35 protein-coding genes are annotated in these 42,311 nt (G+C 73.5%); 15 read left to right on the plus strand and 20 right to left on the minus strand.

Annotated elements, in window-relative coordinates; all coding sequences use genetic code 11:
* The coding region (locus ACWD4P_RS27405; protein ID WP_449781433.1) for a hypothetical protein at nucleotides 1-394 on the plus strand (394 nt) is incomplete at its 5' end.
* 797 nt (nucleotides 395-1,191) lie between these two features.
* Here ACWD4P_RS27405 and ACWD4P_RS27410 read toward each other — a convergent pair.
* The gene (locus ACWD4P_RS27410) at nucleotides 1,192-2,454 is read right to left on the minus strand and encodes an NADH:flavin oxidoreductase/NADH oxidase family protein (protein WP_449781434.1); all 1,263 of its coding nucleotides are present in this window, start codon (nucleotides 2,452-2,454) and stop codon (nucleotides 1,192-1,194) included.
* Nucleotides 2,455-2,545: 91 nt separating this feature from the next.
* Between ACWD4P_RS27410 and ACWD4P_RS27415 the strand changes: the two genes are divergently transcribed.
* From ACWD4P_RS27415 to ACWD4P_RS27425, 3 genes are all read left to right on the plus strand, one after another.
* Nucleotides 2,546-3,169 carry a TetR/AcrR family transcriptional regulator gene (locus ACWD4P_RS27415; RefSeq protein WP_449781435.1) on the plus strand — a complete coding sequence of 208 codons (624 nt, stop codon included), beginning with the start codon at nucleotides 2,546-2,548 and terminating at the stop codon, nucleotides 3,167-3,169.
* Between the two features lie 129 nt (nucleotides 3,170-3,298).
* Complete coding sequence (locus ACWD4P_RS27420) at nucleotides 3,299-4,258, plus strand: NAD(P)H-quinone oxidoreductase (RefSeq protein ID WP_449781436.1); 960 nt, start codon at nucleotides 3,299-3,301, stop codon at nucleotides 4,256-4,258.
* Nucleotides 4,259-4,271: 13 nt separating this feature from the next.
* The gene (locus ACWD4P_RS27425) at nucleotides 4,272-5,351 is read left to right on the plus strand and encodes an NAD-dependent epimerase/dehydratase family protein (protein WP_449781437.1); all 1,080 of its coding nucleotides are present in this window, start codon (nucleotides 4,272-4,274) and stop codon (nucleotides 5,349-5,351) included.
* 84 nt (nucleotides 5,352-5,435) lie between these two features.
* Here ACWD4P_RS27425 and ACWD4P_RS27430 read toward each other — a convergent pair whose 3' ends face one another.
* Nucleotides 5,436-6,137 (minus strand): type 1 glutamine amidotransferase domain-containing protein, encoded by a 702-nt coding sequence (locus ACWD4P_RS27430; RefSeq protein ID WP_449781438.1) that lies wholly within the window; start codon nucleotides 6,135-6,137, stop codon nucleotides 5,436-5,438.
* Between the two features lie 252 nt (nucleotides 6,138-6,389).
* Between ACWD4P_RS27430 and ACWD4P_RS27435 the strand changes: the two genes are divergently transcribed.
* Nucleotides 6,390-7,364 (plus strand): alpha/beta hydrolase, encoded by a 975-nt coding sequence (locus tag ACWD4P_RS27435; protein WP_449781439.1) that lies wholly within the window; start codon nucleotides 6,390-6,392, stop codon nucleotides 7,362-7,364.
* 18 nt (nucleotides 7,365-7,382) lie between these two features.
* Here ACWD4P_RS27435 and ACWD4P_RS27440 read toward each other — a convergent pair whose 3' ends face one another.
* From ACWD4P_RS27440 to ACWD4P_RS27470, 7 genes are all read right to left on the minus strand, one after another.
* Nucleotides 7,383-8,981, minus strand: a complete 1,599-nt coding sequence (locus ACWD4P_RS27440; RefSeq protein WP_449781440.1) for a succinic semialdehyde dehydrogenase — start codon at nucleotides 8,979-8,981, stop codon at nucleotides 7,383-7,385.
* 15 nt (nucleotides 8,982-8,996) lie between these two features.
* Nucleotides 8,997-9,920, minus strand: a complete 924-nt coding sequence (locus ACWD4P_RS27445; protein WP_449781441.1) for an acetoacetate decarboxylase family protein — start codon at nucleotides 9,918-9,920, stop codon at nucleotides 8,997-8,999.
* A gap of 684 nt (nucleotides 9,921-10,604) precedes the next feature.
* On the minus strand, nucleotides 10,605-12,437 hold the full coding sequence (locus tag ACWD4P_RS27450) for a TniQ family protein (protein ID WP_449781462.1): 1,833 nt from the start codon (nucleotides 12,435-12,437) through the stop codon (nucleotides 10,605-10,607).
* A gap of 32 nt (nucleotides 12,438-12,469) precedes the next feature.
* Nucleotides 12,470-13,714: an AAA family ATPase gene (locus ACWD4P_RS27455; RefSeq protein WP_449781442.1), complete on the minus strand. Its 1,245-nt coding sequence runs from the start codon at nucleotides 13,712-13,714 to the stop codon at nucleotides 12,470-12,472.
* Nucleotides 13,711-15,990, minus strand: a complete 2,280-nt coding sequence (locus ACWD4P_RS27460; RefSeq protein WP_449781443.1) for a transposase — start codon at nucleotides 15,988-15,990, stop codon at nucleotides 13,711-13,713. The genes ACWD4P_RS27455 and ACWD4P_RS27460 overlap by 4 nt, the downstream gene beginning before the upstream one ends.
* Nucleotides 15,987-16,853 (minus strand): TnsA-like heteromeric transposase endonuclease subunit, encoded by an 867-nt coding sequence (locus ACWD4P_RS27465; protein ID WP_449781444.1) that lies wholly within the window; start codon nucleotides 16,851-16,853, stop codon nucleotides 15,987-15,989. Before ACWD4P_RS27465 ends, ACWD4P_RS27460 begins: the two co-directional genes overlap by 4 nt.
* A gap of 188 nt (nucleotides 16,854-17,041) precedes the next feature.
* Nucleotides 17,042-19,441, minus strand: a complete 2,400-nt coding sequence (locus ACWD4P_RS27470) for an NB-ARC domain-containing protein (RefSeq protein ID WP_449781445.1) — start codon at nucleotides 19,439-19,441, stop codon at nucleotides 17,042-17,044.
* 270 nt (nucleotides 19,442-19,711) lie between these two features.
* On the opposite strand from ACWD4P_RS27470, the gene ACWD4P_RS27475 reads away from it, so the two are divergent.
* The gene (locus tag ACWD4P_RS27475) at nucleotides 19,712-20,392 is read left to right on the plus strand and encodes a DUF6445 family protein (RefSeq protein ID WP_449781446.1); all 681 of its coding nucleotides are present in this window, start codon (nucleotides 19,712-19,714) and stop codon (nucleotides 20,390-20,392) included.
* A 25-nt stretch (nucleotides 20,393-20,417) separates the two neighbouring features.
* Here ACWD4P_RS27475 and ACWD4P_RS27480 read toward each other — a convergent pair whose 3' ends face one another.
* Nucleotides 20,418-21,041 (minus strand): endonuclease, encoded by a 624-nt coding sequence (locus tag ACWD4P_RS27480; protein ID WP_449781447.1) that lies wholly within the window; start codon nucleotides 21,039-21,041, stop codon nucleotides 20,418-20,420.
* A 69-nt stretch (nucleotides 21,042-21,110) separates the two neighbouring features.
* Here ACWD4P_RS27480 and murQ point away from each other — a divergent pair, with 69 nt between their 5' ends.
* Nucleotides 21,111-22,016 carry an N-acetylmuramic acid 6-phosphate etherase gene (murQ, locus tag ACWD4P_RS27485; protein WP_449781448.1) on the plus strand — a complete coding sequence of 302 codons (906 nt, stop codon included), beginning with the start codon at nucleotides 21,111-21,113 and terminating at the stop codon, nucleotides 22,014-22,016.
* A 37-nt stretch (nucleotides 22,017-22,053) separates the two neighbouring features.
* Here the strand turns inward: murQ and ACWD4P_RS27490 are convergent, their stop codons facing one another.
* Together ACWD4P_RS27490 and ACWD4P_RS27495 are read right to left on the minus strand one after the other, a co-directional pair.
* Nucleotides 22,054-22,566: an isochorismatase family protein gene (locus tag ACWD4P_RS27490; protein ID WP_449781449.1), complete on the minus strand. Its 513-nt coding sequence runs from the start codon at nucleotides 22,564-22,566 to the stop codon at nucleotides 22,054-22,056.
* 5 nt (nucleotides 22,567-22,571) lie between these two features.
* Nucleotides 22,572-23,297, minus strand: a complete 726-nt coding sequence (locus tag ACWD4P_RS27495; protein WP_449781450.1) for a TetR/AcrR family transcriptional regulator C-terminal domain-containing protein — start codon at nucleotides 23,295-23,297, stop codon at nucleotides 22,572-22,574.
* A 127-nt stretch (nucleotides 23,298-23,424) separates the two neighbouring features.
* Here ACWD4P_RS27495 and ACWD4P_RS27500 point away from each other — a divergent pair, with 127 nt between their 5' ends.
* The gene (locus ACWD4P_RS27500; RefSeq protein WP_449781451.1) at nucleotides 23,425-24,720 is read left to right on the plus strand and encodes an MFS transporter; all 1,296 of its coding nucleotides are present in this window, start codon (nucleotides 23,425-23,427) and stop codon (nucleotides 24,718-24,720) included.
* A gap of 32 nt (nucleotides 24,721-24,752) precedes the next feature.
* Here ACWD4P_RS27500 and ACWD4P_RS27505 read toward each other — a convergent pair whose 3' ends face one another.
* Nucleotides 24,753-25,289: a hypothetical protein gene (locus tag ACWD4P_RS27505; RefSeq protein ID WP_449781452.1), complete on the minus strand. Its 537-nt coding sequence runs from the start codon at nucleotides 25,287-25,289 to the stop codon at nucleotides 24,753-24,755.
* A 200-nt stretch (nucleotides 25,290-25,489) separates the two neighbouring features.
* The gene (locus ACWD4P_RS27510) at nucleotides 25,490-27,064 is read right to left on the minus strand and encodes a glutamate synthase subunit beta (protein WP_449781453.1); all 1,575 of its coding nucleotides are present in this window, start codon (nucleotides 27,062-27,064) and stop codon (nucleotides 25,490-25,492) included.
* 188 nt (nucleotides 27,065-27,252) lie between these two features.
* Between ACWD4P_RS27510 and ACWD4P_RS27515 the strand changes: the two genes are divergently transcribed.
* Nucleotides 27,253-27,933, plus strand: coding sequence for a response regulator transcription factor (locus ACWD4P_RS27515; RefSeq protein WP_359828209.1), 681 nt, complete (start codon nucleotides 27,253-27,255; stop codon nucleotides 27,931-27,933).
* A complete protein-coding gene (locus ACWD4P_RS27520) occupies nucleotides 27,930-29,396 on the plus strand; it encodes a HAMP domain-containing sensor histidine kinase (protein ID WP_449781454.1) in 1,467 nt (488 codons plus the stop codon). The genes ACWD4P_RS27515 and ACWD4P_RS27520 overlap by 4 nt, the downstream gene beginning before the upstream one ends.
* An 81-nt stretch (nucleotides 29,397-29,477) precedes the next feature.
* Here the strand turns inward: ACWD4P_RS27520 and efeB are convergent, their stop codons facing one another.
* The 3 genes from efeB to ACWD4P_RS27535 all read right to left on the minus strand — a co-directional run bounded on the left by efeB (nucleotide 29,478) and on the right by ACWD4P_RS27535 (nucleotide 33,525).
* Nucleotides 29,478-30,839, minus strand: a complete 1,362-nt coding sequence (gene efeB / locus ACWD4P_RS27525) for an iron uptake transporter deferrochelatase/peroxidase subunit (RefSeq protein ID WP_449781455.1) — start codon at nucleotides 30,837-30,839, stop codon at nucleotides 29,478-29,480.
* A complete protein-coding gene (gene efeU, locus ACWD4P_RS27530) occupies nucleotides 30,839-32,875 on the minus strand; it encodes an iron uptake transporter permease EfeU (RefSeq protein WP_449781456.1) in 2,037 nt (678 codons plus the stop codon). The genes efeB and efeU overlap by 1 nt, the downstream gene beginning before the upstream one ends.
* Before the next feature lie 323 nt (nucleotides 32,876-33,198).
* Nucleotides 33,199-33,525 carry a hypothetical protein gene (locus ACWD4P_RS27535; protein WP_449781457.1) on the minus strand — a complete coding sequence of 109 codons (327 nt, stop codon included), beginning with the start codon at nucleotides 33,523-33,525 and terminating at the stop codon, nucleotides 33,199-33,201.
* A 408-nt stretch (nucleotides 33,526-33,933) separates the two neighbouring features.
* On the opposite strand from ACWD4P_RS27535, the gene qcrB reads away from it, so the two are divergent.
* Nucleotides 33,934-35,556 carry a cytochrome bc1 complex cytochrome b subunit gene (qcrB, locus tag ACWD4P_RS27540; RefSeq protein ID WP_359821389.1) on the plus strand — a complete coding sequence of 541 codons (1,623 nt, stop codon included), beginning with the start codon at nucleotides 33,934-33,936 and terminating at the stop codon, nucleotides 35,554-35,556.
* 111 nt (nucleotides 35,557-35,667) lie between these two features.
* Here qcrB and ACWD4P_RS27545 read toward each other — a convergent pair whose 3' ends face one another.
* Nucleotides 35,668-36,081, minus strand: coding sequence for a hypothetical protein (locus ACWD4P_RS27545; protein WP_359821333.1), 414 nt, complete (start codon nucleotides 36,079-36,081; stop codon nucleotides 35,668-35,670).
* 204 nt (nucleotides 36,082-36,285) lie between these two features.
* Between ACWD4P_RS27545 and ACWD4P_RS27550 the strand changes: the two genes are divergently transcribed.
* The 3 genes from ACWD4P_RS27550 (at nucleotide 36,286) to ACWD4P_RS27560 (ending at nucleotide 39,054) form a co-directional block, all read left to right on the plus strand.
* Nucleotides 36,286-36,900: an acyl-CoA-like ligand-binding transcription factor gene (locus tag ACWD4P_RS27550; RefSeq protein ID WP_449781458.1), complete on the plus strand. Its 615-nt coding sequence runs from the start codon at nucleotides 36,286-36,288 to the stop codon at nucleotides 36,898-36,900.
* A 28-nt stretch (nucleotides 36,901-36,928) separates the two neighbouring features.
* Nucleotides 36,929-38,482, plus strand: a complete 1,554-nt coding sequence (locus ACWD4P_RS27555; RefSeq protein ID WP_449781459.1) for an FAD-dependent monooxygenase — start codon at nucleotides 36,929-36,931, stop codon at nucleotides 38,480-38,482.
* A gap of 140 nt (nucleotides 38,483-38,622) precedes the next feature.
* On the plus strand, nucleotides 38,623-39,054 hold the full coding sequence (locus ACWD4P_RS27560) for a YchJ family protein (RefSeq protein WP_359821325.1): 432 nt from the start codon (nucleotides 38,623-38,625) through the stop codon (nucleotides 39,052-39,054).
* 20 nt (nucleotides 39,055-39,074) lie between these two features.
* Here ACWD4P_RS27560 and ACWD4P_RS27565 read toward each other — a convergent pair whose 3' ends face one another.
* Complete coding sequence (locus ACWD4P_RS27565; protein ID WP_449781460.1) at nucleotides 39,075-40,139, minus strand: polysaccharide deacetylase family protein; 1,065 nt, start codon at nucleotides 40,137-40,139, stop codon at nucleotides 39,075-39,077.
* Nucleotides 40,140-40,428: 289 nt separating this feature from the next.
* On the opposite strand from ACWD4P_RS27565, the gene ACWD4P_RS27570 reads away from it, so the two are divergent.
* The gene (locus ACWD4P_RS27570) at nucleotides 40,429-40,968 is read left to right on the plus strand and encodes a GNAT family N-acetyltransferase (RefSeq protein ID WP_449781461.1); all 540 of its coding nucleotides are present in this window, start codon (nucleotides 40,429-40,431) and stop codon (nucleotides 40,966-40,968) included.
* Between the two features lie 6 nt (nucleotides 40,969-40,974).
* Here the strand turns inward: ACWD4P_RS27570 and ACWD4P_RS27575 are convergent, their stop codons facing one another.
* Nucleotides 40,975-41,919 (minus strand): carbohydrate kinase family protein, encoded by a 945-nt coding sequence (locus tag ACWD4P_RS27575; RefSeq protein ID WP_359821318.1) that lies wholly within the window; start codon nucleotides 41,917-41,919, stop codon nucleotides 40,975-40,977.
* Nucleotides 41,920-42,311: the final 392 nt, after the last annotated feature.

A 42,311-nucleotide genomic window follows, 5' to 3' on the forward strand; every position in this document is an offset into this window, starting at 1 on the left:
CGACTTCAACGGCCCATGGGTGAGCACCGTCTCGACCACGGACCTCCGGGCCGGGACGACCCCCACCGAGTTCGGGTTCACCGCCACCTCGCCGCGGGGCACCGCGGACCTGCGCCCCGAGGTGGTCGTGTCCAGCCCCTACGGCCTGACCGAGGAGGACGTCGTCCTGGAGGCGAAGTCCGGCGACGGATGGACCCCGGTCCCACTGCACGACGACTGCGGCGCCCTGACCGCGACCGCCCCGACCGGGCTGGAAGCCAAGCACTCGGGCGACTCGGCCGAGTACGTCTTCCGGATCACCACGACCAAGCCCTCACAGCACCTTCCCAACGTCCAGGTAGGCGCCCGGACCGGCGACCACCTGGCCACCCTCCAGTACATCTCCCCCCGCTGACACCCCCGCACCGACCACCCAACGGCCCGGCCTCCCACCGCCCAAGCGCCGCCCGGGAGGCCGGGCCTCCCACCGGGTCCGGCTGCGTCGCCGCGCCGGACGGCCACGGTGTACCGACCGCTGACGGGAGCGCCGGCACGCCGACCGCCGGCAGACCACCGGTCGGCGGCCGTAGGAGCACTGGCACCGCAGGTCACATCGGTGCCCGTGCCGGGCCGATGACGATCTCCCGTTCGTCGTTGAGCCGGGCCTGCCAGTCCCTCAGCGCCGTGTGGGCGGCGGCGGTCAGCGGGTGGCTCATCCCCAGTGCTCGCCGGGTCTCCGCGTAGTGCGCCAAGTGCTCGGCGACCGCGTCGTCCAGGCTGCTCTCCTGTGCCCGCCACTCCAGGTACTCCTGCCGCAGGGCGAGCGCCCGTGGGTGGTCCTCTCCCAGAACGGCCGAGCATTCCAGGTGGAGTTGTTGCTGACGCCTTTAGTCGACACATAGCGGGGATAGTTGTCACCAAGATCTAAAAGGCCCAGGCGAGCTTGACCCGATCAACCATGCCTCTGGCGCGCGAGCCTCACCGAAGCAATATCGGGCCATCCCTGCTGTCCATCAGCAATCGGCGGATTGCCGCCAGGCGTGGCCGCGTGCTGTCCGGCCCGTCGCAGTACCAGCGCCGGGCCCCGGGCTCCTCTTGCACCTTGGCCGTTCTCCTCGGGCCGCGTTCCGAAGGGTTCGACCCGGCCGACGCACATGCATCTGCTCTCCGCCCGCCTGCCAGGGTGGACCAGGATGCCTGCACAGCCGATGATTACCGGTGTCGGCGCCCCGCGGCAGCCTTCAGCCTCATGGGCAGCCAGGCGCGGTAGCGGCGCAGGGCCTGGCGCTGCTGGCGCTGCTCCGCGAGGAGCGCGATGGCCGGGTGGATGCGGGGCCTGGGCTCGCTGCCGCGGGCGATGCGGCGCAGTTGGCGGCGGACCTGGGCCATGCTGGCGGCGGAGGCGAGGGGCTTGTCCTTCCAGGTGACTGGTCGCATCTGGCGGTCGGCTTCGCGGCCGACTGCCCAGCGGTTGGGCAGGTCCGGGGTGACGGCGAGGGCGGTGCCCATGCCGATGATTGCGACGCCGCTGGCCAGGACCTGTTCGGCGGTGGTGCGCCGGGTGATGCCGCCGGTGAGCATCAGCGGGACGGGGCTGGTGGTGACCAGGTCCTTGGCCAGTTCGAGGAAGTAGGCTTCGCGGGCCTGGGTGCGGGTGTCGGTGGCGCGGCCGGTCATGGCGGGGCTCTCGTAGCTGCCGCCGGAGAGCTCGACCAGGTCGACGTCGAGCAGGGACAGCCACTCGATCACCTGGCGGGCGTCGTCGGCGTCGAATCCGCCGCGCTGGAAGTCGGCCGAGTTGAGCTTCACGGCGACGGTGAAGGTCGGGGAGACGGCGGCGCGGACGGCGCGGACGGTGTCCAGGAGCATCCTGGCCCGGTTCTCCAGGGATCCGCCCCAGGCGTCGGTGCGCTTGTTGACCAGGGGCGACAGGAACTGCGACAGCAGGTAGCCGTGTGCGGCGTGGACCTCGACCCCGTCGAAGCCGGCCTGTTCGGCGCGCGCGGCCGTGAGGGCGAAGCGCTTGACGGTGGCGTCGATCTGCTGGGCGGTCATGGTGGTGGGGCGGCCGAAGCGGCCGCTGTGCTTGCCCAGGTCGACGCCGAGGTCGGACGGTCCCCAGACGACGCCGGGCATGTCGGAGGCGACCTGGCGGCCGGGGTGGTTGATCTGCATCCAGATCGCACCGCCGGCGGACTTGCCGGCCTTTGCCCACTCGATGAACGGTTCCAGGGGTGCGGCCTCGTCCAGGACGACGCCGGCGGGGCCGGTCAGCGCTTCGGCGTGGACCATGACGTTGCCGGTGATCAGCAGTCCGGTGCCGCCGCTCGCCCAGCGCTGGTAGAGCCCGATCAGCTGCTGGTCCGGGAGCTGGCCGGTGCCGGCCATGTTCTCCTCCATGGCCGCCTTGGCGATCCGGTTGGGCAGCACCGCCCCGGAGCCCAGGGGCAGCGGCGTGAACAGTTCGCTGGCCATCTGATTCTTCCTCTTCCATCGACTAGGATGTGTACAGCGTTTACATTAAGGCAAAGAATGTAGGCACCGCAAACATCAGAGAGGGTGACCCATGACACAGGCGAATGCCTCGTACCATCACGGCGACCTGCGCGCAGCGTGCCTGCGCGCCGCCCGGGAGCTCCTGGAGGAGGACGGCAGCGCTGGCCTGTCCCTGCGGGCCGTGGCGCGACGGGCGGGGGTGTCGGCGACCGCCCCCTACCGCCACTACGCGGACCGCGACGCGCTCGTCTCCGCGGTCGCGGCTCAGGGCTACGCCGAGCTCGCCGACCACCTGGCGGCGGCGCACCCCTCACCCCGCACGCCCGAGGACCTCGCCGAGGTCGCCGTCGCCTACGTCCGCTTCGCCCTGGAGCGTCCGGCGCTGTTCCGGGTGATGTTCGCCGAGCCCTGCGACCCCACGAACGACGAGCGGGTCGCGGCGACCGCCGCCATATGGGAGTACGTCCGCGGCATCGTCCACGGCGTCTTCCCCGATTCCGGCCCCGAGGCCCTGTCCACCGCCGTATGGGCCGTCGTCCACGGCCTGGCCTTCCTGCACCTGGACGGCAAGCTCGACGCCTCCACCCCCGAGACGGTGTCCGCCCAGGTTCACGCCGCCGTCCGGGCACTGCTCGCCGCGACCCCGGCACAACCCCGGCCGGAGGCCGGGGTGGCGGATCAGGTCGGCGCCTGACAGCGCGGGACGGACCGCTCCGGCCCGTCCCGCGAACCGCGGCCGCCCCCAGAATGTTGACACTGCACACTTTGCACCCTAATGTATGCAGTGAATACATTGGCTTGCCCATGCGAACGGACTTGCGCCATGAAGGCAATCACGATCAAGGAACCCGGCGGCCCTGAGGTCCTGGAGTGGACCGAGGTCGAGGACCCGACCCCTGCGGCGGGCGAGGTGGTCATCGACGTGGCCGCCACCGCACTCAACCGGGCCGACATCATGCAGCGCTGGGGCCTGTACCCCCTCGCGCCCGGCACCTCCCCCTACCCCGGCCTGGAGGCGTCCGGCCGCATCAGCGCCATCGGCGAGGGCGTCACCGGCTGGAAGATCGGCGACGAGGTCTGCGCCCTGCTGACCGGTGGCGGCTATGCCCAGAAGGTCGCCGTTCCCGAGGGCCAGCTCCTGCCCGTCCCCAAAGGCCTCGGCCTCATCGAGGCGGCCGCCCTGCCCGAGGCCGTCGCCACCGTCTGGTCCAACCTCGTCATGACCGCCCGCCTCGAGCACGGCGAGACCCTCCTCGTCCACGGCGGCGCCGGCGGCATCGGCACCGCCGCCATCCAGATCGCCAAGGCCCTCGGAGCCCGAGTGGTCACCACCGTCGGCGGCCCCGAGAAGGCCGCCCGCGCCCGGGAGCTGGGCGCCGACCTCACCATCGACTACCGCACCGAGGACTTCGCCAACCACGGCCCCTACGACGTCATCCTCGACGTCATCGGCGGCGAGTACCTCCAGCGCAACGTCCACTCCCTGGCCCCCGACGGGCGCCTGGTCGTCATCGGCCTGCAGAACGGCCTCGAAGCCCCGCTCAACCTCGCCGAGCTGGTCTTCAAGCGCGCCTCCGTCCACGGCACCACCCTGCGCACCCGCCCAGCCGCCGACAAGGCCGCGATCATCGCCGAGGTACGCGAACGGGTCTGGCCGATGATCGAGGACGGGACTGTCAAGCTCGTCGTCGACCGCACCCTCCCGCTCGCCGACGCCACCGAAGCGCACCGCCTCATGGAAGCGGGCGGACACATCGGCAAGATCATCCTCGTCAACGACTGAGCGAAGGAACCCCATGGACACCCGAATCGATCTCGGTGACCTGCCCGTCGACACGAGTGCGCCGGCCCTGGTCACCGGAGCCACCGGCTACGTCGCCGGCTGGATCGTGAAGGGCCTGCTCGACGCCGGGGCCACGGTCCACGCCGCGGTCCGCGACCCCGGCAACGCCGACAAGGTCAGACACCTTCTCGCCGCCGCCGACGCCTCACCCGGGACGCTCCGCCTGTTCGCCTCCGACCTGCTGCAGGATGGCTCGTACCGGGAGGCCATGCAGGACTGTCGGATCGTGATCCACACGGCCTCGCCGTTCGCCCGGACGGTCCGCGATCCTCAGCGCGACCTCGTGGACCCGGCCGTGCACGGCACCCGCAACGTCCTGAACGCGGCGACGGAGGTCGCGAGCGTCGAGCGGGTGGTGCTCACCAGCTCGATCGCCGCGATGGTCGGCGACGCCCAGGAGGTCCGGCGCCTGCCCGGCCGGATCGTCACCGAGGAGGCCTGGAACACGACCTCGTCGCTGACCCACGAGCCCTACAGCTACTCCAAGACCCTCGCCGAGCAGGAAGCGTGGCGGATCGCCCGGGCCCAAGACCGCTGGCGCCTGGTCACCGTCAATCCCGGCCTGGTGATCGGCCCCTCGCTCAACCCCGACCCCACCAGCGAGAGCTTCGCCATCGCACGGCAGCTAGCCAGCGGCGAGGCCCGCTTCGGCGCGCCCCGCATCGCACTGGCCGTCGTGGACGTCCGCGAGGTCGCGTACGCGCACCTGGCGGCGGCCTTCCTACCCGAGGCCGAAGGTCGCCACCTCGTCGTGGCGGAGACCACCGACATCGTCGACCTCGGCCGCAGGCTGCTTCCCGCCTACGGAGCCGCCTTGGGGCTACCGCGCCGAGCGGTTCCCAAGCCCCTCGCGGTCGCCCTCGCGCCGGTGATCAAACTCCCCCGCGAGTACCTGCGCCGCAACATCGGCTTCGACCTGCGCAGCGACACCGCCAAGAGCCGTCGTGTGCTGGGCGTGCGCTACCGGCCCGCGCAGGAGTCCATGGAGGAGATGCTCGGCCAGCTCGTCGCGCCCGGAGCGCCGAAGCGCTGAATCGGAGCCGGAGCAGGGTGGCGGACCGCGGGCCGCCACCCTGCTCCGTTTGCCCAGACCCGACGGGCCCGGCCCGCGTCCGGGTCAGCCGGCCAGGTCGGCCACCATGCGCGTGGCGAGCCGTTTGGCCGAGCCGGGGTTCTGGCCGGTGTAGAGGGTGCGGTCGACCTCGATGTGGGGCAGGAGCGGGAGAGTTCCCTTGACGTAATGGGCGCCGCTCTCGCGCAGCCGGTCCTCCAGGTACCAGGAGGCCTTGCGTCCGAAGCTGTTCAGCTTCTCCTCGACGTTGGACAGCGCGGTGATCCGGTATCCGGCGAAGGGCCAGGAGCCGTCAGGGTTGCCGGCCGCGAGCAGCGCGGCCGGGCCGTGGCACAACAGACCCAGCGGCCTGCCGGAGGCGAGTTGCCTGGTGAGGAGCGCTCCCGACACCTCGTCGTGGGAGAGGTCCTCCATCGGGCCGTGACCCCCGGGGTAGAAGACCAGGTCGAAGTCGTCGGCATCCACCTCGCTGAGGGAGACCGGGGCGTCCAGTACGTCCTGGATCGTGGCGAGGTAGTCGGCGACCTCGCGCAGGGTGCCCGGAAGGCCGGCGGTGCGGCCCATGCTGATCTTGTCCAGGGTGGGCCGCTTCCCGCCGGGGGTCGCGATGGTGATCTCCCAACCTGCCTCGGTGAAGATCTTGTGCGGCATCGCCAGCTCCTCGCCCCAGTAGCCCGTGGGGTGCTTGGTGCCGTCCTTCAGCGTCCAGTGGTCAGCAGCCGTCACGACGAAGAGGACTCGGGTCATGTTCTCGCCTTTCTGGGTGATGACGGGGCCGTTCATCCGACCGGCTGCCGTCGTGTTCCGTTCGCCTCGATCTTCGGCGCCATCGTGGGCGCCTGCCCGGTGAGAGCCGCGGTCCGCGGCCGGGGCTACAGGTTGCGCGTCGCGCGCGGGACCCGACGATAGGAGGAGGGGAGGTTCGGCCGGGGGTTCGTCAGACGCGGCCGGTGAGGCCGCGCAAGCAGGGCACACGTGTGCCCGCGACATGGAGAGAACATGACTGAGCTTCCTCCGCCGCTTACCCCTTTCCTGGAGCCCGCCGCAAAGGAGTTGTGCGAGGCGACCGATCCGCACCCGCGGCTCTACGAACTGCCGCCCGAGCAGGGCCGCGAGATCCTGCTCGGCCTGCAGACCGACCCGGGCGTGCCCCGGCCCGAGGTCGACGAGGAGTGGGTCGAGGTGGACACCGGCGAGTGGGGCACCGTCCGCACCCGTATCATCCGCCCCAAGGGCGTCACCGGGCCGCTTCCCGTGGTGTTCTACATCCACGGCGCAGGCTGGGTCTTCGGCGACGACAAGACCCACGACCGGATCTTCCGCGAGCTCACGGTCGGCGCGGGTGCCGCGGGCGTCTTCCCCGTCTACCACCGGGCGCCGGAGGCGAAGTACCCGACCCAGGTCGAGCAGAACTACGCCGTGGGCCAGTGGGTGCTCAAGCACGGCGAGGAACACGGCCTGGACACCTCCCGGGTGGCGGTGACCGGGGAGTCGGTCGGTGGCTGCATGTCGACGGTCTTCGCCCTGATGAACAAGGAGCGCGGCGGCATCGACCTCAAGGCTCAGGTCCTGCTCTACCCGGTGACCGACGCGAACTTCGACACCCCGTCCTACCTGCAGTTCGCCGAGGGCTACTTCCTCACCCGCGACGGCATGAAGTGGTTCTGGGACGCCTACACCACCGACCCCGCCCAGCGCGCCGAGCCGCACGCCTCGCCCCTGCAGGCCACCCTCGACCAGCTCAAGGGCCTGCCGACGACCCTCGTCATCACCGACGAGGCCGACGTCCTGCGCGACGAGGGCGAGCAGTATGCGAACAAGCTCCGCGAGGCCGGCGTCGACGTCACGTCCGTCCGCGTCGCGGCCATGGTCCACGACTTCCTGCTCCTGGACAGCCTCCGCGACACCCGCGCCGCCAACGTCGCCCGCAAACTCGCCATCGACGCCCTCAGGACGGCGCTCCACGGCGACTGAGGGGCCCGCGCCCGCTGTTCAGCGGACGCCGAACGCCTTCATGATCTTGAGTGTGCCGGTCAGCAGCGCGGCCCAGGTCTCGGGGCTGATGCGCTGCGGCGGGTAGAAGCCCTGGATGCGCTGGTGGGCGACGGTCTGTGCCTCGGTGTACTTGAGGATGCCCTCGGCACCGTGACGGCGGCCGAGTCCGGAGTCGCCCATGCCACCCATCGGCGCGTCGATGCTTCCCCAGGCGGCGGCGAAGGCCTCGTTGACGTTGACGGTGCCGGCGTGCACGCGGGCAGCGACAGCCCGGCCGCGCGCCCCGTTGCGGGACCAGACGCTGGCGTTGAGGCCGTACGGCGTGGCGTTGGCCCGCGCGATCGCCTCCTCGACGTGGCGGAAGGAGTAGATCGAAACGACCGGCCCGAAGGTCTCGTGGTCGTACACCGTCATCTCGGGGGTGACGTCGGTGAGGACGGTCGGCTCGTAGAACAGCGGGCCGAGGTCCGGGCGGGCCCTGCCGCCAGCGAGGACGGTGGCGCCCTTGGCGACGGCGTCGTCGACGTGTTCGGTGACGGTCCTGAGCTGGGACGGGGTGGTGAGGGAGCCGACGTCGACGCTGTAGTCGTACGCGGCGCCGATCCTGAGCCTCTTCGTGCGCTCGACGAACGCGGCGACGAACTTCTCGCGGACGGACTCGGCGACGTAGAGGCGCTCGACGGAGACGCACAGCTGGCCGGCGGAGGGGAAGCAGGCGTTCACGGCGCCGGCGGCGGCCTTGTCGATGTCGGCGTCGTCCAGGACGATCATCGGGTTCTTGCCGCCGAGTTCGAGGGAGGCCCCGATCAGGCGCCGGCCCGCGTCGCTCGCGATCTGGCGGCCGCTGGCGGTGGAACCGGTGAACATCATGTAGTCGGCGCCTGCCATCAGGGCGCCGCCGATGGAACTGCCCCGGCCGACCACGATCTGCCACACGTCGGCTGGCAGCCCCGCCTCGTACATGAGGTCGAGCGACCAGAGGGCGGTGAGCGCGGTCTGGGTGTCGGGCTTCTGGACGACGGCGTTGCCCGCCATGAGCGCGGCGATGGCGTCGCTGGCGGCCATGCTCAGGGGGTAGTTCCACGGTGAGATCACCGTGACGACGCCCTTGGGGTGGCGCAGTTCGGTGGTGTGGGTCAGCAGCGGGATCGCGCCGCGGCGGCGCTTGGGGCTCAGGTACTTGGCGGCGTTGCGCGCGTAGTAGCGGGAGACGATCCCGATGTCGACGACTTCGAGGAACGCGTCGCGGCGGGTCTTGCCGTTCTCGGCCTGCATGAGGTCGAGCGCCTCCTCCTGGCGGGCCAGGACGAGGTCGTGGAAGCGCAGCATGATCCTCTTGCGCTCCGCGATCGGCGTGGCCGCCCAGGTGGCCTGGGCGGCGCGGGCGCGGGCGAACGCGGCCTCGACGTCTTCAGGGGTGGAGATGGGGAAGTCGCCCAGGGGGTGGCCGGAGTACGGGGCGCTGGTGGTGACGCGCGCGGCGTTCGGTGCGGCAAAGACCCGTGCGGTCAGCCGCTTGAGCAGCGCCGGGGTGATGGAGGCGGGCAGGCCCTGGGCGCGGGCGGCCGTGGGGCTGGCGGTTTGTGCGGTGGCCATGGCGGGGGTTCCTTGCTACTTGTTCCGGCGCTGGACCGAGGTGGGGACCGGCATGTGGAGGGCGAGCTGGCCTTCGGTCATCACGTCGAACTGGATGGTCCGCATCGGCTTGAGCGAGCGCAGGTCGTCGGACATCCGGCCCTCGCCGAGCTGGAGGCGGACGTCACGCGGCAGGCGCGTCGTGCCGGCGTTCAGCACGTTGGTCTGGCTCAGGGTGGAGTGCCATGCGCCGTTGATCGTCGTGTACGAGGTGAGCGAGCTGACGCGGTCGCCGCTCAGGTGGGCGGTCTGCTTCGGCGTGGTCGCCTGGAGCGACAGGTCGAGGCCGGCGGCATCGTTGGTGACCCGGGCGGTGGTCCGGCGCTCGTCGATGTCGACGTCGAGGCCGGTGACCCACTTGGGGAAGCCGTAGCCGTCGTGGCCGCGGACCTGGGCGATCTCCGTGCTGACCGGCAGGGACAGCACGTAGGAGTCGAGGTGTTCGTTCTTGAGGCCGGCGACGAGGTCGAAGAACCCGAGCCTGCCGTGGCGGGCGGGCTTCACGGCGATGCCGACGGCGGCCTCGGTGTAGAAGTCGATGTCGCACACGTCGTAGCGGAAGAACATGACCGAGATCAGCCCGAGGCCCGGGGCGATCTCCAGCGGCGCGAGCTCTCCGGGAAGGCGGCTGCGAATCGCGCTGGAGGGCGCCAGCATGGTGATCCGGGCGGTCGAGACGCTGTAGTAGAAGTTCGGGGTCAGCGTGGGGCCGATCGGGGAATCGACCTTGACCTTGGGCAGCTGCCGGAAGAAATCCACCCCGCTGACGCGGGGGTCGCGGGCGATCTCGTCGAGGTCGGGGTTCATCCGGTACCGGTCGTACAAACCCCCCTTGGGGACGGTGACCGTACGGCCGCCCAGGTCGACCTTGACGGCGGTGTCCTTCTGCGCCGAAGACATGGCACGGCTCCTCACTAGTCATGTAAGCGGTGTACACATGACTATAGGCCGCGATGTAAGCACCGTCAACAATGGGGCGTGCGGGGATTCCGTGAACGGATACGACCACTGGGGTCGGCCTGCCCACCGTGCGGTCGCCGGCCGCTCTCGGCAGGGCAGGAACGCGGCGGCGGGTCGCATGCGGAACGGATTGGCGCGGCCGGACCTGGGTGCTGGGACTGCCCGCCTGCGGTCAGGTAGACGACCGTGTTCCACTGCGAGCGCGCCAGGCCGAACGCGTCCGCGTCACCGATCATGTGGCGCACCAGCGCGGTCGCCGGCGCAACGGCCGCTTTCATCGCGCCGGCCTGCGCCGCGACGTACTCGATCGTCGCATTCACCTAGGTCGCGGCCCTGGACGCGTCACCTTCGCGCATAGCGCCTCCACCGCCGCTGCCCGCACAGGTGACGCGTCCAGGGCCGTGGGTGGGGTGAGGCGGGTGGCAGCGGCGAACACCGTGGCCGTGGTAGGTGTCAGGCCCAGGAGGTGGTCGGTGCTCAGGCGGCCGTTCCGGATCGGGCCGAGGCCGGCCAGTTCGGCGGTGCGGGCCGGGGTTCGGCGGATCCTGTAGGAGAGCCGTAGCAGGAAGCCGGCCATCGATTCCTCGGGCAGCGGGCCCAGGCTGCGGGCAAGCGGACGGCCCGTCACCTGGTCCGTCCTGTGGCGAATTCGGCCGCGGTCCGGGAGTCGCACTGGGCGGCGAGCTCGTCGGTATAGGGGGCCAGGCGTGCCAGGAGGCGGGCTTTGTCGCCCCTGCGCACCCCCAGGAGGTGGACCGTCTCGCGCACCAGATCGGCCCCACCGTCCAGCTGCGGCCCCGTGCCGTCGGCGCGGATCAGCGGGCTGAACAGGTATTCGCCCTCGGTCACGCGGGCCCAGACCAGGACCGAGGCCGGTAGCCGCATCGCGTGGGCGGTGGGCAGGCCAGTGGTTAGGGCGGCCCAGTGCTCCTGGGGGATGGCCCACGTGCCAAGGGCTGCGCGGCGCCGGGCGTAGTCGATCCGCTGGTCGTGCCGGTCGAGTTCGCCAGCGATCGTCTCCACGCCGGCCAGGAACTGTCCCCAGTGCGTGTTCGGGGTTCGTGCCCGCAGCTGTTTGAGGCCGGAGGCGGCGTGTCCGGGCGGGATGGCGAGCAGGAGTGCGCCGTCGGCCGGGGTGCCGCCCAGGGTCATCTCGGCGAGTTTCAGCGCCGCGGCCCGGCGAACGAGACGGCTGTTGTTGCGGCTGGTGGCCGTGAGGTGTGCGGTGAAGCCAGCGAGGTGGCGCTCGTACCAGTGGATGGGCAGGAGCTGGGGGATGTGCGCGGGAGTGAACCGGCAAGGGCGGGACGCCACCCGCAGGACGCCGGAGGTGCCGGCGCCGGCGAGGGCGTGGAAGCCGAACTTCTGGCGGGACAGCGCGCGGGCCAGTGGTGCGGACAGCTGGCGGCGGATGACCCCCGCGTAGCGGAGCCGGTCGGTGTCGAATGCCGTGCGGGCGAGGGTCTGCATCGCCTCGCGCAGGGTGGCCGCGTCCCGCTCGGCCAGGAGGTGCTCGCTCATCGCGAGCAGGGCCGCCGTCGCGGCGGCCGGTGCAGGGGGGCCGATGACCTCACGGCCATTGTGCCCGTGGGGGAGGTCGGCGGTGCGTCGGCGTACGTCCTGGATGTGCGTGTCGAGTGTGTCCGACACCGCGGTGGGCAGCGGTGCGAGGTCGGCGGCGCTGGGCCAGGTGATCTTGATGAGTTGGCTGACGGCCACTAGGTCCGGGAAGAACAGCGAACCGGTGCCCGTGTCCGCGGCGAGATGGTGGTCGAGGCGTTCCTGGAGCCGAAGGACGGTGGTCAGCTGGGCCGGGTCGAGGGGTCGCCGGCCGAGGTCGGACGTGGTGAGGTCAGCGCCGCACAACGGACGGGGCCTGCGCGAAGGCGCGTCCAGTGCGAGGTTGCGGCACTGGGCGGGGTGCAGGCCGGCGCCCTGCAAGTGGAGGATGGCGCTGGCCCGCCCGTCGAAGGAGAGGTTGGCGGGCCGCCGGCAGTGCGGGCACAGGTGTTCCAGCAGCTGGCGGTGGCGGGTACAGGCGAAGACGACGGGAAGGTGCCAGCGATGGCGCCAGGCGCCGCCGTGCTCGTGCTCGATGGGGCTGCCGTCTCCGGCCAGGCAGTCGGGGCAGAACCGGCTGGCGGTGGTGAACGCCCATACGTTGAAGCCCACTCGCCCGTCGGTGCGGGTGCCGGCCTGGGCCATCGGCGGGTAGGCGGCGGCGTACTGGCGCAGGCCCAGGGCGGCGACTTCGCTCAAGCTCAGGCGGGTGGCGGCGGCGAACGCCGCCGCTCGCTCGGGCCCGAGGTCGACCAGCAGGTGCGCGGGCAGACGGACCATGCGCCCCAGCCGGTAGGGGGCGAGGCCAGTCAGCACGCCGATGCGCCCGGGTGGTCGGCGAAGGCGATGGGCCAGCCGCAGTACGTAGCCAGCCAGGGACTCCTGCGGCAGGGGCACGAGGCTACGGGCGAGCGGGGCGGGGGCGGGGGTCAACTCACCGCTCCGCTGGGGCCAGCGTCGTCGAAGACCGTGTTGCGCCCTCGCGCCACCTTCTTCCTGGCCGGGGCGGGGATGTGAGGCTGCTCGCCGGAGGCGGCGTCCAGGTCGGGCAGGTCGGTGGGGGTGACTGTGAAGGCGTCGAGCAGGTCGATCGTCAGCCGCTCGCTGCCATCGCGGATCGCGCGGCGGCAGCCGGTCTGGATGAGCTTCTCCAGCAGTCCCACCACCCCGCCGGTGCGGCGGAACAGGTACTCGGGCATGCCACCGGTGGTGAGCATACCCTCGGTGTCAGTCAGCAGCCGCAGATGTTGTTCGAGCCCTGCCAGGTGCGCGGTCCACGCGGCGATCCGCGCGGGAGTGTCGTAGCCGAACGCGTCGAGGTCGATCAGGTCGAAGCGCCGTTCGTGCTGGGTGGCGGCCTGGTCGTTGGGGCTCCTGCCGCGGTCCGGGACCGGCTTGAAGATCCACTGTCCGGTCCCGGCGTCCCGGCGCCCGTCGCGCAACAGCCCGGAGTTCGGGATGCCGACGCCCACCAGGATCAGGGTGACGGGCATGCTCATCATCTCCCGGATCAGGTCCAGGACGTCCTGGTCCGCCTCCCGGTGCAGCTTCAACCTCGTGATGTCGTCGATCACCAACGCCTTGGAGCCATGCGCGAAAATCGCGTCCTTCACGGTGCGGACCAAGTCCTCCAGACGCATGCCCTTGTGGTCCTCACCGAAGAAGTCGAGGATCCGCTGGCAGGTGGAGATCGGCGTCGCCCGGACCGGACAGCGCACGTACACCACCGGGGCGTGCAGGTCCCGCGTGCCCTCGATCGCCTCCGGGTTGACCTGCCCGTGCAGCTGGAGCCACTCGTCCTCGAACGCGGCGAGCGCCTCACACACCGTCTCCGTCTTGCCCTGGGCGCCGCCGCCGTTGACCATCACGCCGGCGCGGGTGCCCCACTTGTGGCTGAACGCGCCGTCCTCGATGCGGGTCTTGACCAGGTCGGCGACGGCCTCGCTCATCGGGGTGGCCTGCACCGGCAGACTGCTGTGGGTGGCCAGGCGGTGCAGGTCGTGGATCCGGGCCTGCCTGAGGCTCAGCCGCGCGTACTGCGCCGCGGTCAGCCGCGGCGCAGGCACGAACGCGTCCCGGCTCGCCCGCCACCGCTCCCAGCCCTGCCAGTGCGTGCGGTCCAGCGGCGGCCCGGGCAGGAACACCGGCGACGCCCCTTCCTCGCTCCCGCTCAACGGTTCTCCTCCGTCACCGTGTCGTCCTCGTCGGGCAGGGAGAGCAGGCTCACTGCCCGCAGCCGCTCCCCCAGCCTGGGCGGCGGCACCGGCCGGGCAGGCACCGCCTGCTCCCTCCTGCGCCGGCGCTCGGCGTCCACCGCGCTCTGGCCGGTCTCGGCCCGCTCCCGCCAGGCGAGCCGCGTCACCGTCGCGCCGCCCGCTCCGGCGGCCTCGTCGGCGGCGGGCGGCGCCGCCTGCGGTGCCGGTACCGGGCGGTCGGCCGCGGCGGCGGCCACCTGGGCGACCTCCCGCGCGTGTTCCACCTTCTGGCCCCGGCTCAGCCGGGCCGGCCACTGCTCCACCGGCACGGTGGCGCCGATGAGTTCCAGCAGCACCGGCAGCAGCTCGGCATCCGACTTCGGCGCCATGCCGCGGCGGCGGACCTCCCGCAGCACCTCCCGCACCCGGGCGTCCCCGAACGCCGGCACCCGGCCGTCCTCGGGCAGGCCGGTCCAGGGCAGGGTGTGCCAGTCGTGGGTGCGCGGGTCCTGGAAGAACACGAAGCACGGGTCGCGCGGATCGCGGTGGAAGACGTACCGGTTGCGGGCCACCCCGCCCCGTCCGGAGGCGGCGAAGCGGTAGTCGTCCAGCGCGTCGCCGTCGTACCAGAGGTTCTTGATCTTCACGCCGCGCTTGCCGTGGATCATCACGCGATGGGTCGGCAGAAGCTGGTAGTACAGCTCGGCGGGCGGGATCTGCAGCGCGAAGCCGCCTTGCGCCATGGAAGCGGCGAACAGGCTGTTCGGACTGTGGCCCCCGGCCGGGTCCCAGCTCGGGGCATATGCGCCGAATCGGCGGTTCTGCCACACTTTGACGACCCAGGTGGCGATCAGGTGTTCCATCTCGGCGACCGTCAGCACCGCGTCGCCCTCCGGGTCCACGCCCCGGTCGGCCACATCCACGCCCTGGTAGCCGGGCAGGATACGGAACAGCAGCGACTGGATCGCACCGAAGGCCCGCTCCACTGCCTGCTTGTCGGTCGGGCGAAGGACCCGGCTCGGGCGTATGTTCGCCCCGATCACGCGCTGCACCTCGGTGACGTGGTGGTTCTTGTAGACGGAGCCGTGGTCGGTGGTGACGGTCTCCGGGGCGAAGAACGGCAGACCGGCGACCCCGTGCCCGGCGAACTCGGCGACCAGCGTGGCCGGCACCCCCGGGTAGGCCCACTCCATGTCCTCGCCCCAGTCCGGGCGCATCGGCAACGGCATCATCACGTCCCGCAGCACCATCGCCACGTCGACCGCGGAGTCGGAGACCAGCGTGAGGCGGAACGCCACGATCGAGTGGGTGTAGACGTCCAGGGCCAGGGTCAGGTGAACGGACACCGCCTCGCCGAACACGTCCTCGCGGACCTTCACCGGCAGGATCGTGGTGTCCAGCGCGACGACCTGCCCGGGCCGGTGCACCACGACGTGCCGCCCGGTCGTGTTCTCCTGCACCCGGGCCGCCGAGCGGCTGTAGCGCTGGCGTGCGCCCGTGGAGCCGAACCACTCCCGCCACACCACCCGCAGCGTCTCGTAGCTCGGCACCGGCTCCTGGGCCCCGTAGGTCTCCCGGACGTACTGGTGGATCAGGCGCTCGCGGTCCTTGGCCGTCAGCTTCGAGCGGTGCAGCGTCTCCGCGCGGACCGCGAAGAGCGCCTCGCGCACCGCGGGAGAAATACGACGCCCCGTCGCCTCCCGCAGCCACCGGTCGTCCGCCACACCCACCGCGCCGAACCGGATCCGGCCGCGGTCCCAGCGGATCAGCGTGCGGTAGCTCACCCGGTCCAGCGCGAGCGCCCTGGCCCCGGCCGGATCCGCCGTGGCGGCCTGCCGCAGCTCAAGCGCCTTGTGCTGCCGGCGCTGGGTCAGCGTGGTGGTGTCCGGGTCGTATCCGGGGCGCGGCTCATCCACCGCCGGCCGCAGCGGGTCGCCGCTGCGGTAGCCGGTCTCCACTTCCAGCAGGTGTTCCATCCGCAGCGCGACCAGCGCCCGCCGCTGCGGCGGCAGGTCCGCGAGGGCTTTCGGCTGCCGGCCGCGGCTGGCAGCCGGCAGGTCGGCCCTGGTGCGAGTGGAGGGTCGGCAGCGCGGATGGTGCATCAACTCCCGCAGCGAGGTGTTCCAGGGCTCGGCGCCCTCCCGAAGCAGCGTCACCCGCCCCAGCTGCGGCTGGACCACATCCACGGTCCACTCGCGGCCGTTCACGATCAGCTCGATGCCGGGTGCGAGATCCCAGCAGGCCGCCGGCGTCAAGCTGCCGCCCCCGTCCCGGCGTCACGAGGAGCGAGACGGACCGGGCTCGTGTCGGTGAGCGGCGCCGACACGTCGATGCCCAGACGCCGGTGCCACATCAGGTGCACAGCGTGGGCGCGGGCAACGGCCGGCACGCTGCACCGCCCGACCAGGTCGCCGAAGTTCAGCGGCCCGGCTGCGACGGCGCCGAGCAGCTCGCCCTGCAGCCCGAGCGGGTCACTCAGCTGACGCCGCCCGGCGGACAGGGCGTCCGCCAGCTCCGGTACGTTCTCCCGCCAGCCAGATACCACGCTGTAACGCCACCCGGCGGCAAGCGCCGTCTCGGCCGCCGCCGCGAACTTCAGCGCGTCCTCGGGACGGATCCGATCGCTCGGCCGCACGTCCACCAGCCACGGCCCTGTCCCGGTCAGCAGCAGGAAGTCCGGAGTGTGCTCCTTCGAACCGGCCGCCGAATCGAACCGCAGCCGAAACGGCTGGGACAGCGCCTCCGTCAGGTCCGCGGCGAAGTCCGCCACCAGGAGCAGGCTCTCCTCCTCGAAGCTCTCGAACCCGTGGTGGCGGCCGGAGGACACCAGGTACTCCAGGCCCGGCCGGTGCCACTGCCCGGTCCGCCAGGTGAACCGCCGGACCGGCCGGCTCCGGACGATCTCCGCTTCAGCCTCGGCCAAGTCACGGACCGCGTACACCACTGGCGTCCGCCCGAAGCGCCACGTCGTCGTCCACCGGCGCGTCCACCCCGGCTCCAGAGCAAGGTCGCCGGCACACCCGCGAAAGCCCGTGTCCAGGTGGGCAAGGTCGTCCAGCCCTTGCTCATCCGACCACCGGACAGTCGACGCTGCTGCCTGCCCGCCACGTAACGCCATGACCGCCCACTCCTTCGCCGCCCCACGATCAACGAGCAACCTACGACGAAGATCCAGCTCTAGGTGCATGTTCCCGACAATCAGGCGGCACCGGCGCAGAGGCTGTCAGCACCGCCCTGTACGAATATGCCAACTAGATTCTGTCGATCATGCGTTTAGGTGCCGCTCGGGACTGGCAAAACAGCAGCTCATGGGACCGACGGAGTGCCATCTACCGGCAGTGGTCGCAGGAGTTCCCGGAACGCCGCGGCGGCTCCGTGGTGGTCACCGCCCGCGCCGGCGGCGTGCGCGCTGCGCCGGCGGGCCTCGAAGGCGTGCGGATGCCGTGCTCCGAGCGCGGTGGTCAGCTCGGTCGCGAGTACGTCCAGGAGCCGCGCCCCCTGAGCCTCTTCGCCCGAACTCACCAGCCAGTTCGCGTGGTCGAGTCGGGCACGGACGGTGTCCGGGTGGTCGTCCCCGAGGACTCGCCGCATCTCGGGCAGCAGGTCCTCGAGGTCGGTGATCGCCCAGGCGACCTCTCCGACGGTTCCCATCCAGTGCGCGTGGTCCAGGCGGATCGCCAGTGTGCGCGGATGGTGCTCTCCCGCGCTGCGGCGGCTGGCGTCCAGTAACGAGCGCAGCAGGTACACGGCGGACAGGGGGTCACCCGCCTTGCCCAGCCAGTGGGCCGCACGCGCGGAGACGGCGAGGGTCTGCGGCGCGTCCTCCCCGAGTGCGGAGGCGCTGTGGGCGGCCAGTTCGCGCAGCGCCCTCGCGGCCGCGTCCGGCCGTCCCGACTCGCCCTTCCAGTGCGCCAGGTTCGCCAGCGACGCGATGGTGTCGTGTCCGCGGGGGCTGGTGTGGGAGAGGCGGTTCGCCACGATGTCGTAGACCTCGGTGGCCGTCGCGAAGTCGCCGGCCTTGCCGAACTGCTCCGCGAGGGCCGCCTGCGCGGACAGCGTGGAGGGGTGGTCCGGTCCGTGGACGCGCAGCATGTCCCTGAGAACGTCTTCCAGGCCCCGGATCGCCGCGAGGTCGTCACCCACGGTGCCGAGGCAGCGGGAGTGTTCCAGACGGATGGTCAGCAGCGTGGGGTGCTGGAAGCCGACGTGGGCGCCCGCTTCCATGGCCAGCTGCTCGAAGTACCGTACGGCGGCCGCGCTCTGGCCGCTGTCGGCGAGGCTGACGCCCGCGCGCAGCAGCGTGGTGGCCGCCCTGCCGGTGGGGTCCGCCCACAGGTGCCGTCCCGCCTTGCGGTGGAGCGCGGCCGTGCAGGCGCGCAGGGCCTGGGCCAGCGCCTGGCTGGTCTCGACGGGGGGCCACGCCTCCTGGATCGCGAACGCGGTGGTGCGCGCGAACAGGGCCAGGCCCGGACCGAGCGTGTCCTGGGCCGCGTGCTGGACGAGGGCGTGGACGCGCAGCATCCCGAACGGCCGGTCGTCGCCGGCCGGAAGGTGATCGGCGAGGCTGAGCCGGTGGAGGATCCCGAGGACGGCCCTCACGCGCTGGGCGCTGATGTCCGGGGCGGGGACGGGAGGGGGCTCGGGGTCCCTGCGGAACCGTAGGAGGCGCCGTCTGGGAGCCGGTGCGGGCTCCTCCGCGGTTTCCGCCCGGCGGGCTTGTCGCGCGATGAAGGCGCGGGCCGAGGGGCTGGTGAGGATCCTCACGGGTATGCCGTGGGGGTCGAGCCAGGACGCCAGCTGGAGTACGGACGTGGCCTGCCCGAGCGAGTAGTGGTCCGCGCGTTCCAGGCTCAGGGCGAGGACGGCCGCGAGCGTCGCCGTCTGGTCGTCGGGCAGGGAGTTCGGCGCGAGTTCGGTGAGCGGCAACCTGGAGCGGACCATCTCGCGGTAGTGACCGCTCGTCATGCCGGACTCGGCCGAGTCGATGATGAACGACGCGGCCTGGGCGAGGGCCAGCGGCAGTCGGCCGAGTTCCTCCCCGAGCGCCGCCAGGTCGTCGTCGCCCTCGCCCGGGCACCACCGGTCGAGGCGGCGGCGGAGGTAGGCCAGCGCTTCGGCCGGGGTGAAGAGTCCGACCTCGACCTGGGTCCTGCCGTCGGCGAACCAGAGCGGATCGCGTCGACGGGTCGTTACGACGACCTGCCCCGAGGCCCGTCTCGGCGGCCACAGCCGGGCCAGGTCGCCGGCGTCCTGGACGTCGTCGAGGACGACCAGCCACCGCTTCGACGTGGTGCTCAGCCAGGCCAGGAACAGCTCCGGGGCCGTGTCGAAGGCGGCCGGGTCGCCGTCGGCCACCTGCGCGGCCGCCTGGGTGTAGGCCTGCCGCACCGCCTGGCGGCTGCTCGCGGTGACCCACAGCAGCAGGTCCAGCGAGCCGTCGTCGAGCAGGGTGTGCGCGTGGTGGGCGGCCAGCTGGGTCTTGCCCACCCCGCCCATGCCCGCGAGGACCTGGCACAGGACCACGGGCTCGCCGGTGCCCGCCGCGTCCGCGACCGTCCGTGTCAGGCCCCGGTTCTGGAACGCGTCCGCGATGGCGGGCATGACGCCGACCTGGAGGGGCCAGGACCGTTCCGCCGTCGTCAGCGTGACCTGGCCGCCCTGCAGCACGGTGCCGGTGAACGTGCCACCGTTGATCACGTTGGTCACCGGACCGTCGATGCCCGCCACAAGCCCTCCCGAAGCTCTCCAGGGACCGACCATCATGCCGGGTCCCAGGGGCTCACCGCGCCGCTCCGCGGAGGGCGCCGGGAGCGGTCGACGGGGCGGCGGAGCCGGGTGGTCCGGGCGTTCTCGAGGCTGCCGCCGGAGCCGGTGTCCGAGGCGGCGCCGGTGATCCGCGCAGGCCGGAGCACCCTTGACGAAAGGTTGACCTGCTCACGGCAGAAGATTGACGATCACCGCCTCTATGGTCGGCCCATGCCCTCACAGCCCATCAGGCCCACCACCCTGCCGGTCCTGCCCTACCGCAAACCCACTCGGGGCCGGGACTACTGGGTCCTGGACGACGTGCTGCCCGACCCGGACGCCGTCCGGGAGCGTTGCCTGGCCCGCGGGGACTGGACCGAGGGCTACCCGTACCGCCCCGAGACGTGGCCCGGACTGCGCACCATGCCCGGGCTGGAGCCCTCGGAACTGGCCCGGGTCGAGGCGCTGGTCCGCCAGGCCACCGGCGCCTCCCGGCTCTGGGTGCAGAGCACCCCCGGCGGCGGGACGCTCAACCACAACTGCGTCCAGGTCGTCGGCGCCGGGGAGTCCGAGTCCCGTCCGCACACCGACTCCCGCGCGCTCTGCCGCTACGCCGCCGTCCTCTACCTCAGCCCCGGCGCTCCGAAGGACACCGGCACCGGCTTCTACCGCCAGCAGTTCCCCGGCGGCCGCCTCGGCGGCAACCTGGTCAACGCCCCGCACAACAACCTGGTCGAGGCTCTTGGCACCCGCCACGTGCCGGCCGACCACTTCACCGAGGACGTCCGCGTCCCCAACCGCTACAACCAGCTGCTCCTCTACCACGCCAACCTGATCCACAGCGCCACCGGCTACCACGGCACCGACCTGGCCGAGCGGCGGATGACCGCGGTCTTCTTCTGGATGGCCTGATCCCTCGTCCCGCACCGGCCGTACGTCACCCGGCCCCGACGTGCGCCAGACTCGCCCTGGTCAGCGCGGCCGCCAACCGGGCCAGGTCCACCGGCCGGACCAGCCCCGCCAGCCCGTCCGGTTCACCCGGCAGCCCGAGCGTCCGGGCCTCCTCCAGCACCCGCTCGTCGAAGTACGGCCGCAGGGAGGGCCAGACCGCCTGCGCCTCGCGACGGAAGATCCCTGCGCCGACCGGCCCGATCCGGGGGAACTCCCGGAGCAGTCCGCCGATCCGCTCCGACTCGCCCCCGGCCTCCTCCCGCAGCCGCCGCAGGTCGCCGTGCCAGCGGTCGAGCAGCAACTCGGCGTCCTGCCCGAGTGCGGTGGCGGTGCTCTCGTCGTAGCGCACGTAGTGGGCCCGGCCCAGGGCGGCGATGAGCGTCCCCCGGCGGGCGTCGGCCATCGCGCGCGGGGTCCGCAGCCCGGCGGCCGACAGCTCCCGGGCGGCCGCCGTGGCGGTGCCGGCGCCGATCCGCGCCGAGCAGAGCACGGTCAGGACCAGCAGCCGGTAGAGCGGCGAGGGCGTGTCCCGCAGCGTGATCCCGGCCTCCTCCGCGTAGGTGCGGCCGAACCGTTCCAGCAGTTCGGCGACGGTCGGTTCCACGGCCACCACCTCCTTCCCTCCGTCCCTCCACGCTTGCCCGGATTCGGGCGCCTCGCACCCGGGGAGGCTCGCCGCATGAGCCGTGACGCCGTGCCCGCGACCGAGACCATCCGCCCGGACTGGGCGGCGATCGACCAGTTGTCCACGATCGAGCTGCTGCGGCTGATGAACGCCGAGGACCGCACGGTGCCCGTCGCCGTCGCCGGGGAGCTGGAGCGGATCGCCGCCGTGGTCGACGCCGTGGCCGCCCGGATGGCGCGTGGCGGTCGGCTGGTCTACGCCGGTGCGGGGACGGCCGGGCGGCTCGGCGTGCTGGACGCGGTGGAGTGCCCGCCGACCTTCGGCACCGATCCCGCGCTGGTCGTCGGCCTGATCGCGGGCGGGCCCCCGGCCGTCACGGCGGCCGCCGAGGGCGCCGAGGACCGGACCGACCTCGCCGAGGCCGACCTGGCCGCCCTCGGCCTCACCTCCGCCGACACCCTCGTGGGCGTCTCCGCCTCCGGCCGTACGCCCTACCCGCTGGCCGCCGTCCGCGCCGCGCGGGCGGCCGGGGCGCTGACCGTCGGGCTGGCGTGCAACCGGGGCTCGGCGCTCGCCGCCGCGGCCGAGCTGGGCATCGAGGTGGAGGTCGGCCCCGAGGTGCTGGCCGGCTCGACCCGGCTCAAGGCCGGTACGGCCCAGAAGCTGGTGCTCAACCTGCTGTCCACGGCCGTGATGGTCCGACTCGGCCGGACGTACGGAAATCTGATGGTCGACCTCCGCGCCACCAACGACAAGCTGCGCGACCGCGCCCGACGGATCGTCGCCGAGGCGACCGGCGCCGACGGAGCAGCGGTCGACCACGCCCTGGCCGCGACCGGCGGCCGGGCCAAGGACGCGATCCTGTCCCTGCTCGCGGACGTGGACGCCCCCACCGCCGCCCGGCTGCTCACGGCCTCGGACGGACGGCTGCGCGAAGCCCTCCGCCTCGCCCGGCCGTAGGGAATGCGCCGCGGGCCCGTCAGCAGGACCCCCCGGCTCACCCCAGCCGCACGTCCGCCGCCGCGACGACCTCGCCCAGGCGCGGGAAGTCCAGGTCCACCGACGCCCGGTGCTCCTCCGCCGTGAGCGCGGTCATCGCGTCCTCGACGAACACCAGTCGGTACCCGTGGTCGGCGGCGGCCCGGGCGCTCGACTCCACGCCGAGGTTGGTGGCGATCCCGGCGAACACCAGGGTCTCCACGCCCCGCGCCCGCAGCAGTTCGTCCAGGCCGGTGCCCCGGAAGGCGCCGATGGTGCGCTTCACCACGACCTCGTCGGCCACCGCCTCGACCTCCGCGAGGAGCCCGCTCCCGGGCGGCTGCTCGGCGACGTTCGGCCGCTCGACCCGGACCGCCACCACGGGCGCGCCCGCCGCCCGGAACTCCCGGGCCAGCGACAGCGAGGCCTCCACCACCTCCGAACCCGTGTGCGGCGCGAGCGGGTTGGCGACGATCCGGTCCATCAGGTCGATCAAGACCAGGGCCGTTCCGCGGGGTTCGAGAGTGGTCATGGGCGTCACGCTAGCCCATCGGCGGGGCGGCCTCCTGAAGTCCGGTCCGAGGCCGGAGCGCCCTCCGCCGACTCCCTCCCGCCCGTGCCCGTGCCCGAGCCCTCGCCCGCCTCCCGCTCGATCTCCGTGCGGAACCCCTCGATCAGCACCCGCAGCCCGTACTCGAAGTCGGCGTCGTGGTCGGTCATCCGCAGCACGTCCACCGCCTCGCGCAGCAGCGGCAGTTCGCTCAGCGCCTCGTCCGGGAACGGCGGCCGCTCGCGGTCGGCGGCGTCCTGCCGCCAGGCCTGCTCCTCGGTGACCCAGCCCATGATGTACCGATCGACGGTCAGCAGCAGCCGCAGCGCCGTGCGCGGGCGCAGCCCGGCCCCGCTCAGGGCACTCAACTGGGCTTCGACCGCCGGGAGTTCGTCCTCGGTGGGCAGGGTGCCGGCGTGCACCCGGGCTCCGTCGCGGTAGGCGAGCAGGGCGTTCCGCTTGGCGCGGGCGTCGGCGGCGATCCACTCGGGCCAGTGCGCCGGGTCCGGCTCGCGGTCGGGCGGGAGGGCCTCGGCCAGCATCGCCTCGGCCATCAGGTCGAGCAGTTCCCGCTTGTTCTTGAAGTGCCAGTACAACGCCGGTGACTGGACGCCGAGTTCACGGGCGAGCCGGCGGGTGGTCAGCCCTTCGATGCCCTCCTCGTCGAGCAGACGCAGGGCCGTGCGCACCACCTCGTCGCGCTGCAGTGCCATCCGATCGGCCTCCTGGGTCATCCGCTTGCGAAGCCACCTTATCGCCGATAAGTTCCCGAGCTGGAATTTATCAGCGATAAGGGCGGCCGTCGCGACGCCGACGCCCCCGAAGGGATCCCACCCCCTCATGACCTCCGAATCGAACACACCATCGGGACCACCCCGCCGCTGGTCCCGGCTCCTGCCCAACACCGCCCCCTGGCGGTCCTCCCGGGACTTCCGGCTGACCTGGACCTCCGGCACGGTCACCCTGCTCGGCTCGATCTTCACCATGACCGCGATCCCGCTCCAGATCGCCGGCCTCACCGGCTCCCCGCTCGCCGTGGGCGCGGTCGGCGCGGTCGAACTCGTGCCCACCGTGCTGTTCGGCCTCTACGGCGGCGTCCTCGCCGACCGTGCCGACCGCCGCACCGTCGCCCTGGTCACCGAGGTCGCCCTGGCCGCGCTCAGCGGCCTCCTGGCGGTCAACGCGCTGCTCGGCACCCCCGCCCTCTGGCCGCTCTACGTCGCCGCCGGGCTGGCGGCGGCGCTCCAGGGCATCCAGCAGCCCTCGGTCGAGGCGATGATCCCCCGACTGGTGCCCCGGGAGCAGCTGGTGGCGGCGGGTGCGCTGCTCTCGCTGCGCTGGAGCATCGGCGGCGTGGCCGCCCCGGCGGCGGCCGGCCTGCTGATCGCGACCGCCGGCGTTCCGGCCGCCTACCTGGTCGACCTCGGCACCTTCCTGCTCTCGATCGCCCTCCTGGCCCGGGTCCGCCCGGTCCCCTCGGAGCGGGACGCCGAGGGCCCGCGGCTCACCGAGTTCCTCGACGGCGCCCGGTACGCGGCCCGGCGGCCGGACCTGGTCGGGACCTACCTGGCCGACCTCGCGGCCACCGTCTTCGCCCTGCCCACCGCGCTCTTCCCGTTCCTGGCCGCGGACCTGGACGCTGTCTGGGCGCTCGGCCTGCTCTACTCGGCCGGTGCGGTCGGCAGCCTGGTCGCCGCCGCGACCGGCGGATGGACGGAGCGGGTGCATCGGCACGGCCGGCTGGTCCTGCTCTCAGCCGCCCTGGTCGGCGCGGCGACGGCGGCCGCCGCGTTCGCCCCGGGCCTGTGGGCCGTCCTGTTCTGCCTGACCGTCGCGGGCGGCGCCCACTGGATCGGCGACACCTTCCGCAGCGCCATCTGGAACCAGTCCATTCCGGATGAACTCCGCGGCCGCGCAGCCGGGTTGGAGCTGCTGATCGGCTCCGCCGGGCCCGCCCTGGGCGACCTGCGGGCGGGCGGGCTCGCCGCCCGGCAGGGCATCAGGGCCGCCCTGCGCACCGGCGGCCTGCTCTGCCTCGGCAGCTCGGCCGCACTCTCCGCCGCGCTCCCCGCGCTGTGGCGCTACGACCAGCGGGCGCACCGCGCCGAGCCGGCCCCGGCGGAGCCCACCCCGTGACGCGCCCCGGGCGTCGGCCCCGGGACCGCCGCTCAGTCCGGGACGAGCGCCGTCGCGTGCCGGTCGATCAGCTCGCACAGCTCCCGGACGTCCGCGATCCCGCGCTTGGGCAGCAGGGTCAGGACCCGCGTCTCCTCGTCACCGCCCATCAGCAGGAACAGCCCGGGCGTCTCCAGGAAGTACCGCTGCTCCGCCCAGGCGAGCTGGGTCACCGACTCCTCGCTGCTCACGACCACCCCCTGCCCGTCCAGCAGGACCCGGAACTCGCCCTTGTCCGCGACCATCCGCGTGACCCGTCGCACCCGCCGCCGAGGCATGGTGAACATCAGCAGCGCCAACGCCGCGAGCAGCACGGCCGGCAGCAGCGCCACCCCGCCGACGAGTGCGAGCAGCCCCGCCGACACCGTCGCGCCGGAGGCCACCGCATACATGTTGCGCCTCCCCCGTCGCCCCTCCGCCGTGTGCCGGGTCCACGCCGCACGGGCCTCCCGGAAGTCGGCGGCCGTCGGGGTGTAGCGGACCTCCACCGACCCCACCGCCTGCCCACCCGCGCCCTCTCCCGCGCCCATGCCCGCACCCTCCGACTCCCGTACGCACGTCTTCTGACGCCTACCCGGCCGGATCGTAGCAAAGGCCGTACGTACCCGACCCGATCACCCCCGCAGCCTCCGCCGCGACCTCACCGGTCCCCGCACCCACCCCTCGACCCCCGCCCCGACCGACCCGGGCAACCCGGGCAACGTGGTCGACGCGGGCAACGCTCCCGGCCTCACACCGTCAGCGCCCGCGCCGAGGCCCGGATCGGCGCGGGCAGCTCCGTCCACCCCCGCAGGTACCGGTCCACCGCCGCGGCCGCCGCCCGGCCCTCGGCGATCGCCCAGACGATCAGCGACTGCCCGCGCCCGGCGTCCCCCGCGACGAACACGCCCTCCGTCGCCGTGGCGAAGCCGTCGTCCCTGGCCAGGGTGGACTCCGGCCCGGTGGCGAGGCCGAGTTGGGCGAACAGCCCCCGGTCCGGCTCCGGCCCGGTGAAGCCGAGGGCGAGCAGCGCGAGCTGCGCCGGCAGGGTCCGCTCGGTGCCCGCCCGCGGACGGCGGTCGGCGGGCTCGGCCTCGGCGAGGCGGACGGCGGCGAGCCGGCCGTCCGGGCCTGCCTCGAAGCCGACCGTGGTCGCCGCGAACTCCCGGGGCCCGGCGGCCGCCGCGCCGGACTCCTCGTGCGAGGTGGTCTCCCGGTACACCTTGGGGTGCACCGGCCAGGGCTGCCCGGCGGCCCGGCCCCGCGGCGGGCACGGGTTGATGTCCAGCTGGGTGACCGAGGCGGCCCGTTGGCGCAGCGCCGTCCCCAGGCAGTCCGCCGCCGTGTCCCCGCCGCCGACGATCACCACGTGCCGCCCCTCGGCGGACACTGGTGAGACCGGGCAGTCGCCCTCGTCCACCCGGTTCGCCCAGGTCAGGTACTCGATGGCCTGGTGCACCCCGGGCAGGTCCCGCCCCGGCACCGGCAGCTCCCGGCAGGCGGTCGCGCCCACTGCGACCACCACCGCGTCGTACCCGGCCCGCAGTTCCTCGCCCGGGACGTCCCGGCCGACCCGCACCCCGGTGCGGAACTCGGTTCCCTCGGAGCGCAGTTGCTCCAGCCGACGCTCCAGCCGGTGCTTCTCCAGGCGGAACGCCGGGATGCCGTACCGCAGCAGCCCACCCGCGCGGTCGGCGCGCTCGTACACCGTGACGGCGTGCCCGGCCCTGGTCAGCTGCTGGGCGGCGGCCAGTCCGGCCGGGCCGGAGCCGATCACCGCCACCCGCCGTCCACCGGCCCGCTCCGAGCACCCGGGGGGCCAGGGTTCGTCCCAGCCCTCCTCCCAGGCCCGGTCGGCGATCGCCAGCTCCACGTTCTTGATCGCCACCGCCGCACCGTCGATCGCCAGCACGCAGGCGCTCTCGCAGGGCGCCGGGCAGAGCCGCCCGGTGAACTCCGGGAAGTTGTTGGTCGCGAGCAGGCGCGCCGCGGCCGCCCGCCAGTCGGCTCCCGCCCCGGGCTCCCCGCCCGCACCCGGCCCCGCATCCGAAGCATCCGAAGTGCCCGACCTGCCCGAAGCACCCGACGCACCCGGCGTGCCCGAGTCCGCCACCAGCCGGTTCCAGTCCGGCACCAGGTTCCCCAGCGGACAGGCGCTGTGGCAGAACGGCAGCCCGCAGTCCATGCACCGCCCCGCCTGCACGCCCACCAGCGGCAGCAGCGCCCGCGGGCGGTACACCTCCCGCCAGTCCCCCAGGCGCTCCCGCGCGTCCCGCCGCTCCCGCTCCACGCTCGGGGTGGTGAAGAAGGCCATCCGGTCTGCCATCGCGGCCTCCGGCAGGGCGTGCCGACACGGACCAGGCGGCCCACCCGGCGGCGCGCCACCGTACGGCCACCGTACGCCCGCGAAGCACCGCGCAACAGCCCCGGCCGTCGCGGACGGTCCCGGAGCCGGGTCGACAGACCCCCGCCCCACCCTGGGCCGCCGTGAGCACGTCAGGGACAATCTCCGCCATGACCCCTACCGTGCTGATCGCCGAGGACGACCGGGCCATCCGCGACTCGCTCTCCCGCGCCCTGATGCTGCAGGGCTACCGGGTGCGGGTCGCCGCCGACGGCACCCAGACCCTGGCCGTCCTGGCGGAACAGCGTCCGGACGTCCTGGTGCTCGACGTGATGATGCCGGAGCCGGACGGCCTGGAGGTCTGCCGCCGGCTGCGCACGGCCGGCGACCGCACCCCGGTGCTGATGCTCACCGCCCGGGTCGAGGTGCCGGACCGGATCGCCGGCCTCGACGCCGGCGCGGACGACTACCTGGTCAAGCCCTTCGACGTGGACGAGCTGTTCGCCCGCCTGCGCGCCCTGCTGCGCCGCAACCCGCCGGAGTCCGCCGTCGAGGTGCTGACCGTCGCCGACCTGCGGATCGAGCCGCCCGCCCGACGGGCCTGGCGCGCCGCCCGGGAACTCGAGCTGTCCCGCACCGAGTTCGACCTGCTCGAGCTCCTCGCCCGGCACGCCGGCACCGTCCTCGACCAGACCACCCTGTACGAGCGGATCTGGGGCTACGACTTCGGTCCCGGCTCGAAGAACCTCGCCGTCTTCATCGGCTACCTGCGCCGCAAGCTCGACCGCCCCGGCCTGGCGCCGCTGATCCACACCGTCCGCGGCGTCGGCTACACGCTCCGCGAGCCGTGACCGGCCCGGCCCGCTGCAGCCCCGGCATCCCCCGTCCACAGCACCCGCGACGCCCGCGGAACGCGCAGTGCGCGCCGGGCCCGCAACGCACGCCGGGCAGACCCCGCCTGCCCCGCCCGGGGCTGCGCACCACCCTCGCCCTGGCCTTCGCCGCCATCGCCGCCCTGGTCGCGGTGCTGATCGGCGCGCTCGGCTACCACGCCGCCGCCGTGCTGATCCGCAACGACGAGACCGCCGACTTCGGCGCCGCCGTCGACTCCGTCGGCCGTCAGGTGCAGCGGGAGGTCCTCTTCCCGGGCGACTTCGCCGGCCCGGACGGCCTGAGCGCCGACCTGGTCCGCCCGATCCGGGTCACCACCCAGTCACTCGACCCCGACGGCGCGGTGCTGCCCGGCACCGCGAGGCTCGACCTGCCGCCGAGCCCGGCCGACCAGAGCCTCGCCCACGCCGATCAGCCGGGCCGCACCTCGATCGGGCTGCGCCACCGGCGCGGGGAGGGCTACCGGGTCGGCGTGGTCTCGCTCGGCGGCCGGCGCGGAGCCGTCCAGATCATCCAACAGGTCGGGCCCACCGAGGAGTTGCTGACCGCCCTGCGGACCCGCACGGCGGTCCTGGTCGCGGTCGTCGCGGTGCTCGCCGGCGGGGCCGGCTGGCTGCTCGCCCGGCGGATCACCGGCCGGCTGGTCCGGCTCACCGCCGCGGCCGAACTGGTCGCCTCCAGCGGGCGGTTGGACGTCCTCGTGCCGGCCGCCGGGAGGGACGAGGTGGGGCGGCTCGGCCGGGCCTTCGACCGGATGCTGGTCCGGCTCGCCACCGCCAAGGAGGACCAGCGCCGGCTGGTCCAGGACGCCGGGCACGAGCTGCGCACCCCGCTGACCAGTCTGCGCACCAACCTCTCGGTGCTGCCCAGCCTGGAGCGGTTGCCGCCCGGGGAGCGCGCCGCGCTGATGACCGATCTGGTCGAGGAGGCCCGGGAGTTGACCCAGCTGGTGGAGGAGCTGGTGGCCCTGGCGGCGGACCGCCGGGCGGACGGACGGCCGGTCGAGGTGGCGCTCGCGGACGTGGTCCGGGAGGCCGCCGCCCAGGCCCGGCGGCGCAGCGCCCGGACGATCGTGGTGGACGCGGACGCGACCGTCGTCATCGCCCGCCCGGACGCCCTCGCCCGCGCGGTGGGCAACCTGCTGGACAACGCCGCCAAGTTCGACCCGGCCGGGACCGGTCCGATCGAGGTCGTGGTACGCGGCCCGCGGGTGGAGGTGCGCGACCGCGGCCCGGGCATCGACGCGGCCGACCTCGACCGGGTCTTCGACCGCTTCTACCGGGCCACCGCCGCCCGCAGCCTTCCCGGCTCCGGGCTGGGCCTGGCCATCGTGCACGAGGTGGCGCGCTCGCACGGCGGGACGGCCTTCGCGGCCAACCGGGAGGGCGGTGGCGCCGTGATCGGCTTCACCCTCGGCGGCTGACGGCGCGGACGGGCCCGCTGCGCCGCCGCACCGGGCCCGCCGTGCGGGACCACCCGTGGAGCCCCGGCCGGACGGCCCCCGTCAGCCGGCGCCGAGCAGTCCCCGTCCGAGCCAGTCGGCGCCGTCCTTCACGCCCGGCAGGACGAAGAAGTACCCGCCGCCGGTGGGCGAGATGTAGTCCACCAGCGGCTCGCCGATCAGCCGGGTCTGGGTCGCCTCGAACTGCCGCACCACGTCCTGTTGGTAGCAGCAGAACACCAGGCCCATGTCCAGGTTCCCGACCCGGTCGATGCCCCGGTCGTAGTTGAAGCCCCGGCGCAGGACGCGCGAGCCGTCGGTGTCGGCGGTGCGCGGGTTGGCCAGCCGGATGTGCGCGTCGAGCGGGATCGCCTTGCCGTCCGGGTCCTTGGCGTAGTCCGGCGCGTCGGTCTCCCGGGCGCCGTCCAGCGGCGCGCCGGTGTCGCGCCGGCGGCCGAACATCTTCTCCTGCTCGGCGAGGGTGACGCGGTCCCAGAACTCGATCAGCATCCGGATGATCCGGATCACCTGGTAGCTGCCGCCGGTCGCCCAGGCGGGCTCGCCCGTTCCCTCGGTGACCCAGACCAGCCGGTCCATCTCGCGCGCGGAGCCGGTGTCCGGGTTGACGATGCCGTCCTTGAAGCCGAGCAGGTTGCGCTGCGCGCCGTCCGGTCGGGACGGGTTCTGGAAGCCGTCGATCCGCCAGAGGATCCGCATCGTTCCCCGGGTGTGCCGGGTGATGTCGCGCAGCGCGTGCAGCACGGTGTCCTGGCGGTCGGCACAGATCTGCAGCGAGAGGTCGCCGTGCAGTTCGGCGGCCTGGAGGTTGTCGTTCGGGAAGGTCCTCATCGGCGCGAGGCGGACCGGCTTGGCCCTGGCCAGCCCGTAGCGGTCGTCGAAGAGCGAGGCTCCGACGCCGACCGTGACGGTCAGGTGGTCGGCGGGGACGGTCGGGCCGAGGGTGCCGCTGTCCGAGGGCGGCGCGCCGACGCCGAGGTCCGGCGGCGTTCCGCCGGCCGTCAGGAACCGGATCCGCTCGGTCAGGGTCCGGAACAGCGTTTCGAGGCCCTGGCGGTCCTGGGCGATCACCTGGCAGGAGACGAAGGCCGCGAAGCCGGGCGCCGGGGTGGTGACGCCGGCCTGGTGGGCGCCGTGGAACGGCACCGCCCCGCCCTTGTCCTGCGCGCCGTCCCCGGCGGCGGCCCGGCCGGCGCCGAGGGCGAGGCCGCCGCCGGCCAGGACGGCCGCTCCGGCGCCCGCGCCGAGCGCGGCCCGGACGAGGCTGCGCCGGGCCGGCCCGGCCGGGCAGCCGCTCTCCACGGCGTTGTCCACGGTGTCGTCCACGACGTTCTCCGCCCCGGGATCCGCGGCCCGCGCGGTGTGCGGGAACGGGCAGGACCCGGTGGCTGCGGTGTGGTCGGTCATCAGGCGGCCTTTCGGATCTCGAGCAGGGCGGGAATCGGGGCGAGGTCTTCGAGCAGCTCGCCGGTGGCGCCGTCGAGCTGCCCGCGGGCGTCGGCGGACAGCCGGTCGACCGGGGTCCAGCCCTCGGGCCGGTGGGCGGCGGCGACCAGGTCGCCGACCCGCTTCATCCCGGCGTTCACCCGGACGAGCACCTGCGGGTCCCGCTCGTCGAGCAGCGGCTGGAGCAGGGTCAGCAGTTCCCGGGTGCCGGCCAGGTTGGCCTGGGCGGTGGCCAGGTTGGTGCCGCTGCCCATGTCGGTGTCGCCGGTCAGCTCGAACTGGAGGGTGTTCTCCAGGATCTCGTGGGCGCGCAGCGGCAGGTCGCCGGGGGCGAAGTCCTGCCCGGGGAAGTCGTGCGCCAGCCGGTCGACGTTCTCGGCCAGGTCGTCGGCGACGGGTGCCAGCTCGGCGGCGGACCGGTCGTGCCAGAGGCCGTACTCCAGCCGCAGGAAGCCGGTGAAGCCCGGGTCCTGCTCCTTGCCGGGCAGTCCGTCCGGGCGGCCGTCGATCTTGCCGTCGAGGTCGGCGAAGGTTCCGTACGCGGCGCCGAGCGAGGCGTACTGGAGGTGGGCGGTGAGCCAGTCGGCCTTCGCCGTGGCGAGGTCGCCGGAGCGCACGTCGGCCTGGAGCTTGTGGCTCTCCGTCACCAGCGTCGCGAGGCCCTGGTCGACGTACTGCCGGTAGCTGTCGAGCGGGGCCTTGAGGTCCTCCTCGGCGACCGGCTTGACGGCCTTGACCGCGGCGGCGCCGCTGATGTGCACGGCGGCCGAGGTGACGGGCTTGCCGCCGGTCGGCACACAGCGCCAGGCGTAGTCGCCGGAGCCGATGGTGGCGGTCAGGGCCCGGGTGGTGCCGGGGGCCAGGCCCTCGATCTCCCCGTAGACCGCGCCGGTGCCCGGGTCGACCAGGTAGACCTCGGAGACCTTGTCGCCGGTGTTGCGCATCTGGAACACCTGCTGGCCGGGCTTCGGGGCGGCGAAGCCCTTGCCGCACTCCTGCTCGGAGACAGCGACGGTGGCGGAGCCGCCCTGCTTGCCGTCGCTGACCGCGATCACGGCGCCGGCCAGCACCACCGGGACGGCGACCGCCGCGGCCGGCAGCACCCAGCGCGGCCGCCCGGCCCGCGCCGCCGGGGCCGGGGCGGGTCCCTGGGCGGGAGCGGGCGCCGGGGAGCCCTTGCTCCCGCCGCCACGGACGCCCTCGACGAACAGCGTCATCACGATGCCCAGGTACGCGACGTAGCCGACGACCTGGAGCACCGTCATGGTGACGGTCAGGTTGAGGGTGCCCTGGACCAGCGTCGCGTACCAGGACGAGGCGTCGAGGTGCCCGCTCAGGTCGAAGGCGTACGAGCTGCCGCCGCCGACCAGCCCGGACTCCTGGAGGTCGCGCAGGCCGTAGCCGAGCACGCCCGCCGCGACGACGATCAGGCCGGCCCCGGTGATGGTGAAGAACCGGGTGAGGTTCATCCTCAGGGCCCGCCGGTACAGGCCCCAGCAGAGCCCGGCCGAGAGCACCAGCCCGACGGCCGCGCCGATCAGCGGCCCGGTGGACTCCCCGGCGGTGCGCACGTTGGTCCACAGGAAGAGCGAGGTCTCCAGGCCCTCGCGGGCGACGGCGAGGAAGCTGGTGAGCACCAGCGCGCCGGCCCCCATCGCCAGCGAGGCCTGGACCTTCTCCTTGATCTCGGCGGAGAGGGTGCGCGCCGAGCGCCGCATCCAGAACACCATCGCCGTCACGAAGACGACCGCGATCAGGCTGAGCACTCCTCCGAACGCCTCCTGGGCGTGGCCGGAGAGGTTGGCGGCGGTGAAGGTGAGCACCGCGCCGAAGCTCAGGCTGAGCGCGAGGGCCGCCGCGACGCCCGTCCAGACCTGGGGCAGCCGGGTCTTCTGGTCCGCCCGGACCAGCGTGGCGATCAGGATCGACACGATCAGTCCGGCTTCCAGGCCCTCGCGCAGGCCGATCAGGAAGCTGGGAAACGCCTCGTCCCACATGCGGCGGGCTCCTCCCCCGGGCCGGCCCGGGTCGTTCACCTGTCCTCGGCTCCGCCGCGGTGGCGGCGGAGCGGCACAGCCGAACGCCCCGGACACGGCGGTCCAGGGCGCCTCGACTTAGCTTAGGCAAACCTTAGAGCGGGCGAGGTCAACAGCACCCCGGCTTCAGGTAAGGGTTCGGTATGAACTCCCCCCGGTGCGGCCGAAGCGAGCGGACCTGCCGGACCGGGCGGACCGGGCGGACCAGGCGCGGGCCTCCGGAGCGGGCGTCAGGAGCCCCCGGCCACCCGCCCGGGGGCCCGGCCGCGCGCCAGGGGAGACGGTCAGCCCCACCACTGTTCCGGCACCGGCTCCGGCTCGGACGACTCCGGGACCGTCACCGGTTCGGCGCAGCGCACCAGCAGATCGCCCTCCTCCGTCCCGGCGACGAGGTAGCCGCACTCGCGCAGCACGACCGCGGCCGCGCCGCTCAGCGCCGCGAGCGCCTCCCGGGAGGGCGGCCCGCCCGACCCCGCGCCCGGCGTCCAGCCGACCACCACGCCCTCGGGGTGACGGTCGATCCACAACGGTGAGGGGCCCGGTCCGGTGTCGAACCCGGCGCGGGCCAGGGCCTCGGTGACGTCCTCGAAGAGTTCACGGTGATCCACCATTGGCGCAGCGTAGGCCCCGGACCGCGGGACCTCCGGACGCGGCGCGCGCCGAAACGGTTCAGCGGCACTCGACCGCAGCATCGGCACCCGTTGGGCCGAGCGGCGGCCAGCCGATCGGGCGTCAGGGCCCCCCGTCCGGCCCGACACGCGCGGCCGGACGGGCCGATGGACGTGCACAGTCGGCCCCCTGCCGACAGCATGACAGAGTAAGCGCTCCATCACCCTGAGCAACGGTCCCAGTGGAACGCCTGGTCCGCGCGCCGGTCCCGCCGGCGGGCCCGTATCGAGAGGTCCCATGATCACAACACTTCGCCGGCCGGCGCTCCCGCCGGCGGGCCTCCAACCCGGCACGCCGAGGACGCCGGGGAGCCCGTCGTGAGAGCCGACCAGCAGTCGCAGCCGGGACCGGTGACCACCACGCGCGCCAACCCCGCCAACAAGGCCGAGGCCCTCGCCGACTGGACCGACGGCCGGCTCGGCATCTACTCCCTGGCCAAGTCCAACCTGCGCAAGATCTTTCCCGACCACTGGTCCTTCATGCTGGGCGAGATCGCGCTCTACACCTTCGTCATCATCATCCTCACCGGCGTCTGGCTCACCATGTTCTTCACGCCGAGCATGGGCGAGGTCGTCTACGACGGGTCGTACGTCCCGCTCCGGGGCATCCCGATGTCCGAGGCCTTCTCGTCGACGGTCAAGATCAGCTTCGACGTGCGCGGCGGCCTCCTGATGCGCCAGATCCACCACTGGGCCGCCATCGTCTTCGTCGCCTCGATGCTGACCCACATGATGCGCGTCTTCTTCACCGGCGCCTTTCGCAAGCCGCGCGAGATCAACTGGGTCTTCGGGGCGCTGCTGCTGATCCTCGGGATGTTCGACGGCTTCATGGGCTACTCACTGCCGGACGACCTGCTCTCCGGCACCGGCATCCGCTTCATGGAGGGCGCCGTCCTGGCCGTCCCGATCGTCGGGACGTACCTTCAGTTCTTCCTCTACGGCGGCGAGTTCCCGGGGCACGACATCATCCCCCGGCTGTTCACCGTCCACGTCCTGCTGATCCCCGGGATCATGGTGGGCCTGCTGGCGGCACACCTGATCCTGGTCTTCTACCACAAGCACACCCAGTTCGCCGGGCCCGGCCGGACCAACACGAACGTGGTCGGCATGCCGCTGCTGCCGGTCTACACGGCCAAGGCGGGAGGCTTCTTCTTCCTGGTCTTCGGCGTGGTCGCGGTGATGTCGGCGATCGCCACCGTCAACCCGATCTGGATGTACGGCCCGTACCGTCCGGACCAGGTGACCACCAACGCCCAGCCGGACTGGTACATGGGCTTCTCCGAGGGCCTGATCCGGGTGATGCCCGGCTGGGAGATCAGCGTCTGGGGCGGCCACACCCTCAACCTCGGGGTGTTCGTCCCGCTGATGGTCTTCCCGACCGTCCTGCTGGCCATCTGGTGCTACCCGTTCCTGGAGGCCTGGATCACCGGGGACCGGGGCGAGCACCACATCGCCGACCGGCCGCGCAACGCCCCGGTCCGCACCGCCTTCGGCGCGGCCTGGATGAGCCTCTACCTGCTCCTGCTCGCCGGCGGCGGCAACGACCTGCTGGCCACCCACTTCCACCTCTCGATCAACGCGATCACCTACGCGGTGCGGATCGGCTTCTTCACCGTGCCGCTGGTCGTCTTCGTGATCACCAAGCGGTGGTGCCTGGGCCTGCAGCGCAGGGACAAGGAGAAGGTGCTGCACGGCCGGGAGACGGGCGTCATCAACCGGCTCCAGCACGGCGAGTTCGTCGAGGTGCACGCCCCGCTGCCGCAGGGCCGGCTCTTCACCCTCACCTCGCACGACCAGCCCCAGCCCTCCGTGCTGCCGCCCGAGGTGGACGAGAACGGGGTGGCCCGCAAGGCCGGGCTGTGGACGCGCGCGCGGGTCAAGCTCTCCCGCGGCTTCTACGGCGAGTACAGCCAGATCGCCAAGCCCACCGTCGAGGAGCACGAGGAGATCAGCAGCGGCCACGGCCACCACTGACCCCCGCCCCGACATCGGAGAGGGCCCGCGGCGCCGGGAACGGCGCAGCGGGCCCTCGTCGTCACCCTCGGCCACCGGGCCGTACCGGCCGGGCGGCCCGCGTCGGTGCGCTCAGCCGCGCAGGACGGCCGGGACGACGGCGAACAGCGCCGCGGTCACGGTCACCGAGAGGCAGAGCGCCGCCCAGCGGGCGCAGATCCGGCGGCACTCGACCCGGTACCGGGCGGCCAGTCGGCGGCAGCGCTCCACGGCGCGGTCGACGACCTCCTCCGCGTAGCGCAACCGGTCGGCGGCGTATGCCTGTTCGAGGTTCTCCCGCTCCGCCGCCGGAAGCCACGGGAACTGCGCGGCGAACGCGCGGGCGTCCCGCTCGGCCGCCGCGACCTCCGCCTCCCAGGCCAGGAACCCCTCGATGCGGGCGAACTCCGCCCGGGTGTCGACCCGGGACCTCACCCGGCCGCCCGCGCCGGCGGGCCTGCCCGGGCGAGGGGTCCGCGCCCTCGGCGGACGCTGTCTGCCACCCATGACCGCTCCTCCAGTCCTGTCGAGCCGTCCCGCCGGAAAGCCTGCGGGGCCGGACTCCCAGCGGTGATCGCTCCGCGACCAGGCAACTACTACCAGCGACGAACCGCAGGTGGCGGGCGGCTCGCCACAGCCCGTACGGCCGGGAAAAACTTGCGTGCCGCGCACTATTGCGCATCACGCACCTTTTGCCGGACAGTGGTTCCCATGACGGAGGATCAGCCCGGGCTGCGGGAACGGAAGAAGGCCGCGACACGGGAGGCCCTCGGCTGGGCGGCACTGCGCCTGGCGGTGGAGCGGGGGCTGGAGAACGTCCGGGTGGAGGACATCGCGGCGGCCGCCGGGGTCTCCCCCCGCACCTACAACAACTACTTCTCCAGCAAGGCCGAGGCGATCGTCTCCCGGCACCGCGACCGGGTCCTGCGGGCCGCCGCGGTGCTGCGCGGCCGCCCGGCGGACGAACCGCTCTGGGAGGCGCTGACCCGCTCCCTCGTCGCACCGTACGACGGCGCGCCGGAGGGGCCCGACCCGGTCTGGACCGCCGCCGTGCGGCTGCTGCTGCGCGAGCCGGCGCTCCAGGCCGAGCTGGTCCGCGGCGGCGCGGCGGTCCGGACGGAACTGACCGCCGCGGTGGCCGCCCGGACCGGGACCGACCCCGACCGGGACCTCTACCCGAAGCTGGTCGCCTCGGCCGCGCTCTCCGCGCTCCAGGTGGCCAACGAGCACTACCTGGCCGCCGACCCGGTGGTGCCGTTCCAGCCGCTGCTCACCGAGGCGCTGCGCCAGGTGGCGGCCGGGCTGCCCGACCCTTCGTCCCGGTGAACCCACCGCATCCAAGGGGGATTTCGACATGAGCAACACCACCGAAGACGTCGTCGTCGTCGGCGCCGGCCCGGTCGGGCTGTTCCTGGCCGGCGAACTGGCACTGGCCGGGGTCCGGCCGGTGGTCCTGGACCGGCTGCCCGCGCGCTCGGGCGAACAGAAGGCCAACGGGCTGGTCGGCCAGGTGCTCCGGCTGCTCGACCACCGCGGCCTGTACCAGCCGATCAGCGGCGTCCCGGGCGCGCCGCGGCCCGTGCCGCGTTTCGTGTTCGGCGCCTTCCCGCTGGAGCTCGACCGGCTCGACCCGAACCCGCTGCACGCCGTGCCCGTACCCCAGCACCGGATCGAGGAGGTGCTGGAGGAACGCGCCCGCGAACTGGGCGTCACCGTGCGCCGGGGCCGCGAGGTCACCGGCCTCCGCCAGGACCCGACCGGGGTGACCGTCGAGGTCCACGGGCCCGACGGCGCCGAGCAGCACCGCGCCCGCTACCTGGTCGGCGCGGACGGCGGCCGCAGCACCGTCCGCAAGCTCGCCGGGATCGGCTTCCCCGGCACCACCTCGCCCGACCCGGTCTCCCGCGTCGCCCACGTGCTGCCGCCCGAAGGGCTGCGCACCACCGACAGCGGCGAGGTCCTGCTGCCGGGCTGCCCGACCCCGTTCCGCGTGTACACCCACACCCGCACCGACCACGGCGTGTTCGTGATCGCCCCGTTCAGCCCGGAGGCCGTCATGATCGCCACGGTCGAGTGGGGCGGCCCGCCGGTGGACCGGCACGCCCCGCTCACCCTGGACGAGCTGCGCGCCAGCGTCCGCCGGGTCACCGGCGCCGACCTACCGCTCGCGCCGGCCCGCACCGCCGGTCCCTTCACCCCGCGCCGCACAGTCGGCCACAACACCCGGCTCGCCGAGCGCTACCGCGACGGCCGCGTGCTGCTGGTCGGCGACGCCGCCCACGTGCACGCCGCGACCGGCGGCCCGGGCCTCAACCTCGGCCTCCAGGACGCCGCCAACCTCGGCTGGAAGCTCGCCGCCGACCTGCGGGGCTGGGCCCCGCCCGGCCTGCTGGACAGCTACCAGAGCGAGCGCCGCCCGGTCGGCGAGCGGGTGTTCATGCACTCCCAGGCCCAGACCGCCCTGATGGCCCCCGGCGCCGGCACGACCGCGGTGCGCGCCCTGTTCGGCGAACTGCTGGCGCACCCGGACAACCTCGCCCGGATCGCCGCGCTGCTGGCCGGCAGCGACGTCCGCCACGACGTCGGCTGCCCGCACCCGCTGGCCGGGCGCTTCGCCCCGGAGCTCACCGCGAACACTCCCGACGGGCCCGTCCGGATCGGCGAACTCGCCCGCACCGGGCGCCCGTTGCTCATCGACCTCACCGGCGGGGAGCTCGGCCTCGCCGGGGCCTCAGCGGGCTGGAAGGACCGGGTGGACCTCGTCACGGCCCACGCTCCGCAGCCGCCGGCCGGCGCGCTGCTGCTGCGCCCCGACGGCTACGTCGCCTGGGCGACCGACGCCGACCGGCCGGACGACGAGGGACTGGTCCGGGCACTGCGCACCTGGTTCGGCGCCGCCGGCTCCTGACCCCCGCCACCGGTGCCCCGCGGGGGCGGTACCGCCGGCGACACGGACGGGCCCACCCCCGGCGCTTCCGGGGGCGGGCCCGTTCGCGTCCCGCACGGGGCGGCCGGGGAGCCGCCGAACGGGTGGGGGACAATGGGCGCATGTCCCGACGTCGTTCCGCGCACCGCCCCGCCGCACCGCGCCTGCTGCCCTCCTCCCCCTGCCCGTGCGGCCTGCCCGCCGCCTACGGCGACTGCTGCGGCCGGATGCACCGGGGCCAGACGGCGGCCACCACCGCCGAGTCCCTGATGCGCTCCCGCTTCAGCGCCTTCGCCGCGCAGGACGAGGCGTACCTGCTGCGCACCTGGCACCCGGACACCCGGCCCGACGAGGTCGACTTCGACCCGGGGCTGCGCTGGACCGGCCTGGAGGTGGTCGCCACCACCGAGGGCGGCGCGTTCCACGCGGAGGGCACGGTCGCCTTCCGGGCGCACTGGACGGAGGGCGGCGAGGACGGCGTCCTCACCGAGAACAGCCGCTTCGTGCGGCACGAGGGCGCCTGGGTGTACCTCGACGCCCTCTCGCTCGGCTGAGCCCGCCCGGCCCGCGGCCGCTACAGGTAGTCGTCCAGCCGGGCCAGCGCGAAGCCCTGCGCGGTGACCTCGTTGACGACCTTGCGCAGCAGGTCCGGCATGGTGGCCTTCCAGATGCCGGTGCCCCGGAAGTGGGTCAGGATGATGTCTCCCGGGTGCAGCTTCCGGTCGTCGTAGCGCCAGTCCATGTGGTCCGGGAAGGCCTCCTCGTTCCACATCGGCACCGCCTGCACCCCGCAGGAGGCCGCCGCGCGCAGCGTGTCGTCGTTGTACTCGCCGTACGGCGGGCGGAACAGCCGGGGGCGGACACCGATCTGCTGCTCCAGCTGGTCCTGCTGGTTGCAGATCTCCTGGCGCTGGGTCTCGTAGTCCAGCACCTTCAGGTTGCGGTGGTTGATCGTGTGGTTGTTGATCTCCACGCCCTGGGCGTGCAGGTCGCGGAAGTAGCCATAGTTCTCGCGGGCGAGGTAGTCGGAGACGTAGGTGCTGAGCGGGATGCCGAGCTCCTCGGCCATCCGGGAGAACTCGGGGTCCTTCTCGTCACCGTCGTCGACGGTCAGGAAGACCACCTTGTCGTCGGTCGGCACCCGGTAGACGACGGGCGGGCGGCCGTCCGCGAGCTTGACGCCCCGCACCCCCGGGGTGAGCGCGGGCTTGGTCGCCGGGCGCAGCGGGGCCTTCAGCGGCGGCTGTTCCAGGCCCCAGCGCTGGGCGGTCTCCAGCGCGGCACGGGCGGCCGTCTCCTGACGGGCCATCGCCTCGCTGCCGCTCCCCTCCTCCTTGCGGGCCAGGCCGGGCAGCCGGGGCTGCTCCACGGGCGGGGCGCCCGCGTGGTCGGGGCCCTCGGCGGCGGCACCGGCACCGGCCTCCGGAGCGGCGGCGGGCTCGGCGGCGGCCGGGGCGTTCGCGTCGGCGGCCGGGGCGGCCGGGGCGGCCTTCGGCACGGCGGGCACGGCCGGACCGGCGCAGCCCGCGAGGACGGCGGAGAGGCAGACGGTGGTCAGCAGGCCGGTCCGTACACCGCGCCGGTGCTGCTGATGTCCCGTCAGACCCCCACTAATACGACAACCTGATGGTCTGTTCATGGGTGCACTGCTCCCCCGGGATGCACCACCGCCAATCCCCTCGTCACTCGCGCGGGGCAACGACGCACCGGAGGCCTTGCCGTTCCTTTGCCCGGCCGACGGGCGGCCGGGTGACCAGGGCGGGAACCGGGCGGGCCGGTGGAGCCGGGACCGGTCGGGCCGGTGGAGCCGGGGCCGGGACCGGTCGGCCCGCTGGAACCGGGGTCGGGACCGGTCGGCCCGTCGGCGGGACCCGGGGCCGGCGGGAAAATCGATTGCGGCCGCGGATCCGGAATCGGATCATGCGCGCATGACGAACACCGCGCCCCGCCGCTCCGGCCCCTGGACCGTCGCCACCGCCGACGTGACCGCCCCCGAGGCCCTGGACCTGCTGCGCGAGTACTACTACGACGTGGCCAACCGCTACTACCGGCTGCACTTCGACCGGGAGGGCACGCCGGAGGAGCTGGAGTCCGGCCTGGCCGACTCCCCCAGCGACGACCTCGCCGCCCCGGACGGCCTCTTCCTGATCGGCCGTCACGAGGGCGTCGCCCACTCCTGCGCCGGCCTGCGCCGACTCGACGCCACCACCGTCGAGCTCACCCGCGTCTTCGTCCGCCCCGGACTGCGCGGCACCGGCGGCGGCGCCGTCCTGCTGGCCGGCGTCGACGCGGCCGCCCGCTCCCTGGGCGCGGACCGGATCGTCCTCGACACCCGCCTCGACCTGGTCGAGGCCCGGGCGCTCTACGCGCGGAACGGGTACCGGGAGATACCCGCCTACAGCCGCGGGCCGTACGCCGAGATCTGGTACGGGAAGGACCTCGACGCCCCCGGCCGGCAGGCCGGCTGACCCGCCCTACCCGGCCCCGGCCCCCGAGCGGGGCTGCGGCCCGCGCGCCAGGGCGGCCGCGAGTTCGGCCGCCGTGGGCGGGTTGGCGCCCGGGCGGGAGACGGTGAGCGCGGCCGCCGTCACCGCGCGGGTGAGGCAGGAAGCGAGGTCCGCGCCCGTCGCACGGGCGTCCAGGAAGGCGGCCATGAAGGAGTCACCGGCGCCGACGGTGTCCGCGACCGGCACCGGGACGGCCGCGGCCTCGGCCCGTCCGCCCTCGGCGGTACGGGCGAACGCGCCCTCGGCACCGAGCGTGACGGCGACCACCGCCGGGCCCAGGGCCAGCCAGCGCTCGGCGACCGCCTCGGGCCGCTCGCCCGGGTAGAGCCAGGCCAGGTCCTCGTCGCTGGCCTTGACCAGATCGCTCAGCGCCACCCACCGCTCGACCCGCCGGACGGCCTCGGCCCGGTCGCCCATCAGGGCCGGGCGCACGTTCGGGTCGTAGCTGATCCGCGCCCGCCCGCGCCAGCGCTCCACCAACGCCAGCACCGAGCCCGCGCCCGGCTCGGTGAGCGCGGCGATCGAACCGAGGTGGACGGCGGCGGGAGGCTCGGCGCACTCGCCGAACTCGGTGGGCTCGGCGAGTTCGGCGGGCGGGAGCGTCCAGCGGATGTCGAAGGTGTAGCGGGCCCTGCCCTGCCCGTCCAGCTCCACCAGCGCGGACGGCGTCCGGGCGACCTCGGCGGCCCGCACCCGCACGCCGGCCGACTCCAGGTGCCGCCGGATCAGCCGGCCGTTGGCGTCCGGCCCCAGCTCGGTGAGCAGTGTGGCCGGACGGCCCAGCCGGGCGAGGCCGTAGGCGACGTTGGCGGGGCTGCCGCCGGGGTGCACCCGGTCCTCACCCTCACCCGTTCGGACGATGTCGGCGACGCACTCGCCGACCACCAGGACGGGCGAAGCTGGACTGGTCACGGCGGCTCCTGGCATCCGGTACGCGGGCGTCGACTCGATCGCCAGCCTACGGGGTGCCGCCGAGCACGGAGCGTCCGGGCACAGAAGTACGGCCGCCGGACCTGGCCAGGTTTTCCGACGGCCGTGGCTCGTCCGTCAGGGGACGATGCACTCCTGACGTTAGACCGCGCGCCCGGGCCGCGCCATCACCGTGCGCCGTCCGGGGGACCACGGTGTGTCGTCGGCCGGGACGGTGGACCGCGCGCGGACGGACCGGACCTTCCGCACCGTTCGCGCCCGGACCGGCCCGGCGGTCCACTAGGGCGTGTCTGACAATTGGCGTCGGATCAGCGTGCGGCGTTGGGGTGCGTGCATCGCAAGGCGGAGGAGGGAGCCACTGCGGAGCATTGGCG

Source organism: Kitasatospora sp. NPDC002543 (assembly GCF_053594915.1).

Bases quoted from the DNA above. Each gene is read 5' to 3' on its own strand.
- ACWD4P_RS27410 (WP_449781434.1), bottom strand. From the start codon at position 2,454: ATGGCCAGCGAACTGTTCACGCCGCTGCCCCTGGGCTCCGGGGCGGTG.
- ACWD4P_RS27415 (WP_449781435.1), top strand. From the start codon at position 2,546: ATGACACAGGCGAATGCCTCGTACCATCACGGCGACCTGCGCGCAGCG.
- ACWD4P_RS27420 (WP_449781436.1), top strand. From the start codon at position 3,299: ATGAAGGCAATCACGATCAAGGAACCCGGCGGCCCTGAGGTCCTGGAG.
- ACWD4P_RS27425 (WP_449781437.1), top strand. From the start codon at position 4,272: ATGGACACCCGAATCGATCTCGGTGACCTGCCCGTCGACACGAGTGCG.
- ACWD4P_RS27430 (WP_449781438.1), bottom strand. From the start codon at position 6,137: ATGACCCGAGTCCTCTTCGTCGTGACGGCTGCTGACCACTGGACGCTG.
- ACWD4P_RS27435 (WP_449781439.1), top strand. From the start codon at position 6,390: ATGACTGAGCTTCCTCCGCCGCTTACCCCTTTCCTGGAGCCCGCCGCA.
- ACWD4P_RS27440 (WP_449781440.1), bottom strand. From the start codon at position 8,981: ATGGCCACCGCACAAACCGCCAGCCCCACGGCCGCCCGCGCCCAGGGC.
- ACWD4P_RS27445 (WP_449781441.1), bottom strand. From the start codon at position 9,920: ATGTCTTCGGCGCAGAAGGACACCGCCGTCAAGGTCGACCTGGGCGGC.
- ACWD4P_RS27465 (WP_449781444.1), bottom strand. From the start codon at position 16,853: ATGGCGTTACGTGGCGGGCAGGCAGCAGCGTCGACTGTCCGGTGGTCG.
- ACWD4P_RS27475 (WP_449781446.1), top strand. From the start codon at position 19,712: ATGCCCTCACAGCCCATCAGGCCCACCACCCTGCCGGTCCTGCCCTAC.
- murQ (WP_449781448.1), top strand. From the start codon at position 21,111: ATGAGCCGTGACGCCGTGCCCGCGACCGAGACCATCCGCCCGGACTGG.
- ACWD4P_RS27490 (WP_449781449.1), bottom strand. From the start codon at position 22,566: ATGACCACTCTCGAACCCCGCGGAACGGCCCTGGTCTTGATCGACCTG.
- ACWD4P_RS27495 (WP_449781450.1), bottom strand. From the start codon at position 23,297: ATGGCACTGCAGCGCGACGAGGTGGTGCGCACGGCCCTGCGTCTGCTC.
- ACWD4P_RS27500 (WP_449781451.1), top strand. From the start codon at position 23,425: ATGACCTCCGAATCGAACACACCATCGGGACCACCCCGCCGCTGGTCC.
- ACWD4P_RS27505 (WP_449781452.1), bottom strand. From the start codon at position 25,289: ATGGGCGCGGGAGAGGGCGCGGGTGGGCAGGCGGTGGGGTCGGTGGAG.
- ACWD4P_RS27510 (WP_449781453.1), bottom strand. From the start codon at position 27,064: ATGGCAGACCGGATGGCCTTCTTCACCACCCCGAGCGTGGAGCGGGAG.
- ACWD4P_RS27515 (WP_359828209.1), top strand. From the start codon at position 27,253: ATGACCCCTACCGTGCTGATCGCCGAGGACGACCGGGCCATCCGCGAC.
- efeB (WP_449781455.1), bottom strand. From the start codon at position 30,839: ATGACCGACCACACCGCAGCCACCGGGTCCTGCCCGTTCCCGCACACC.
- efeU (WP_449781456.1), bottom strand. From the start codon at position 32,875: ATGTGGGACGAGGCGTTTCCCAGCTTCCTGATCGGCCTGCGCGAGGGC.
- ACWD4P_RS27535 (WP_449781457.1), bottom strand. From the start codon at position 33,525: ATGGTGGATCACCGTGAACTCTTCGAGGACGTCACCGAGGCCCTGGCC.
- ACWD4P_RS27545 (WP_359821333.1), bottom strand. From the start codon at position 36,081: ATGGGTGGCAGACAGCGTCCGCCGAGGGCGCGGACCCCTCGCCCGGGC.
- ACWD4P_RS27550 (WP_449781458.1), top strand. From the start codon at position 36,286: ATGACGGAGGATCAGCCCGGGCTGCGGGAACGGAAGAAGGCCGCGACA.
- ACWD4P_RS27555 (WP_449781459.1), top strand. From the start codon at position 36,929: ATGAGCAACACCACCGAAGACGTCGTCGTCGTCGGCGCCGGCCCGGTC.
- ACWD4P_RS27560 (WP_359821325.1), top strand. From the start codon at position 38,623: ATGTCCCGACGTCGTTCCGCGCACCGCCCCGCCGCACCGCGCCTGCTG.
- ACWD4P_RS27565 (WP_449781460.1), bottom strand. From the start codon at position 40,139: ATGAACAGACCATCAGGTTGTCGTATTAGTGGGGGTCTGACGGGACAT.
- ACWD4P_RS27570 (WP_449781461.1), top strand. From the start codon at position 40,429: ATGACGAACACCGCGCCCCGCCGCTCCGGCCCCTGGACCGTCGCCACC.